The 57,078-nt window shown below is 69.9% G+C and carries 50 protein-coding genes and 1 tRNA gene (2 of these 51 only partly in view); 29 read left to right on the plus strand and 22 right to left on the minus strand.

Annotated elements, in window-relative coordinates:
• From ASF44_RS15345 to ASF44_RS15360, 3 genes are all read left to right on the plus strand, one after another.
• On the plus strand, positions 1-1,032 hold the 3' portion of the coding sequence (locus tag ASF44_RS15345; protein WP_056900094.1) for an RsmB/NOP family class I SAM-dependent RNA methyltransferase. Its footprint begins 249 nt before the window's first position; only the last 1,032 of its 1,281 coding nucleotides appear in the window; its start codon lies off the left edge, out of view; its stop codon occupies positions 1,030-1,032.
• Between the two features lie 122 nt (positions 1,033-1,154).
• Positions 1,155-2,369 (plus strand): fatty acid desaturase, encoded by a 1,215-nt coding sequence (locus ASF44_RS15350; RefSeq protein ID WP_056900095.1) that lies wholly within the window; start codon positions 1,155-1,157, stop codon positions 2,367-2,369.
• A 601-nt stretch (positions 2,370-2,970) separates the two neighbouring features.
• A complete protein-coding gene (locus ASF44_RS15360) occupies positions 2,971-3,933 on the plus strand; it encodes a succinylglutamate desuccinylase/aspartoacylase family protein (protein ID WP_056900097.1) in 963 nt (320 codons plus the stop codon).
• Here ASF44_RS15360 and ASF44_RS15365 read toward each other — a convergent pair.
• From ASF44_RS15365 to ureE, 7 genes are all read right to left on the minus strand, one after another.
• Positions 3,917-4,729 (minus strand): transglutaminase family protein, encoded by an 813-nt coding sequence (locus ASF44_RS15365; protein WP_056900098.1) that lies wholly within the window; start codon positions 4,727-4,729, stop codon positions 3,917-3,919. The two genes, ASF44_RS15360 and ASF44_RS15365, sit on opposite strands and share 17 nt — an antisense overlap.
• Before the next feature lie 117 nt (positions 4,730-4,846).
• The gene (locus tag ASF44_RS15370; RefSeq protein WP_056900099.1) at positions 4,847-6,154 is read right to left on the minus strand and encodes a lytic murein transglycosylase; all 1,308 of its coding nucleotides are present in this window, start codon (positions 6,152-6,154) and stop codon (positions 4,847-4,849) included.
• Positions 6,155-6,170: 16 nt separating this feature from the next.
• A tRNA-Ser gene (locus tag ASF44_RS15375) sits at positions 6,171-6,258 on the minus strand.
• A gap of 17 nt (positions 6,259-6,275) precedes the next feature.
• Complete coding sequence (gene ureG / locus ASF44_RS15380) at positions 6,276-6,938, minus strand: urease accessory protein UreG (RefSeq protein ID WP_056900100.1); 663 nt, start codon at positions 6,936-6,938, stop codon at positions 6,276-6,278.
• Positions 6,939-6,951: 13 nt separating this feature from the next.
• Positions 6,952-7,620: an urease accessory protein UreF gene (locus ASF44_RS31805; protein ID WP_156374526.1), complete on the minus strand. Its 669-nt coding sequence runs from the start codon at positions 7,618-7,620 to the stop codon at positions 6,952-6,954.
• Positions 7,621-7,631: 11 nt separating this feature from the next.
• Positions 7,632-8,627, minus strand: coding sequence for an SHOCT domain-containing protein (locus ASF44_RS31810; RefSeq protein ID WP_235579227.1), 996 nt, complete (start codon positions 8,625-8,627; stop codon positions 7,632-7,634).
• A complete protein-coding gene (gene ureE, locus ASF44_RS15395; protein WP_056900101.1) occupies positions 8,533-9,153 on the minus strand; it encodes an urease accessory protein UreE in 621 nt (206 codons plus the stop codon). The genes ASF44_RS31810 and ureE overlap by 95 nt, the downstream gene beginning before the upstream one ends.
• 59 nt (positions 9,154-9,212) lie before the next feature.
• On the opposite strand from ureE, the gene ASF44_RS15400 reads away from it, so the two are divergent.
• On the plus strand, positions 9,213-9,560 hold the full coding sequence (locus tag ASF44_RS15400; RefSeq protein ID WP_235579228.1) for a type II toxin-antitoxin system death-on-curing family toxin: 348 nt from the start codon (positions 9,213-9,215) through the stop codon (positions 9,558-9,560).
• A 7-nt stretch (positions 9,561-9,567) separates the two neighbouring features.
• Here the strand turns inward: ASF44_RS15400 and ureC are convergent, their stop codons facing one another.
• Genes ureC through ureA form a run of 3 tightly spaced genes read right to left on the minus strand, consistent with a single transcriptional unit; the run spans position 9,568 to position 11,894 of the window.
• A complete protein-coding gene (gene ureC, locus ASF44_RS15405) occupies positions 9,568-11,286 on the minus strand; it encodes an urease subunit alpha (protein ID WP_056900103.1) in 1,719 nt (572 codons plus the stop codon).
• Positions 11,287-11,592, minus strand: coding sequence for an urease subunit beta (locus ASF44_RS15410; protein WP_056900104.1), 306 nt, complete (start codon positions 11,590-11,592; stop codon positions 11,287-11,289).
• Positions 11,592-11,894 (minus strand): urease subunit gamma, encoded by a 303-nt coding sequence (gene ureA, locus ASF44_RS15415; RefSeq protein ID WP_056656417.1) that lies wholly within the window; start codon positions 11,892-11,894, stop codon positions 11,592-11,594. The genes ASF44_RS15410 and ureA overlap by 1 nt, the downstream gene beginning before the upstream one ends.
• 117 nt (positions 11,895-12,011) lie before the next feature.
• On the opposite strand from ureA, the gene ASF44_RS15420 reads away from it, so the two are divergent.
• Together ASF44_RS15420 and ASF44_RS15425 are read left to right on the plus strand one after the other, a co-directional pair.
• Positions 12,012-15,437: an ATP-binding protein gene (locus ASF44_RS15420; RefSeq protein ID WP_369820931.1), complete on the plus strand. Its 3,426-nt coding sequence runs from the start codon at positions 12,012-12,014 to the stop codon at positions 15,435-15,437.
• Positions 15,418-16,413, plus strand: a complete 996-nt coding sequence (locus ASF44_RS15425) for a response regulator transcription factor (RefSeq protein WP_056900106.1) — start codon at positions 15,418-15,420, stop codon at positions 16,411-16,413. The genes ASF44_RS15420 and ASF44_RS15425 overlap by 20 nt, the downstream gene beginning before the upstream one ends.
• A gap of 37 nt (positions 16,414-16,450) precedes the next feature.
• On the opposite strand, the gene ASF44_RS15430 is transcribed toward ASF44_RS15425, so the two are convergent.
• The 6 genes from ASF44_RS15430 to ASF44_RS15455 all read right to left on the minus strand — a co-directional run bounded on the left by ASF44_RS15430 (position 16,451) and on the right by ASF44_RS15455 (position 26,662).
• A complete protein-coding gene (locus ASF44_RS15430) occupies positions 16,451-17,458 on the minus strand; it encodes a two-component system response regulator (protein ID WP_056900107.1) in 1,008 nt (335 codons plus the stop codon).
• Complete coding sequence (locus tag ASF44_RS15435) at positions 17,455-21,171, minus strand: PAS domain S-box protein (protein ID WP_056900108.1); 3,717 nt, start codon at positions 21,169-21,171, stop codon at positions 17,455-17,457. Before ASF44_RS15435 ends, ASF44_RS15430 begins: the two co-directional genes overlap by 4 nt.
• A 211-nt stretch (positions 21,172-21,382) precedes the next feature.
• Entirely contained in the window at positions 21,383-21,871 is a 489-nt protein-coding gene (locus ASF44_RS15440) for a DUF6152 family protein (RefSeq protein WP_056900109.1), read from the minus strand.
• A 22-nt stretch (positions 21,872-21,893) separates the two neighbouring features.
• On the minus strand, positions 21,894-22,319 hold the full coding sequence (locus ASF44_RS15445; RefSeq protein WP_056900110.1) for a hypothetical protein: 426 nt from the start codon (positions 22,317-22,319) through the stop codon (positions 21,894-21,896).
• 57 nt (positions 22,320-22,376) lie between these two features.
• Positions 22,377-23,291, minus strand: coding sequence for a response regulator transcription factor (locus ASF44_RS15450; RefSeq protein ID WP_235579229.1), 915 nt, complete (start codon positions 23,289-23,291; stop codon positions 22,377-22,379).
• Positions 23,273-26,662 carry an ATP-binding protein gene (locus ASF44_RS15455; protein WP_056900112.1) on the minus strand — a complete coding sequence of 1,130 codons (3,390 nt, stop codon included), beginning with the start codon at positions 26,660-26,662 and terminating at the stop codon, positions 23,273-23,275. Before ASF44_RS15455 ends, ASF44_RS15450 begins: the two co-directional genes overlap by 19 nt.
• 225 nt (positions 26,663-26,887) lie before the next feature.
• On the opposite strand from ASF44_RS15455, the gene ASF44_RS15460 reads away from it, so the two are divergent.
• The 9 genes from ASF44_RS15460 (at position 26,888) to ASF44_RS15500 (ending at position 36,073) form a co-directional block, all read left to right on the plus strand.
• Complete coding sequence (locus ASF44_RS15460; protein ID WP_156374514.1) at positions 26,888-27,667, plus strand: hypothetical protein; 780 nt, start codon at positions 26,888-26,890, stop codon at positions 27,665-27,667.
• Entirely contained in the window at positions 27,654-28,775 is a 1,122-nt protein-coding gene (locus tag ASF44_RS32360; RefSeq protein ID WP_162243817.1) for a hypothetical protein, read from the plus strand. The genes ASF44_RS15460 and ASF44_RS32360 overlap by 14 nt, the downstream gene beginning before the upstream one ends.
• A complete protein-coding gene (locus ASF44_RS15470; protein ID WP_056900115.1) occupies positions 28,772-29,917 on the plus strand; it encodes a serine protease in 1,146 nt (381 codons plus the stop codon). The genes ASF44_RS32360 and ASF44_RS15470 overlap by 4 nt, the downstream gene beginning before the upstream one ends.
• A complete protein-coding gene (locus ASF44_RS15475; protein ID WP_056900116.1) occupies positions 29,898-30,359 on the plus strand; it encodes a hypothetical protein in 462 nt (153 codons plus the stop codon). The genes ASF44_RS15470 and ASF44_RS15475 overlap by 20 nt, the downstream gene beginning before the upstream one ends.
• 121 nt (positions 30,360-30,480) lie before the next feature.
• Complete coding sequence (locus tag ASF44_RS15480) at positions 30,481-32,625, plus strand: molybdopterin-dependent oxidoreductase (protein WP_255358200.1); 2,145 nt, start codon at positions 30,481-30,483, stop codon at positions 32,623-32,625.
• Between the two features lie 32 nt (positions 32,626-32,657).
• Positions 32,658-32,963 (plus strand): ferredoxin family protein, encoded by a 306-nt coding sequence (locus ASF44_RS15485; RefSeq protein WP_056900118.1) that lies wholly within the window; start codon positions 32,658-32,660, stop codon positions 32,961-32,963.
• A gap of 16 nt (positions 32,964-32,979) precedes the next feature.
• Positions 32,980-34,329 (plus strand): hypothetical protein, encoded by a 1,350-nt coding sequence (locus tag ASF44_RS31815; RefSeq protein WP_156374516.1) that lies wholly within the window; start codon positions 32,980-32,982, stop codon positions 34,327-34,329.
• A 176-nt stretch (positions 34,330-34,505) separates the two neighbouring features.
• Positions 34,506-35,078, plus strand: coding sequence for a nitroreductase family protein (locus tag ASF44_RS31820; RefSeq protein WP_162243818.1), 573 nt, complete (start codon positions 34,506-34,508; stop codon positions 35,076-35,078).
• A 74-nt stretch (positions 35,079-35,152) separates the two neighbouring features.
• Complete coding sequence (locus ASF44_RS15500) at positions 35,153-36,073, plus strand: transporter (protein WP_200930607.1); 921 nt, start codon at positions 35,153-35,155, stop codon at positions 36,071-36,073.
• On the opposite strand, the gene ASF44_RS15505 is transcribed toward ASF44_RS15500, so the two are convergent.
• From ASF44_RS15505 to ASF44_RS15525, 5 genes are all read right to left on the minus strand, one after another.
• Positions 36,045-37,025, minus strand: a complete 981-nt coding sequence (locus ASF44_RS15505) for a helix-turn-helix domain-containing protein (protein ID WP_162243819.1) — start codon at positions 37,023-37,025, stop codon at positions 36,045-36,047. The two genes, ASF44_RS15500 and ASF44_RS15505, sit on opposite strands and share 29 nt — an antisense overlap.
• A gap of 146 nt (positions 37,026-37,171) precedes the next feature.
• On the minus strand, positions 37,172-38,749 hold the full coding sequence (locus tag ASF44_RS15510) for an EAL domain-containing protein (protein ID WP_056900122.1): 1,578 nt from the start codon (positions 38,747-38,749) through the stop codon (positions 37,172-37,174).
• A 262-nt stretch (positions 38,750-39,011) separates the two neighbouring features.
• Positions 39,012-40,547, minus strand: coding sequence for a VWA domain-containing protein (locus tag ASF44_RS15515; RefSeq protein ID WP_056900123.1), 1,536 nt, complete (start codon positions 40,545-40,547; stop codon positions 39,012-39,014).
• Complete coding sequence (locus tag ASF44_RS15520) at positions 40,544-41,359, minus strand: AAA family ATPase (RefSeq protein WP_235579230.1); 816 nt, start codon at positions 41,357-41,359, stop codon at positions 40,544-40,546. The genes ASF44_RS15515 and ASF44_RS15520 overlap by 4 nt, the downstream gene beginning before the upstream one ends.
• A gap of 157 nt (positions 41,360-41,516) precedes the next feature.
• Complete coding sequence (locus tag ASF44_RS15525) at positions 41,517-42,554, minus strand: aliphatic amidase (protein WP_056900124.1); 1,038 nt, start codon at positions 42,552-42,554, stop codon at positions 41,517-41,519.
• A 166-nt stretch (positions 42,555-42,720) separates the two neighbouring features.
• Between ASF44_RS15525 and urtA (ASF44_RS15530) the strand changes: the two genes are divergently transcribed.
• The 8 genes from urtA (ASF44_RS15530) to ASF44_RS15565 all read left to right on the plus strand — a co-directional run bounded on the left by urtA (ASF44_RS15530) (position 42,721) and on the right by ASF44_RS15565 (position 50,012).
• Positions 42,721-43,974, plus strand: a complete 1,254-nt coding sequence (gene urtA / locus ASF44_RS15530; protein ID WP_056900125.1) for an urea ABC transporter substrate-binding protein — start codon at positions 42,721-42,723, stop codon at positions 43,972-43,974.
• Between the two features lie 68 nt (positions 43,975-44,042).
• Positions 44,043-44,957, plus strand: a complete 915-nt coding sequence (gene urtB, locus ASF44_RS15535; protein WP_056900126.1) for an urea ABC transporter permease subunit UrtB — start codon at positions 44,043-44,045, stop codon at positions 44,955-44,957.
• Between the two features lie 9 nt (positions 44,958-44,966).
• Positions 44,967-46,166: an urea ABC transporter permease subunit UrtC gene (gene urtC / locus ASF44_RS15540; protein WP_056900127.1), complete on the plus strand. Its 1,200-nt coding sequence runs from the start codon at positions 44,967-44,969 to the stop codon at positions 46,164-46,166.
• Between the two features lie 17 nt (positions 46,167-46,183).
• On the plus strand, positions 46,184-46,927 hold the full coding sequence (gene urtD / locus ASF44_RS15545; protein WP_056900128.1) for an urea ABC transporter ATP-binding protein UrtD: 744 nt from the start codon (positions 46,184-46,186) through the stop codon (positions 46,925-46,927).
• A 338-nt stretch (positions 46,928-47,265) separates the two neighbouring features.
• Positions 47,266-47,967 carry an urea ABC transporter ATP-binding subunit UrtE gene (gene urtE, locus ASF44_RS15550; RefSeq protein ID WP_056900129.1) on the plus strand — a complete coding sequence of 234 codons (702 nt, stop codon included), beginning with the start codon at positions 47,266-47,268 and terminating at the stop codon, positions 47,965-47,967.
• A gap of 24 nt (positions 47,968-47,991) precedes the next feature.
• The gene (fmdA, locus tag ASF44_RS15555) at positions 47,992-49,221 is read left to right on the plus strand and encodes a formamidase (RefSeq protein WP_056900130.1); all 1,230 of its coding nucleotides are present in this window, start codon (positions 47,992-47,994) and stop codon (positions 49,219-49,221) included.
• Positions 49,222-49,259: 38 nt separating this feature from the next.
• On the plus strand, positions 49,260-49,583 hold the full coding sequence (locus tag ASF44_RS15560) for a hypothetical protein (protein ID WP_056900131.1): 324 nt from the start codon (positions 49,260-49,262) through the stop codon (positions 49,581-49,583).
• Positions 49,584-49,667: 84 nt separating this feature from the next.
• On the plus strand, positions 49,668-50,012 hold the full coding sequence (locus tag ASF44_RS15565) for a zinc ribbon domain-containing protein (protein ID WP_056900132.1): 345 nt from the start codon (positions 49,668-49,670) through the stop codon (positions 50,010-50,012).
• On the opposite strand, the gene ASF44_RS15570 is transcribed toward ASF44_RS15565, so the two are convergent.
• Positions 50,002-50,868, minus strand: a complete 867-nt coding sequence (locus ASF44_RS15570; protein WP_056900133.1) for a LysR family transcriptional regulator — start codon at positions 50,866-50,868, stop codon at positions 50,002-50,004. The genes ASF44_RS15565 and ASF44_RS15570 overlap by 11 nt on opposite strands.
• A 74-nt stretch (positions 50,869-50,942) precedes the next feature.
• Here ASF44_RS15570 and ASF44_RS15575 point away from each other — a divergent pair, with 74 nt between their 5' ends.
• From ASF44_RS15575 to urtE (ASF44_RS15600), 6 genes are all read left to right on the plus strand, one after another.
• Positions 50,943-51,899 (plus strand): DMT family transporter, encoded by a 957-nt coding sequence (locus ASF44_RS15575; protein WP_056900134.1) that lies wholly within the window; start codon positions 50,943-50,945, stop codon positions 51,897-51,899.
• Positions 51,900-52,029: 130 nt separating this feature from the next.
• Positions 52,030-53,292, plus strand: coding sequence for an urea ABC transporter substrate-binding protein (urtA, locus tag ASF44_RS15580; protein ID WP_056900135.1), 1,263 nt, complete (start codon positions 52,030-52,032; stop codon positions 53,290-53,292).
• A 111-nt stretch (positions 53,293-53,403) separates the two neighbouring features.
• Complete coding sequence (urtB, locus tag ASF44_RS15585; protein WP_056900307.1) at positions 53,404-54,969, plus strand: urea ABC transporter permease subunit UrtB; 1,566 nt, start codon at positions 53,404-53,406, stop codon at positions 54,967-54,969.
• Complete coding sequence (gene urtC, locus ASF44_RS15590) at positions 54,966-56,165, plus strand: urea ABC transporter permease subunit UrtC (protein WP_369820928.1); 1,200 nt, start codon at positions 54,966-54,968, stop codon at positions 56,163-56,165. Before urtB (ASF44_RS15585) ends, urtC (ASF44_RS15590) begins: the two co-directional genes overlap by 4 nt.
• Complete coding sequence (urtD, locus tag ASF44_RS15595) at positions 56,162-57,034, plus strand: urea ABC transporter ATP-binding protein UrtD (protein WP_056900136.1); 873 nt, start codon at positions 56,162-56,164, stop codon at positions 57,032-57,034. Before urtC (ASF44_RS15590) ends, urtD (ASF44_RS15595) begins: the two co-directional genes overlap by 4 nt.
• Before the next feature lie 18 nt (positions 57,035-57,052).
• A protein-coding gene (urtE, locus tag ASF44_RS15600) for an urea ABC transporter ATP-binding subunit UrtE (RefSeq protein WP_056900309.1) crosses the window boundary here: on the plus strand, positions 57,053-57,078 show its 5' end (the start). The gene runs 667 nt beyond the window's last position; 26 of the gene's 693 nt are visible here — the first part of the coding sequence; its start codon is at positions 57,053-57,055; its stop codon lies beyond the right edge, outside the window.

The following is a 57,078-nucleotide window of genomic DNA, read 5'->3' on the forward strand; positions in this document are numbered from 1 at the left end:
CGCGACTTCCTGTTCTCGGCGCTGTCGCCGCAGGAGAAGGAGTGGCTGCAGCAGTGCGAGGCCGTGGCCACCGCCGACCTGCTGGACCGCCACCGCCACAACCTGCCCGAGTGGCTGGCGCAGCCGCTGCGCGCGCAACTGGGAACGGACAAGGGCCAGGATTTCTGGCCGCTGGCCGACAGCCTGCTAGGCCCGGCGCCGCTCGATCTGCGCGTCAACCAGCTCGGCGCCAAGCGTGCCGACGTGCAGCAGGAACTCCAGGCCGCCGGCATCGAAGCCCAGCCCACGCCGCATTCGCCCTGGGGCCTGCGGGTGCAGGGCAAGCCGGCGCTGAACCGCGTGGATGCGTTCACGCGCGGCGCGGTCGAAGTGCAGGACGAGGGCTCGCAACTGCTGGCCCTGCTGCTGGACGCGCGACGCGGCGAGATGGTGACCGACTTCTGCGCCGGCGCGGGCGGCAAGACGCTGGCCATCGGCGCCACGATGCGCAATACCGGCCGGCTGTATGCCTTCGACACGTCGGCGCACCGGCTGGAGGCGCTCAAGCCGCGGCTCGGCCGCAGCGGCCTGTCGAACGTGCACCCAGTGGTCATCGCGCACGAGCGTGACGACCGCATCAAGCGCCTGGCCGGCAAGATGGACCGCGTGCTCGTCGACGCGCCTTGCAGCGGCACCGGAACGTTGCGCCGGCACCCGGACCTCAAGTGGCGCCAGGACCAGAGGGCCGTGGACGCGTTGTCCGCGCTCCAGCTGGCCGTGCTGCAAAGCGCTGCACGCCTGCTCAAGCCCGGTGGGCGGCTGGTCTATGCCACGTGCAGCCTGCTGGCGCAGGAAAACGAAGACGTTGCCGCGGCGTTCACGGCCGCGCAGAAGGCGTTCGTGCCGCTGCCCGTGGCGGCAGAGCTGGCCCGCCTCAAGGTCGATGGTGCGCAGGGCCTGTGCACCGGCCCGGACGGGCAGTTCCTGCGCCTGTGGCCGCACCGGCACGCCACCGATGGTTTCTTCGCCGCGATCTGGCAAAGACAAGCCTGAGCAAAGGTTGTTTCCGCACCATAGGCCAAAACGAGACAGCATCCTACAATGGTCTGTTTTTTCGGCGACGCCATCTGTGCTATGCGCGCGCCTGAAGAAACCGGAGAAGGGCTGATCTAGATATGTTGCTACCCGATTGGGCTGTGTTGAACGCTGCCGTGGACTGGCTTGCCAATGGTCTGTGGAATCTGTCCTGGTGGCAGATCGTGTTGTATGCACTGTTCACAACGCATATCACGATCGCCAGCGTGACGATTTATCTGCACCGCCACCAGGCGCACCGTGCGATGGATCTGCACTGGCTGCCTTCGCATTTCTTCCGCTTCTGGCTCTGGCTGGCCACTGGCCAAGTCACCAGGGAATGGGTGGCCGTGCACCGCAAGCACCACGCCAAGTGCGAAACCGCCGACGACCCGCACAGCCCCCACGCCCACGGCATCGAGACCGTGTTCTGGAAGGGCGCCGAGCTGTACCGCGCGGAAACCAACAACCAGGAAACCATCAACAAGTTCAGCCTGGGCTGCCCCAACGACTGGATCGAGCGCAACCTGTATTCGCGCTTCAGCTGGCAGGGCGTGGGCCTGATGCTGATCCTGAACCTGGCGTTGTTCGGCGCGGCCGGTCTGGTCGTGTGGGCGGTGCAGATGGTCTGGATCCCGTTCTGGGCTGCAGGCGTCGTCAACGGCATCGGCCACTACTGGGGCTACCGCAACTTCGAGGCGCCGGACGCCAGCACCAACATCTCGCCCTGGGGCATCATCATCGGCGGCGAGGAGTTGCACAACAACCACCACACCTACCCGACATCGGCCAAGTTCTCGGTCAAGCCCTATGAGTTCGACGTGGGCTGGATGTACATCAGCATGATGCAGCGCGTGGGCCTGGCCAAGGTCAAGAAGACGCCGCCGCGCCTGCAACTGGGCCAGATCAAGCCGGTTGCCGACGAGAAGACGCTGGAAGCTCTCATCGCGCACCGCTACGAGGTCATGGCCGGCTATGCACGCGAACTCAAGCGCACCTGCCAGGACGAGATCGCCGTGCTCAAGGCCAAGCAGGCCGACGCTTCGGTGCTGGTGGCCGCGCGCCGCTGGCTGCACCGCGACGACGAGCGCGTGCCGGCATCGGCCCAGCCGAAGATCGCCGAAGCGCGTGCCGCCCATCCCGTGCTCGACAAGATGGTCACCATGCGCGAGGAACTGCGCCAGATGTGGCTGTCCACCTCGCTGTCGCGCGAGCAACTGACGGCCAACCTCCAGGCCTGGTGCCACCGCGCCGAAAGCAGCGGCATCCAGGCGCTGCAGGATTTCTCGGTCCGCCTGCGCTCCGCCCACGTCTGAGCCTTCACGACGTTCTCCAAGAGACACCCCGCCGCCCGCGGGGTGTTTTGTTTTGGGCGGGCCGCTTTGTCAGCCGCACGGCAGGGGCGGCTGTCGGCGCCGTTCCATTTGTGCCGGTGCGCGGCCGCGGGTGGAGATGCGGGCTCCATACTGCAGGTCCCCAAAAGAAGCAGGAGCCGACGATGCGCGCACGGAATGTTCAATCACGCAGTGTTCGATGGGCCGGGTGCCTTGCGCTTTGGATCGCGGTCTCGTTGCCGGCCGGTGCCCAGCCGACGGCGGGCCAGGCGGCTGCCGCGGCCGGCGGTGGCAGCACCACCTCGGCCAATGGCGGCACCGGCGGCGTCGGGCTGGGCGGCACAGGCCCTGGTGTGGCCGCACGTCCCGGCACAGCGGGTGGCGCGGGCAGTCCGGATACGGCGCAGCCGCCAGGCAATGGCGCACTGGTCGGGCCGCGCGCACAACGCCAGAGCCGCGAGCTGATGGCAGAGCACCCGGAGCGGGCCGCCAGCACGCCGCGCAACACGGGCCAGCGCGCGTTGATGCTGGACCAATCGCGCCGGCCGGCCGCGGCAGCGTCGGCGGTGCAGCGCTGAGCCGCATGGACGAATCCCTGCGCCTGCACTCCTTTTTGTCGCCGCGGCCTGGTGCGCGGCTGGTCGTGCTTGGCGGCGTGCACGGTGACGAGACATGCGGCACGGTGGCCATCGAGCGCGTGCGCGCCGAACTGGAATCCGGCCAACGGGCGCTTCGGCGTGGCGAGTTGACCCTGGTGCCTGTGGCCAACCCATTGGCCAGGCAGCGCCAGCACCGTGAGGGCGAGCGCAACCTGAACCGCTCCTTCCGGCCCGATCCGCAGCCGGAAGACTACGAGGCGCGCATCACCAACCTGCTGTGCCCCGTGCTCGCGCGCCATGACGTGCTGCTGGACCTGCACTCCTTCCACACCGCCGGTGCGCCGTTCTCGATGATCGGCCCGCGCGACAACGACGGGCCGCTGGAACCGTTCGCCCGCGCGCGGGAGGAGGGCCGGCTGGCGCTGCATCTCGGCACGCCGTGCGTGGTGGAAGCCTGGCTGGACGTCTACGCTGCCCGGCTGGCGCGGCTCGGCCAGTCGACGGACGAACGCGCCATGGCATTCGGCTGGGGCACCAACGAGTACATGCGCAGCCAGGGCGGCTATGCGGTGACGCTGGAGTGCGGGCAGCACCGCGATCCCCAGGCGCCCGAGGTGGCGTACCGCGCCATCCTCGCCTGCCTGGCGCTGTTGGACATGGCCGGCGCGGCGCCGCCGGCACCCAGGCCGCCGCGCTTGCTGCGCCTGGTCGATGTGGTCGACCGCCATGCGGACGGCGACCGCCTGCTGCGCGACTGGGCCAGCTTCGACCCGGTGCAGCGCGGCCAGCACATCGGCGTGCGCGCCGATGGCACGGTGGTCGAGGCGCCTTGCGAAGGCGTCATCGTGTTTCCGAATCCTGAGGCCACCCCTGGCAGCGAGTGGTTCTACCTGGCCGTCGACAGCGAGCGATGTCTCGACGAACCCGGCCTCACGCCAGTTCCGTGACCACCTCGAAGCGCGCCAGCTGGTGCTGGCCGAAGACCATGGTGATGGGTACATCGGCCGCATCGCGGCCGCGCGCCAGCAGCACGCGTCCGATGCGGGGCGTGTTGTGGCGGGCGTCGAAGGTGTGCCACTGGCCGCCCAGGTAGACCTCGAACCACGCGCTGAAATCCATGGGGTAGGGCACCGGCGGGATGCCGATGTCGCCCAGGTAGCCGGTGGCATAGCGCGCCGGAATGTTCATGCAGCGGCACAGGGAGACGGCCAGGTGGGCGAAGTCGCGGCACACGCCCACACGCTCCTGCCAGGCCTGCAGCGCGGTCCGCGTGGGTCGCGCGAAGCCGTAGTCGAAGCGCAGGTGCTGGTGCACGTAGTCGCAGATGGCCTGCACGCGGCCCCAGCCGGGTTGAAGGCCGGAGAAGCGGCCCCAGGCAAAGGATAGGAGTTCGCCATCGAAGTCGCAATAGCGGCTGGGCAGCAGGAACTGCAGGCACTCGACGGGCAGATCACCCACCGCGTGCTCCCAGGCGCCCCAGTTCACGGCGTCGGGCAGGCCGCTGTCGCGCACCACCGCCTGGTTGCGCAGCCGCACTTCACTGGTGCCAGCGTCCACACGCACGCGCGCGCACTGGTTGCCGAACGCATCCTGGTAGAAGTCCGTCGGCAACGGCGGGCTGATCGTGATGTCCTCTGGTGCCACCAGATCACCCGCGCGCGAGGGATGCAGTTGGAGCAGGTAGATCAATGCGGTGGGGGCGCTGACTTGCAGCGCGATGTCGTATCCGATGCGGATCAACATGGCGTTTTGCGGCAAAGCCGCGCAGAGTGGTAGGGCATCCTACGCATCGTATGCCCCGAAGTGGGCACCCGGCGTTTGTATTCTTCCCGTTCGCGCGTAGGCGCAGGGCTCGCTGCTTCAGCCTTGCTGCAACCGGTCGAGCAGTTCCTGCGTGGGGAAGCCGTCTGCTGGAAGGCCGACGCTGCGTTGCCAGCCCCGGAGGGCGCCGCGCGTGGCAGGCCCCAGCACGCCATCGATGGTGCCAGGATCGAAACCCCTGGACTGCAGCGCCTGTTGCAGAGCCTGCATCGCGTTGCGCGACAGCGGCTTCAGGTCGCGCGGCCAGTCTGCCTGGACGGCCGGCCCACCTGCGATGCGCTGGGCCAGCAGGGCCACGCCCAGTGCGTAGCTGGTCGCGTTGTTGTAGCGCAGGATGGCGCGGAAGTTCGGCCCCACGAGGAACACCGGCCCACGCGCACCTGCGGGCAGCAGCAGGTTGGCATCACGCAGGGTCGGCAGGTCGGGCAGTGCCGCTCCGTCCGCCGCGCGCACGCCCTCGGCAGCCCACTGCGCGCTGGACTGGCGCAGCGCGTCGTCGGCCCGGCTGAGGTCGAAACCGGGCGGCAGCCGCACCTCCAGCCCCCAGGGCTGGCCGCGCTGCCAGCCTTCGCGCGCAAGGAAGTGCGCGGTCGAGGCCGTCACGTCGGCCATGCTGCCCCAGATGTCGCGCCGGCCGTCGCCATCCGCGTCCACCGCGTAGGCCAGGAAATTGGAGGGCAGGAACTGGGTCTGCCCCATCGCCCCGGCCCAGGAGCCCAGCATGCGCTCGCGCGCGATGTCGCCGTTCTGCAGGATGCGCAGGGCGGCCATCAGCTGGCCGCGGGCCCAGGCCGCGCGCCGGCCCTCGAACGCCAGCGTGGCCAGCGCATCGATGGTGGGCGTGTCGCCATAGTTGCTGCCGTAGTTGCTCTCCATGCCCCAGATCGCGACCACGATCTCGGCCGGCACACCGTAGCGCGCCGCTGCCGCATCGGCGAACGTCCGCACCTCGAGCAGCTTGTCCTGGCCGCGTGCCACGCGGGTGGGCGAGACGGCGGTGTCCAGGTAGTCCCAGACACTGCGTGTGAACTCGGGTTGCGAACGGTCCAGCGCCACCACCTGGTCCAGGTGCCGCACGCCGTCGAAGGCGGTGTGCAGCGTGGCATCCGTGATGCCGGCGGCGCGCGCCTCGGCACGGAATCGCGCGATCCACTGGGCAAAGTCCTGGGTCTGGGTCGACACCGGCGGTTGAACCGCAACGGACGGGGGCGGCGCTTGCGGTGCCGTGGGCGGCGCGGCGGGCGAAGCAGGCGCCGCGGGCACGGATGACGGCGGTGTCGCGCATCCCGCCATGGCCAGGGCCGCCAACAGCGGTGCGAGGGTGCGGCGGCGGTACGTCAGGAGCATGGGGGCGGTAGGGGTCTGGCGGAAGCTGTGAGATTCGAACTCACGGATGGTTTCCCATCGCCGGTTTTCAAGACCGGTGCAATCGACCACTCTGCCAAGCTTCCGAGGCGGCGGATTCTACTCAGGCGGTCTGCAGCATCCCGCGCTGCTCGATGAACCGCACCACCTCCTGCAGCCCGGCCAGGGTCTTCAGGTTGGTCATGACGAAGGGCTTGAGCTCGCCGCGCGCGTTGGTGCGCATGCGCCGCGTGTCCGCCTCCATCACGGCAAGGTCGGCACCCACGTGCGGCGCCAGGTCGGTCTTGTTGATCACGAAGAGATCGCTCTTGGTGATGCCGGGGCCGCCCTTGCGCGGGATCTTCTCGCCCGCCGCCACGTCGATCACATAGATCGTGAGGTCCGACAGCTCGGGGCTGAAGGTGGCCGCCAGGTTGTCGCCGCCGCTCTCCACGAACACCACGTCCGCGTCGGGAAAGTCCTCCAGCATGCGGTCGATGGCTTCGAGGTTGATGGACGCGTCCTCGCGGATCGCCGTGTGCGGGCAGCCGCCCGTCTCCACGCCCATGATGCGCTCGGCCGGCAGTGCGCCGCTGACGGTCAGCAGGCGCTGGTCTTCCTTGGTGTAGATGTCGTTGGTGATGGCCACCAGGTCGTACTGCGTGCGCATCTGCTTGCAGAGCATCTCCAGCAGCGTGGTCTTGCCCGAGCCGACCGGGCCGCCGATGCCCACGCGCAGTGGCGGCAGTGTCTTGGTGCGGTGGGCGATGTGGTGCAGGGCGGTCATGGTCAGGGGCTCTTCAGGAACGGAACAGTCGGGAATATTGGGTTTCGTGCTGTGCGGACAGGATGGCCAGCATCGGCGAGAAGGCCTGTCGCGCCGGCTCGGGCGTGGCCAGCGCCTGCTCGACGGCTGCGGGAATGGCCTGCGCCAGCCGCTGCAGCATGCGTTGGCCGGCGCTCTGCCCCAGGGGCACGGCCTTGACGGCGGCGGCCACCATGTTCTCGGCCCAGCCGAAGGCGAAGGCCAGGCAGGCCTCGCGCGGCGCGGCACCGGCACGGGCCGCTGCGAAGGCGAAGGCGATGGGATAGCAGGGCGTCAGCCCGTCAAAGGCGTCTGCAGCGTCGCCATGCTGCAGCTTGAGCCACTCCAGCATGGAGCGGCCCATCTGCTCCGTCTGCAGCACGAACTCGGCCGACTCGCGCGTGCAGCGCAGCCACGTGTCGAGCGCCTGCACGCGGGCATGGTCGCGCGCATGCCAGGCGGCGACGGCTTCTCCCACCACGGCCAGGTCGCTGCGCGCCTGGCTCAGCTGCAGTTGTGCCAGCAGCCAGTCGCCGGCCGGCTGCTCGCCGTTGGCCAGTTGGGCCTCCACCGCCGCTTCCAGTGCCTCCGAGTAGCTGAAGCCACCCACCGGCAGGGCCGGCGATGCCAGCCAGATCAGCCCCAGCAGCGTGGGGGAGGAGATGCTCAGCGTGTTCAGAGCCGGCCCAGCAGTTCGGTCTTCTTGGCCTGGAACTCGGCGTCGTCCAGCACCCCCTTGGCGCGCAACTCCGCCAACCGTTCGATGGTGGCGAAGATGTCCTGCGCGTTGCCGCCCACCGGCCCGGCCGCGGCCGGCACCTGGTAAGGCGCCGGTGCCGGCTGGTACGGCGGCGGGGCCATGGGCTCCACGCCGTTGACGGAGATGACCGGCAGGCTGGCCACGTCGATCAGGCCGTACTGGCTGTTGAAGCTCAGTGCGCCGCCATAGGACTGCTGCTGCGAGAAGCCGCCGATCTGGTGGTCCAGCGTGTCGTAGATGGTGACGATGCCGTTGGCCTCGATGGCCAGGCGCCGCGCCTGCGCGAAGTTGGCGTAGCGCACGCCGTTCTGCGACCCCGTGCTGTCGGGCCAACGCAGCGTGGGGCCCCACCAGTCGGGCGGTGGCGGCACGAACAGGCTGGCGCTGTGGCCGTCGCCGCCGGCATGGCCGTAGCCGCTGCCGCTGAACTGCTCCTGGCCGTTCTGGCTCTGCGACTGGAAACTGCCGCTGCGCAGCAGGTCGGGCTGGCTTGCTACCAGGTTGGCAAGTTCGAAGCACAGGGCGTCGACGCGCGACTTCAGGTGGTGGTTGAACATGTCCGACACCATCGTCATGCCGCCACGCATCCATTGCCCTGAGCCGCCGAACTCCGGATGGCTGAACTGGGCCATGCCGCCGTTGCCGCGCACCACGGCGTCCAGCATGCTCAATGCGGCGTCTGTGCTGATGCCGTGCCGCCGTGCGATGTCGTCGATGGCCTGCTGGCCGGCCGGAGAGAGTTGGCGCATGGAAACCTCGCTCTGCAGTGGATGGGGCGGATGCTGGCGGTGGGTGATGTCAGAGTCGTGCAGGTTACTACCGCTGCTGCTGGTCTTGGCCGTCGTGGTGGTGGGGATGCCCGTGCCCGTGCCCATGCTGGTGGGCGTGGCCATGACCGTGTGGGTGGTCATGCTCCTGTTCGTGGTGCGCATGGTGTTCGTGGCCGGCATGGCCATGGTGCGCGTGGCCGTGCGCGTGGCCTTGCGCACTGTAGGCGCCGCCTTCGGGTTCGAAGGCCTCGGCCACGGGCGTCACGATCAGGTGCATGGCACGCAGCATGTTGGCCAGCACATGGTCGGGCTCGATCTTGAGGTGGTCGGGCCTGAGTTCGATGGGCACATGGCGGTTGCCCAGGTGGTAGGCCGCGCGGATCAGATCGAACGGTGTGCCATGTGCCGTGCAATGCGTGATCTTGAGCACGTCCTGCGGTGCCGCCAGCACGCGGACCAGCGAGCCGTCCTCGGCCACGAGCACGTCGCCGCCGCGCACGGCCGTGCCGCGCGGCAGGAACACGCCGAGCTGGCGGCCCTGCGAATCGGTGGCGTCGAAGCGGCTCTTCTGGCGCACGTCCCAGTCGAGCTCGACGGTGGCGGCGCGCTTGAGCAGCACGGGCGCGAGACCGGCGCCCTGGGGCATGAGTTTGCTGGTGGTGAGCATGGCGTTTGTCAAAGGCAGGGAAGGCTCGTTATATAACGATCGTTATAACTTTGGTCGAGGTGGCCCATGACGAGAGCCTCGCGGAGCACGGCGGCGCGGCGGGACTTCGGGACGAGGGCCTGCTGGAGTCTGCACTGGCGCGACCTCTGCATCTCGTGGCCTACGGCGCGCCGGATGTGGCCGAACTCGCGGCGGCCTGCGGCCTGGGGCTTGCCAAGAACCATCCCTTCGTCGACGGCAACGAACGCGCAGCCTTCCTGGCGGTCGGCTTGTTTCTGATGGTCAATGGATACCGTCTGCGTGCCAGCCAGGTGGAAGCCACTCTGGCCATGCTCGAGCTCGCGGCAGGCCATGTGAGCGAAGCCGATTTCGCGCAATGGATCCGCGGTCACATCGAAGCGCGTTAGCTTCCGGTCAAAACAGAAAATACCGCTGCGCCATCGGCAGCACCTTGGCCGGCTCGCAGGTCAGCAGTTGCCCGTCGGCCCGCACCGCATAGGTCTGCGGGTCGATCTCCATCTTCGGCAGGTAGCCGTTGTGGATCAGGTGCTGCTTGCGCACGTTGCGGATGTTCTTCACGGCGCTCAGGTTCTTGGCCAGGCCGAAACGCTCCTTGATCCCCGCCGACAAGCCAGCCTGCGACACGAAGGTCAGCGAGCCCCTGGCGATGGCACCGCCGTACGCGCCGAACATCGGCCGGTAGTGCACGGGCTGCGGCGTGGGAATGGACGCGTTCGGGTCGCCCATGGCCGCCATCGCGATGCTGCCCCCCTTCAGGATCAGCGCGGGCTTGACGCCGAAGAACGCCGGCTTCCAGACCACCAGGTCGGCCCACTTGCCCACCTCGATGCTGCCCACCTCGTGGCTGATGCCGTGCGCAATCGCCGGGTTGATCGTGTACTTGGCGATGTAGCGCTTGGCGCGGAAGTTGTCGTTGCGCGCACTGTCCTCGGGCAACGCGCCGCGCTGCACCTTCATCTTGTGCGCGGTCTGCCAGGTGCGCAGGATGACCTCGCCGACGCGGCCCATGGCCTGGCTGTCCGAGCTCATCATGCTGATCGCGCCCAGGTCGTGCAGCACGTCCTCGGCCGCGATGGTCTCCTTGCGGATGCGCGATTCGGCGAAGGCCAGGTCTTCGGCGATGCCGGCGTCCAGGTGGTGGCACACCATCAACATGTCCACATGCTCATCCAGCGTGTTCACGGTGTACGGCATCGTGGGGTTGGTGGAGGAGGGCAGGAAGTTGTCCTCGCCCACCACGCGCAGGATGTCGGGCGCGTGGCCGCCGCCGGCTCCTTCGGTGTGGAAGGCGCACAGGCCCCGGCCCTTGGTCGCGGCGATCGTGTTCTCGACGAAGCCCGATTCGTTCAGCGTGTCCGAGTGGATCGCCACCTGCGTGTCGGTCGCGTCCGCCACGTCCAGGCAGTTGCTGATCGCGGCCGGCGTCGTGCCCCAGTCCTCGTGCAGCTTGAGGCCGATCACGCCCGCGTCGATCTGCTCGTGCAGGGCAGCCGGCAGGCTGGCATTGCCCTTGCCCAGGAAGCCCAGGTTCATCGGGAATGCATCGGCCGCCTGCAGCATGCGCTCGATGTTCCAGGGGCCGGGCGTGCAGGTGGTGGCGAAGGTGCCCGTGGCCGGGCCCGTGCCGCCGCCCAGCATGGTGGTGACGCCAGAGGCCAGCGCCTCCTCGATCTGCTGCGGGCAGATGAAGTGGATGTGGCTGTCGATGCCGCCGGCGGTGACGATGTTGCCCTCGGCCGCGATGATCTCGGTGCCAGGGCCGATGACGATGTCCACGCCGCCCTGCACATCGGGGTTGCCGGCCTTGCCAATGGCCACGATGCGCCCGCCCTTCAGGCCGATGTCGGCCTTCACGATGCCCCAGTGGTCCAGGATCAGCGCGTTGGTGAGCACGCAGTCGACGGCGCCTTCGGCGCGTGTGCGCTGGCCCTGGGCCATGCCGTCGCGGATGGTCTTGCCGCCGCCGAACTTGACCTCTTCGCCATAGCCGCCGGCGGCCAGGGTGTAGTCGCGTTCGACCTCGATCAGGATGTCGGTGTCGGCCAGGCGCACGCGGTCGCCGGTCGTGGGGCCGAAGATCTCCGCGTAGGCGCGGCGCGAGATGTTCGCCATTTACAGCTTTCCTTGTACTAGGCCGCGAAAGCCGTAGACCGTGCGGTCGCCGGCGAAGTCCACCAGCTCGACGGTGCGTTGCTGGCCGGGCTCGAAGCGCACGGCCGTGCCGGACGCGATGTTGAGCCGCATGCCGCGCGCGGCGTCGCGGTCGAAGTCCAGCGCGCCGTTGGTCTCGGCGAAGTGGTAGTGCGATCCGACCTGGATCGGCCGGTCGGCCGTGTTCTTGACCAGCACGGTCAGCGTGCGGCGCCCGGGGTTGAGTTCGTGGTCGCCCGTGTCGACCAGCAGTTCGCCCGGAATCATCACGGGATCGGCTGGTGCACGGTGACCAGCTTGGTGCCGTCGGGGAACGAGGCCTCGACCTGGATGTCCGGGATCATCTCGGCAATGCCCTCCATGACGTCGGCGCGTGTGAGCACGTTGCGGCCTTCGCTCATGAGTTCGGCCACGGTCTTGCCGTCGCGGGCGCCCTCCATGACGGCCGCCGAGATCAGGGCCACGGCTTCGGGGTAGTTGAGCTTCAGCCCACGGGCCTTGCGGCGCTCGGCCAGCAGGCCGGCGGTGAAGATCAACAGCTTGTCTTTCTCGCGGGGAGTCAATTCCATGTCGCTTCGCTCAAAAGTCAGATCGTGCTGCGTTCATCGAAGGATTATTCAGCAAGCATCGTGCCGTGGTGTGACCACGTGGCATGAAAGCTGCGCTGTCGACGCCCCGTGCAAGAGATTCCCGCCCCCGTCGAACAGAACGCGCCGCAGCGCATCGTCAAGGTCCGGCGCGACTACAACAGCTGGGTCGCGCGCGAGACCATGGAGGACTACGCGCTGCGCTTCACGCCCACGCGCTTTCGCAAGTGGTCGTCCTGGCGCGTGGCCAACACCGCCTTCGGCGCGGCCTCGTTCCTGATCCTGGAGGCCGTGGGCGCCACGCTGCTCGTGCAGTACGGCTTCGTCAACGCGTTCTGGGCGATCCTCGCCACCGGCCTCATCATCTTCCTGGCCGGCCTGCCGATCAGCATCTACGCGGCCCGCTATGGGCTGGACATGGACCTGCTCACGCGCGGCGCGGGTTTCGGCTACATCGGCTCCACGCTGACCTCGCTGATCTACGCCAGCTTCACCTTCATCTTCTTCGCGCTCGAGGCCGCCGTGATGGCCTATGCGCTGGAGCTTGCGCTGGGGATTCCGCCGACCTGGGGCTACCTCGTCTGCGCGCTGGTCGTGATCCCGCTGGTCACGCACGGCGTCTCGGCCATCAGCCGCCTGCAGATGTGGACGCAGCCGCTGTGGCTGGTCATGCTGGTCGTGCCCTTCGTCTATGTGCTGATGCGCGATCCTGGTGCGTTCGCGGGCGTGACGCACTACATCGGTGACAAGTCGTCGAAGGATGGGTTCGAATTGCACCTGTTTGGTGCCGCATTGACCGTGGGCATCGCGCTGATCACCCAGATGGGGGAGCAGGCCGACTACCTGCGGTTCATGCCGGTGCAGTCGCGCGACAACCGCGGGCGCTGGTGGCTGGGCGTGCTGGTCGGCGGCCCGGGCTGGGTGGTGCTGGGCGTGGTCAAGATGCTGGGTGGCGCGCTGCTGGCCTACCTGGCCATCACCCACATGGTGCCCAAGGACCGCGCCGTCGATCCGAACCAGATGTACCTGGCCGCCTACGAGTACGTGTTCCCGCACTACGGCTGGGCGGTGGCGGCCACGGCGCTGTTCGTGGTGGTCTCGCAGCTCAAGATCAACGTGACCAACGCCTACGCAGGCTCGTTGGCCTGGTCCAACTTCTTCTCGCGCGTGACGCACAGCCACCCCGGGCGCGTGGTCTGGGTGGTGTTCAACACGCTGATCGCGTTCATGCTCATGGAGATGAACGTGTTCCAGGCCCTGGGCGAGGTGCTGGGCCTGTACTCCAACCTGGCCATCGCCTGGATCATGGCGGTGGTGGCCGACCTGGTCGTCAACAAGCCGCTGGGCCTGTCGCCCAAGGGCATCGAGTTCAAGCGCGCCCACCTATACGACATCAACCCGGTAGGCGTGGGGGCGATGGCGCTGGCCTCGGTGCTGTCGATCAGCGCCTACATCGGGCTGTTCGGCCCGCTGGCGCAGGCCTTCTCGGCGCTGATCGCGCTGGGCACGGCCTTCGTCGCCTCGCCGCTGCTGGCCTGGCTGACCAAGGGGCGCTACTACATCGCGCGGACTTCCAGTCCCCACGCCCACCGCTGCGTGATCTGCGAGCGCGAATACGAAGGCCCGGACATGGCGCACTGCCCGGCCTACCAGGGGCCGATCTGCTCGCTGTGCTGCACGCTGGACGCGCGCTGCGGCGACCTGTGCAAGCCGCGCGCCTCGCTGTCCTGGCAGTGGTCGGCGGCGCTGCGCTGGCTGCTGCCGCGCCGCATCTGGCCCTACCTGGAGACCGGGCTCGCGCACTACCTGCTGCTCATGCTGATCCTCGTGCCGCTGCTGGCCGCCGTGTTCGGCCTGCTCTACAGCCAGGAGACGGCGGTCACCGAAGGCGTCGCCGGCGCGCGGCTGGCCGAGGAAGCTTTGCGCTCGGGCTTCACCAAGGCCTACATGGCGCTGCTGCTGGCCGCCGGCATCGTGGCCTGGTGGCTGGTGCTGGCGCACAAGAGCCGGCAGGTGGCGCAGGAGGAATCCAACCGCCAGACGCACCTGCTCGTGCGCGAGATCGCGCTGCACCGCCAGACCGACGCCGAGCTGCAGCGCGCGCGCCAGGTCGCCGAGGAAGCGCGCCGCCAGGCCGACCAGGCCAACCAGGCCAAGAGCCGCTACATCAGCGCCATCAGCCACGAGCTGCGCACGCCGCTCAACAGCATCCTGGGCTACGCGCAGCTGATGGGCGAGGACACCGCCGTGCCGCCGCACCGGCGCCATGCGGTGCAGGTGATCAAGCGCGGCGGCGAGCACCTGCTGCAACTGGTCGACGGCACGCTGGACATCGCGCGCATCGAATCGGGCAAGCTCACGCTGAACATCCGGCCCGTGGCCTTCGCCGACACCGTGCACGAGGTCGCGTCCATGTTCGAACTGCAGGCGGCCGGCAAGGGCCTGGCGTTCCACTTCGAGCCCGAGGGCGCGCTGCCCGAGCTCGTGCGTGCCGACGAGCAGCGCCTGCGCCAGATCCTCATCAACCTGCTGGGCAACGCCATCAAGTTCACGGCCGTGGGCCATGTGCGCTTTCGGGTGCGCTACCAGCGCGAGATGGCCACCCTGGAAATTGCCGACAGCGGCCCCGGCATCGCGGCCGACGCGCTGGCCCAGATCTTCGAGCCCTTCGCGCGCGCCGCTGCGCCGGGGCAGCCCGCGCCGGGCGGTGCGGGCCTGGGCCTGACCATCGCCAAGATGCTGACCGACCTCATGGGCGGCGAGCTCACCGCCACGAGCGAGCCCGGCGTGGGTTCGCTGTTCAAGGTGCGGCTGTTCCTGCCGGCGCTGCACGGCAGCGCGCGTCCCGCGGCCGCGCGGCCCACCGTGGCGCGCCATGGCTATGCCGGCCCGCGCCGCAGCATCCTCGTGGTCGACAACGAAGAGGTCGACCGCCAGCTCCTGGTGCACCTGCTGGAGCCGCTGGGCTTTGCGCTGCGCACCGCGGCCAGCGGCCACGACTGCCTGGACTTGCTGGTGACGGGTTACCGGCCCGACGCCATCCTGATGGACCTGGCCATGCCCGGCATCGACGGTTGGGAGACCATCCGCCGCGTGCGCGCGCTGCTGCCGCGGCCGCCGCGCATCGCCATCGTCTCGGCCAACGCCTTCGACAAGGGGCTGGAGAACGATGTCGAGATCCGGCCCGAGGATTTCCTGGTCAAGCCCGTGCGCTTCGCCGAACTGCTGGACTGGCTGGGGCGCCAGCTGGCGCTGCAGTGGCTGGACACGGCGCCGGCCGTTGCCGCGCCGCCCGTCGCGCCGGCCGCGCCGCTGGCCTATCCGGACGCGGCCAGCCGCGAGGCCCTGCAGCAGGCCGTGGACCTGGGTTTCCACCGCGGCATCATGAACGCGCTGGACGCCATCGAGCGCGGCCAGCCGGCCTGCGCCGCCTTCGTGCAGCAGATGCGCGCGCTGGCGCGACAATTCCAGTTCGAAGCCATGAGCCGATTGCTGCAACAAGCCGATGCCGCCCGAACCCCTTGACCAGACGCTGGACCGCGCCAACAGCGACGTGGTGCTGATCGTCGACGACGTGCCCGACAACCTCGCGGTGCTGCACGACGCGCTCGACGAATCGGGCTTCACGGTACTGGTGGCCACAGGCGGCGAGATGGCGCTGCAGCGCGCCGCCCAGGCCCTGCCCGACGTGGTGCTGCTGGACGCCATGATGCCGGGCATGGACGGCTTCGAGGTGGCCCGCCGCCTGAAGGCCTCGCCCGTGACGGCGCACATCCCCATCATCTTCATGACCGGGCTGACCGAGACCGAGCACCTGGTCGCGGCGCTGGAGTGCGGCGGCGTGGACTACGTCACCAAGCCCATCAAGCCCAAGGAGGTGCTGGCGCGCATGCAGGTGCACCTGGCCAGCGCGCGCGAGCGGCGCCAGGCGCGCAACGCGCTGGACGCCTTCGGCTACGCCAGCATCACCGTGCGCGTGAGCGACGGCCGGCTGATGTGGCAGACCGTGCTCGCGCGCGAGCTGCTGCAGCGCTACTGCGGCGGGCCGAACGCCGGCAGCGTGGCGCCCCAGGTCCTGCTGGACTGGCTGCGCCAGCACGCGGCCGATGCCGAGCAGCGCCAGATCGAGCCGCCGCCGCTGCGCGTGGAGCAGGGCGCGCGCGCGCTGAGCTTTCGCCTGCACCAGCAGACCGGCGACGGCGAGGGCGGCGGCGACTGGCTGATCGTCATGCGCGAGGAGTCCGATGCGGCCGTGATCGAGGCGCTGAGCCTGTCGCTGGCACTGACCGCGCGCGAGGCCGAGGTGCTGTACTGGCTCGTCAAGGGCAAGACCAACCGCGACATCGGCGAGATCCTGGGCGCCAGCCCCGCCACCATCAAGAAGCACCTGGAGCGCGTCTACGTCAAGCTGGGCGTGGAGACGCGCACGGCCGCGGCCACGGTGGCGCTGCAGCGCGTGCGGCAACTGCAGCCGCAGTTCCAGCCGCAGTTCCAGGCCTAGTGCCGGCCGCAATGGCAGCCGTCGTGCGAGGTCGCGTTCAGCAGGGCGTGGGCGCGTCCGCGAAGCGCGCCCGGATGGCCAGCACCTGCGGCAGGATGCCGACGAAGGCCGGCACCAGCGCCGGGTCAAAGTGCTTGCCGGCCTCGCGCTCGAGCAGCGCCACCGCTTCCTCCACGCTCCAGGCCGCCTTGTAGGGCCGCACGCTGGTCAGCGCGTCGAACACGTCGGCGATGGCCACGATGCGCGCCTCCAGCGGAATGGCTTCTCCCGCCAGGCCGTTCGGGTAGCCGCTGCCGTCCCATTTCTCGTGGTGGCTCAGCGCGATCTTGGCGGCGATGTGCAGCACGCCGCTGTCGTGCTGGCCGATGATGTCGGCGCCGATGTTGGCGTGCGAGCGCATCACCGACCATTCCTCGGCCGTCAGCTGGCCCGGCTTGCGCAGGATGTGGTCGGGGATGCCGATCTTGCCCACGTCGTGCATGGGCGCGGCATGCAGCAGGTCTTCGGCGTCGTGGGCATGGAAGCCCAGCGCCAGCGCCAGCGCCTGGGCATAGTGGCTCATGCGCAGCACGTGCTGGCCGGTCTCGTTGTCCTTGTACTCGGCGGCCCGGCCCAGGCGCTGCACGATCTCCAGCCGCGAGGCCTTGAGCTCGTCCATGCGCACCAGCGACAGGTGGTTGCGCACGCGCGCGCGCACCACGGGCGGACTCACCGGCTTGATGATGTAGTCGACCCCGCCGGCCTCGAAGCCCTGGGCTTCGTCGCCGGCATCGGACAGCGCGGTCACGAAGACCACCGGGATGCCGAGCGTGGCCGCGTCGGCCTTCAGCATGCGGCAGACCTCGTGCCCGCTCATGCCCGGCATCATCACGTCCAGCAGCAGCAGGTCCGGCCTCTCCTCGCGCGCCAGCTTGATGGCCGTGGCGCCGTCGCGCGCGTACAGCAGCCGGTAGTCGGCTTGCAGGATGCCGCGCAGCACCTGCAGGTTGGTGGGTTCGTCGTCCACCAGCAGCAGGCGTGGTCGGCGGTCGGTCTCGGTCGTCATGGCAGGGTTTCGGTATCGGTCTGTAGGTTGGCGCGCAGGCGGTCCACGCAGCGGACCGCGGCTTCGAAGTCGAAGTTGTCGATCGCGGCCATCAGCTGGCGCAGTTCCACCGGCGGCAGCAGTTCGGCCAGCTGGTTCAGCGCATCTTCGTCGAGCTCGTTGCGCTTCAAGGCGCGCTGCAGGCCGTCCAGGTCGTTCAGCACGCTGTGCTGTTCCAGCGGTGCCAGCACGCTCGGCGGGCGCTCTGGCGGCGCGGCCGCGGGCGGGGGCAGCGTGGCGACCACGGCCTGCAGCTGCGCCAGCAGCGCCGGCACCGCGGCCTGCGCGGGCTCCAGCTGGCCGGCGCGTGCCGCGCGCTCCAGCACCTGCGCGGCCAGACGCAGCGCCGGCAGCGCCATGTTGCCGGCGGCGCCGCCGATGCGGTGGGCCAGCGCCGCCAGCGCCGCCATGTCCTGCCGCGCCAGCGCATCGGCCAGGTCCAGCGGCGCGTCGGCCAGCCCCTGCACGAAGTGGCCGATGGCCGCCTGCAGCCGCTCGCGGCTTTGCCACAGCGCCAGGCCCTGCTTCCAGTCGACCACGGCGTTGCTCTCGTCCGGTTCCAGCGCACGCGTGGCCTGCGGTGCCGGCTGCAGGCCCAGCACGCGCGCGACCTCGGCGAACAGCTGGGCCGTCACCACCGGCTTGGTGGCGAAGCCGTCCATGCCGGCCTGCTGCGCGGCCAGCCGGTCGGCGGCCTGCACGCTGGCCGTGAGCGCGATGACCGGCGTGGGCACCAGGCCCTGCGCGCGTTCGCGCGCGCGCAGCGTGCGGGTGGCGCCGAGCCCGTCGATCTCGGGCATGTGCATGTCCATCAGCACCAGGTCGAACTTGTGCTCGGCCAGCAGCTCCAGTGCCTCGCGCCCGTTGCGTGCGCTGCGCACGCCGTGGCCGTCGGCCTGCAGCAGCAGTTCCAGCAGCTCCACGTTCTGCGGCACGTCGTCCGCCACCAGCACCGACAGCGGCGGCAGCCGGCTCGCGGATGCTGCAGCGCCGGCCCGTGGCGCGTGCCCGGCCTGCAGCGGCAGGTGCACCTCGAAGCAGCTGCCCACGCCCAGTTCGCTGCGCACCACGATGCTGCCGCCCATCAGCTCGGTGAGCTGGCGCGCGATGGTGGTGCCCAGGCCGGTGCCGCCGAACTGCCGCGTGATGGTGGCGTCGGCCTGCGCGAAGGCGTCGAAGATGCGTTCCAGCCGGTCCGGCGCGATGCCGATGCCGGTGTCCACGATGGAGACCACCGTCATGTCGGCGCGCTGGTCGACGCGCACGTCGATGCGGCCCTGGTGCGTGAACTTGATGGCGTTGCCGACCAGGTTGACCAGCACCTGCTGGATGCGCAGCGCATCGCCCTGGCGGAAGTCGGAGAGCAGGGCCGGGTAGTCCAGCCCCAGCGCCAGGCCCTTCTTCTCGGCCGTCAGCCGCATCGAGGCCACCACCTGCTCGCACAGCTGGCGCAGCGAGAAGTCGGTCAGTTCCAGCTCGACCGCGCCCTTCTCCAGCTTGGCCGTGTCCAGGATGTCGTTGAGCAGGCCCAGCAGCGACTGCCCGGCCTGGCGCACGGTCTCCAGGTGGCGGCGCTGCGTGGGCGCCAGCGCGGTGTTGAGCAGCACGTCGGTGAAGCCCAGGATGGCGTTCATGGGCGTGCGGATCTCGTGGCTCATGTTGGCCAGGAAACTGCTGCGTGCCTGGGCGGCCTGCTCGGCGACGGCCTTGGCCTGGCGCAGTTCGCGCTCCATGGTCTTGCGCAGCGTGATGTCGGTCTTGAAGGCCATCATCTTCACCAGGCGGCCGGCGCCGTCGAACACCGGGTTGTAGGTGGCCTGCACCCACAGCTCGCGGCCGTTCTTGCCCACGCGCTCGAATTCGCCGGCCAGCACCTCGCCGCTCCTGATCGCTTCCAGCGTGCGCAGCTGTTCGGGCGATGCGCGCTGGCGCTGCGGCATCATGTCCCGGTAGGGACGGCCGACCAGCTCGTCGGCGCGGTCGTAGCCCAGCATGGCCACGTAGTTGCCGTTGCAGTTCAGGATGCGGCCGTCGGGGTCGATCTCCAGCACCGCCATGGCGCGGTCCAGCACCGAGCCGGTGGTCTCGAAGGCCTTGGCGCGGGCGCGTTCCTCGGTCACGTCCAGCATCACGCCGTCGATCCACTGCAGCACGCCATCGGCATCGCGCACGCCGCCGGCCGATTCGGCGACCCAGCGCTCGGCACCGTCGGCGCGGCGCAGGCGGTACTCGACCGCGTAGGGCTGGTCCTGCTCCAGCGCATGGGCGATGGCGTTGCTGCGTGCCTGCCGGTCGGCCGGCGGGATCAGCGCCTCCAGGCTGCGCAGGTTGCCGGTGAACTCATCGGCGCGCCAGCCCGTCAGCGTCTCGATGCGGTCGGAGACGAACAGCATCTGCGCATGCAGCCTGGCCTCGCTGCGGAATGCCACGCCGGGCATGTTGGCGATCAGCGTGCGGTACTGGGCCTCGCGGTTGCGCAGCGTGCCCTCGATGGCCTTGCGTTCGGAGATGTCGGTCACGATGCCCAGGTACATCGGCTCGCCTGCGTCGTCGGTGCGGCTGATCGCCAGCCGCAGCGGCACGGGCCGGCCGTCGCGGTGCCGGCCGACGACCTCGCGGCTGGCGCCCACCAGCGGACGCAGCCGGTCCTTCAGCTGCGCGGCGTGGTCGGCGGCACCGTCGTCGTCGGGCATGTCGTTCATCAGCAGGCCGATGTTGCGGCCCACGATCTCCGCCGCCGGCCAGCCGAAGATGCGTTCGGCCGAGGCATTGAAGGACAGGATGCGGCCGTTGCGGTCGGCCGAGACGATGCCGTCCACCGCGGTGTCCAGCACCGCACGCAGCCGGCCTTCGCTGTCGCGCAGGCGCTGGTTCAGGTGTTGCGAGCGCAGCAGCGCCTGCACCGTCACGGCCAGCGCGCCGATGGTCACGGCCACGAACGCGATGCCCAGCGCCAGCACGGCATGGGCGTCCTTGGTGGGGTCGAACGCAGGATCGGTGGGGCCGATGAAGCGCGCCGCCGCCATCGCCTGGTAGTGCATGCCGGTGATGGCCAGCCCCATCACGGTGCCGGACAGCAGGTTCAGTGCCTGGCCGCCCAGGCGCACGCGGTGCGCCAGGCCGAAGCGGATCCACAGCGCCACCATGGCCAGCACCACCGCCAGCACGATGGAGGCCGCGAAGCCGAGCGGGTCGAACGCCAGCCGTGCGTCCATGCGCATGGCCAGCATGCCGCCGTAGTGCATGGTGCCGATGCCGGCGCCCACCAGCAGCCCGCCCAGCAGCAGCTGGCCGGCGCTGACGCGCGGGCGCGCCAGCAGGTGCAGGGCGGCCGCGGCGGCCAGCAGGCTGGGCAGCATGGACAGCAGCGTGATGCCCGGGCTGTAGTCCACGTCGGTGCACAGCTGGAACGCGAGCATGCCGATGAAATGCATGGCCCAGACGCCCGCGCCCAGCGCCAGCGAGCCGGCCGCCAGGGCCGACCAGCGCGCCGCCGGCCCCGTGGTGTGGCGGGCGCCCACGGCCAGCTGCATCGCCGCGCACGAGGCAGCCACCGCCACCACCACCGACAGCGCCACCAGCCAGGGGTTGTAGCCACCGGCGATCTGCTGCGCCGGTGGCACGGCCTCCAGCAGGAACCACTGGGTCCAATCGAACAGGGGGGGCGGTTGCATGTGAACCTGTTACAAATAATGACGAAATTGTGCGGGCCTTATGTTCGTCAAAAGCGCAGATCCAGGCGTGCAAACATTCCACGCGCACACAACTTTCGGGCGCCAGTGTGGTAAACGCGCCGCAGTTTTGTGTCAGCCGGCCGCCTTGCCGCGGCGGCCACCCGCGTGGACGGGCTGTGTCTCCAGTCCGGTGGAATCGGCCGGACGGTGTTCAGGCCGGGCTGGAGCGCAGCCCGTAGGTCTTGCCGGCCACGAAAAGGTATTCCACGCGCATCACCGCCTCGCCTTTTTCGCCCTGGAAGGTGAAGCCCACGGCGGCGACCTGCGCGCCATGGCGGATCTCCTCCACCTGCCAGGCGCGCATGCGCGTGAGCGGGGCCAGTTCCAGCTCCCAACGCCGGTCCGTGCGCGTGGGCAGCGCGGCCTTGGCCAGGAGCGCTGCGCCGTCGATGCCGGCACTTTGCGCCGGCAGCGTGCGCTGGCGCAGGTCGGCCGGCAGGGCCGGCGTGGCCGGCGTCTCGACCACGAGTTCGGCATGCGGGTTGCGCCAGCGGCTTTCGACCACCCGGCCTTCCAGGTAGATCGGCCGGTCCTGGTCGAAGCTGCTCCAGCCGTGGTGGGCATGGGCGCGCTGCAGCGCGAGCGGGGCGCCGAGGCTGGCCAGCGCGATCAGCCGGCGGCGCGTGAGGTGCAGGGTCATGGCATCGTTCCTTGGTGGTGGGTCATTCGTACGCGATCCAGCGGCCGCAGGCGATGGCGGCGAGCCACAGCCCGGTGGACGCCAGCATCTGCAGCCGGGCCAGCCGGTCGAGCCGGGCCAGCGCGTCGCGGCCATGGAACCAGGCCGCATTGCAGCCGGCCAGCGCCAGCAGGCCCATCTTGAGCACGAAGCTGCGGTTGGCCAGCAGCTCGCCCGGATGGGAGGCGAACATCAGCAGGCCGCTGCCCGCGGCCAGCGCGAAGCCGGCCAGCGCCAGCGTCAGCGACAGCCGCGCCAGCGCCGGCACGGGCAGCGCGGCGGCGCCGCCGAACACGCGCACCTCCAGCGCCACGAGGTTGCCCAGCAGCAGCGCGATGCCGACGATGTGCACGACCTCCAGGGCCGGGTAGGCCCAGGGATGGGACTGCAGGGCGGCGAGGGCTTGCATGCGGCCATCTTCGCACCGGCCCGCGCCGCGCCGCGAATGCCCCCAATCGGTTCCGCGTCAGTCGCCGGGCACGGCGCCTTCGCGCGTCATGAGCGCGGCGGCCGATGCACGCGTCTCCACGCCGAGCTTGGCGTAGGCATGCTCCAGGTGCTTGTTCACGGTGCGCGGCGACAGGCCCAGGATGTCGCCGATGTCGCGGTTGGTCTTGCCCTTGGCCAGCCAGGACAGCACCTCGACCTCGCGCGGCGTGAGGTCGGCCTCGCGCAGCCGCGAAGCCGCCTGCGGCCGCACCTGCAGCAGCGCCATGGCCTCGCCCATGCCGCTGGCGCCGATCCACTGCAGCCGCAGTTCCTCGCCGCCCTGGGCCGCGAGCAGGGCCACGCCGCCGCCGGCCGCGCGCAACGGCGCGAGGAAGGGCGCCAGCCAGGCCGGCCACTGCTCGGCCGGCCGGTCGGCGAAGCGGCGCAGCCACTCGGCCGCGCGCGGCGAGCGCCAGGCCAGCCGGTCCTGGTGGTCCAGCAGCAGCACGCCCAGGCCGCCCAGGTCGACGGCTTCCCGTGCGAGCCGCGAGACGCGCGCGTTGCGCACGTGCGTGGCCAGCCGCACGAGCACCTCGTCGATCTTGAGCGGCTTGACCACGTAGTCCACGCCGCCCGCCTCGAACCCGGCCACGATGTGCGCGGTCTCCGACAGTGCGGTCATGAAGATCACGGGCACGTGGGCACGCTCAGGCAGGGCCTTGATGCGCCGGCAGGTCTCGAAGCCGTCCAGCCCCGGCATCAGCGCGTCCAGCAGGATGGCGTCGGGGATCACCCATTCCAGGCTCTGCAGCGCGGCCTCGCCACTGCGCGCCACCAGCACGCCGTAGCCGGCCGTCTCGAGTGCGTCCACGAGGAAGCCCAACGCGTCCGGCGCGTCGTCGACCACCTGCACCACGAGCTTTTGCGGCGCCGTCATTCCCGTTGCAACCATCTCAGAAGACTCTCCAGGTCGACCCGGTCGACCAGCTGGCGCAGATAGTCGCATTCGCGCTGCGTGGCGGTGTCGGCCGCGGCCATGCGGGCAATGCCGCGCTTGAGCGATCCCACGTCGCCGATGCGTGCCAGCCAGATCAGCTCGGCCGTGGCTTCGTTGGACAGGGTGTGGGTCAGCGGTGCCTGCGCCTCCTGCGCCACCGGCGCGGGCGGCGCCTCGTGGATCCATTCGAGCTGCAGCAGGCGCTCCAGCTGGCCCAGCAGTTCGGACTCGGCCACCGGCTTGGTCACGAAGCCGTTGCAGCCGCTGCCGTCCAGTTGCTCGGGCGCGTGGAACACGTTGGCCGAGACCATCACCACGGGCAGCGCCGCGTGGCCGGCCTGGCGCAGCGCGCGGCAGGTGGCCCAGCCGTCCATGGCGCCCATGTTCACGTCCAGCAGCACCATGTCGGGCGGATGGCCGGCCACGGCCTCCAGGCACTCCGGGCCGCTGGCGGCCTCCTGCGTGGCAAAGCCCAGCGGGATCAGGATCGCGGCCATCAGCTGGCGCTGCTCGGGCTGGTCGTCCACCAGCAGCAGCCGGCGCCGCTCGCCGCGGTAGCCGATCACGCGGCGGTGGTTCTCCACCTGGTGCTGGTCGATGGCCGTCAGCTCGCGCATGTACAGCCGCAGCTTGAAGCAGCTGCCGCGGCCCACCGCGCTGTCCACCGACAGCTCGCCGCCCATGAGGTCGGCCAGCAGCTGCGTGATGGCCAGGCCCAGGCCGGTGCCGGGCTCGTGCGCGATGCGGCCCGAGCTGCTGCGCTCGAACGGCAGGAAGATGCGCTCGATGTCGTGCGGCGCGATGCCCAGGCCCGTGTCCTCGACGTCGAAGCGCGCCACCTCCATGCGGTGCGACACGCGCAGCACCACGCTGCCCTCGGCCGTGAACTTGATGGCGTTGCTGAGCAGGTTCAGCAGGATCTGCCGCAGCCGCTTGGCGTCGGCCTGCACATAGGCCGGCAGGGCACGGGCCGGCAGCTCCAGCCGGAAGTCCAGCCCCTTGGCATGGGCCTGCGGCTCCACCATGCGCACCAGGTCGTCCAGGAAATCGCGCAGCGAGATCGCGGCGGTCTCGATGCGCATGCGCCCGGCCTCGATGCGGGCCAGGTCCAGCATGCCGTCGATCAGGCTGGACAGGTGCTGCCCGCTGCGCTGGATGGTGGCCACCGGCCCGCGCACGGCCTCGCTGTCGGCACTGCGCAGCAGCACCTGCGAGTAGCCCAGGATGCTGTTGAGCGGCGTGCGGAACTCGTGGCTCATGCCGGTGACGAAGCGCGTCTTGGCCAGGTTGGCGGCCTCGGCCACCTCCTTGGCCTTCTGCAGCGCGGCGTCGGTGCGCTTGTGCGCGTCGATCTCGCGCAGCAGCAGCTGGTTCTGGTGGTTGGATTCGTCCTGCGCCACCTGGCGGCTCTCCACGCCCAGCACGATCCACCAGGCGCCCACGGCCAGCAGCAGCAGCGCCAGCGTGTAGACCTTCTGGAAGCCCGTGCGCATGCTGGCGCGCGCATGGTCGTCGAGCCCGGCGGCCACCACGTCCTGGTAATACACCAGGCCCATCACGGTGGACAGCAGCAGCGCCAGCGACACCAGCACCACCATGTAGTGCGTGAGCCGGAAGTTCACGCGCTGCGCCACCGCGCCGGGCAGCAGCTTGCGCAGCAGGTCGTGCGTCTGCTCGGACGCGCTGGAGCGGCTCTTGCAGCGGTCGTGGCAGCGCGACTCCAGCGTGCAGCACAGCGAGCAGATGGCCGCGCCGTAGGCCGGGCAGAACGACATGTCCTCGGATTCGAAGCAGTTCTCGCAGACCGAGCAGGCCACGCTCTCGCCGGGCTGCCACAGCGGCGTGCGCGGCCGCGCGATGTACCAGCGCCCGCGCGTGCCCCAGGCGATCAGCGGCGCCGCCGCCAGCGCCGTGCCCAGCGCCAGCAGCGGCGAGAACGCACGCGCGGCCGGCCCCAGCACGCCGGCATAGCTGGCCACGCCCACGGCGCCTGCCAGCAGCGTGGCGCCCACGCCCACCGGGTTGATGTCGTACAGGTGGCCGCGCTGGAACTCGATGCCCTTGGGCGACAGGCCCAGCGGCTTGTTGATGACCAGGTCGGCCACCAGCGCGCCGACCCAGGCGATGGCGATGTTGGCGTACAGCCCCAGCACCTCCTCCAGCGCGCGGAACACCCCGAGCGTGAGCAGCAGGATGGCGATCAGCACGTTGAACACCAGCCACACCACGCGCCCGGGGTGGCTGTGCGTGAGCCGCGCGAAGAAGTTCGACCAGGCCAGCGAGCCCGCGTAGGCGTTGGTCACGTTGATCTTGATCTGCGAGATGACCACGAACACCACCGTGACGGCGACGGCCCAGGCCGGGTCGGCGAACAGCAGGCCGAAGGCGGCCAGGTACATCTGCGTGGGGTCGAGCGCCTTGTCCAGCGGCAGCTGGATCTGCAGCACCAGGTAGGCCAGCAGCATGCCGCCCAGCATCTTGAGCATGCCCGGCACGATCCAGCCCGGCCCCGCGGCCAGCACCGCGCCCCACCAGCGCCAGCGGTTGCGCGCCGTCTTCTCGGGCAGGAAGCGCAGGAAGTCCACCTGCTCGCCGACCTGCACCACGAGCGCGAAGGCCATGGTGGCGGCCGCGCCGAACATCAGCCAGGAGAAGCCGCTCTCGCCCGAGGTGTAGCCCGACAGCCCGGGCAGCTGCGCGAAGACGCCCGGGTTCTTGACCAGGATGGCGATGAAGGGCAGCACCAGCAGCGCCAGCCACAGCGGCTGCGTCCACGACTGCAGGCGGCTGATGAAGGTGATGCCGTAGGTCACCAGCGGGATCACCACGAGCGAGGAGAGCAGGTAGCAGGCCGTGATCGACCAGCCGGTGAAGTACAGCTGCAGCGCCGAGGCCATGATGGCCGCCTCCAGCGCGAAGAAGATGAAGGTGAAGCTCGCGTAGATCAGCGAGGTGATGGTCGAGCCCAGGTAGCCGAAGCCCGCACCGCGCGTGAGCAGGTCCATGTCGACCGCGTAGCGCGCCGCGTAGTAGCTGATCGGCAGCGCGGTGAGGAAGGTGATGGCGCCGACCAGCAGGACCGCCCACAGCGCATTGGCGAAGCCGTAGTTGAGCGCCATGGCCGCGCCGATGGCCTCCAGCGCCAGGAAGGACACCGCCCCCAGCGCCGTGTTGGCCACGCGGAACTCCGACCAGTGGCGGCGCGCCCGCGGCGTGAAGCGCAGCGAGAAGTCCTCCATCGTCTCGTTCGCGACCCAGGCGTTGTACTCCCGGCGGATGCGGAAGATCTTCTGGGCGGGGGCGGTGGCCTGGGAGGTGTTGTCCATGGAACCCCGGACCCATGCAATTAGCGTACCCTGCAGCACGCAGGCGACCGGCTCGCGCGCCGCCCTTGCACGGCTGCGCACTCCAGGCGACGCATCCACCGGCGAGGGGATGAACGCAGTGCGGCCTGGCACGCTGAGGTGTAAGTTCACGCAGGCGCCCGGGCCACCTGCTGGTTCCTGCCCGCGCCTGGACCGGTTCTTTCCTGAAACCTGGGAGAAGGCAGCATGGCCAGAGAATGGTTGTTTGCCAGCGCGGCCATCCGGTGGGGCGGCCTTGCCCTCGGGATGTCGGCCTTGCTCGCCGCGGGCGAAGCCATGGCCGCCGACTTCCGTTGCGCGGATCTCCGACCCAGCCAGTCGCAGACGCCGCCGTACCAGCGCATCGCCGGCCAGGCGCGGTGCGAGGGCTTCTTCGACCAGCACGTCTCGCAGCCGTTCATCGAGCTGGTCTCGCTGACCGCATCGGCGCCACCGAAGCAGGAGCAGGGGGTGCTGGAGCTCCGTGCGTCGCGCCGCGCTGCCGTGCAGCTCGTCGTCCAGCCGCTGCGGCCGGCGCCGTTCTACCGCGTCGATGCGCTGGTCGAGGCAGCGCAGGCGATGCGCTGGGACGATGCGCAGATGCTGGGCGCCACCGGCCTGCGGCGCCGCGACATCGGCTTCCTGGCCCTGGCGCCGGGGCCGGACGGCATGCCGACCTACGTGCCGGTCACGTTCGCCGACGCCGGCGAGGCGCCCGAGGTGGCCTCCGGCGTGCTGCGCGCGTCCGTGCCGGTCGCCAGGCTGGCGTGGCGCAGCCTGCGCGGGGACGGCAGCGACGACGGCTCGGGCGGCTGGCACGACCTGCCGGGGCCTGCCCGGTTCGCATGGGAGCGCGTGCCCATCGAGCTGCAGCTGCCGCGCGGAGGGCGCGGCGTCCAGATCAACGTGCAGGCCACCGATGCGGCCGGCAAGATCCTGCCGCTGCTGCGGTTCAACCTCGCAGGGCCTGCCGATGCCATCCCCTGACGATGTGGCGGCGCTCGAACGCGCGCGCGCCGAGGCGGCACGCCGCCTGGCCGAGCGCGCCGGCGATCCGGCCGCGCTGCTGCCGGAGCTGCGGGACCTGCGCGAGCGCCTGCAGCTGATCGACGCGGGGCTGGCCGCGCGTGCCGTGCCATCGCGGGGCCGGCGCTGGCCGCCTGCGCTGTGGCCGGCATTGGCGGTGGCGGTGCTGGTCTCCATCGCCGCCGCGGTGCCCGTGGGGTCCGTGCCCTTCACGCTGGAGGCCAAGGCATCCTCGGTGGGGCTGCAGCTCGACGCGGCGGGCGACCTGGGTCCCCAGGCCGTCGACGGCGAACTGCGGCTGGAAGGCCAGACCCGGCTGGAGTCGCCGGCGGCCTCTCTCGCCGAGGATGCGGCAGCGGCCGGCGGCGACGCGCTGTCGCTGCGCGCGCAGCAACTCGTGCTGCGCCGGGTCGGCCACCCGGCCGGCAGCCTGCTGGTCGTGCAGGCCGGCCCCCAGGTGCACCTGACCCTGGACGCGCCCCGCGCCGTGGTGCGCGTGGATGTCGAGTTCTCCGGCCCGACCCAGTGGCGTCTGGCCGGCGCCGGCGCGGCGAAGTCGGCTGACTTCGCGCACGCCGAATGGCTGCGGGCCAGTGCGGGCGATGCGGCCCAGGCAGAGCGCAGGCCGCCGCCGTTGGAGCTGTGGCTCGGCCTGGCGCCCGGCAAGGCCTATGCGTGGTCCCATCTGCGGCCATCGGCCTTGCAGTTCGTCGAACGCCGCGCGGACGATGCACGGCAGGCGGCCGTCGCATCCAGCCTGGAGCAAGCCCGGATCGCGCTGCCGGCCACCGGCGCCGAGGTCAGGCTCGGCGCTGGAGACCGCCTGGACGTCGCGGGCCTGGAGCTCGAGCGTTTCGAGCTGGCCGCCAGCGACAGCGTCACGGTCAGGCTGTCCGGCACCGCGCGGGTGCTGGCCACGCGGACCGGGGACTTCGAACGTTCGCTCAAGCCGAGCCTGCTCGAGTACATCGCGCGCCACCACACGGTCGGCATGGCGTGGAGCGCGGCGCTGTTCCTGTGGGGGGCCGTCACATGGATCCGCAAGCAGTTCGACGGGGTGGCGCCGTGACGCCCACCAGCAGCGCCGCCGGCCGCCCGCGTCCGCGGCCGGGATGCGTGCTGGCGGCCGCGCTGCTGCTGCTCGGTGCGCCGGCGGTGGCCGGAACGACCTACGACGATGGCCCGGCGCTGGCCCAGCGCCTGCTCGAGGGCGTCGTCCGGGTCAGCGCCGACGAGCACGGCTTCGGCCTCGTCGTCGGTGCCGACGGGGAGTTCGTTTACGTCGCGACCGCGCGCCATGTCGTGGGTGCCGTCGAGCAGGTCGCGGTCCGCAGCTGCAGCGAGGCGCTGCCTGCGGACCTGGCGGCCGAGCGTGTCGCCGGCTTCGATGCCCAGGCGCACGACCTCGCCCTGCTGCGGTTCCGCCGGCCTGCCGGCTACGTCGTGAACGTCCACGTGCTGGCGCCGGCAGGGGAGGTTGCCGTCGGCGATGCGGCGTGGCTGCTGGGCCGGGACGACACGTGCGCCGTGCTGCCGCGCCCGGGCGCCGTGGCGGCGCTCCCCAACGAGCGCGCGCTGTGGCGTGCCGACATGCCGGGTGTGCTCGGCGGCAGCTCCGGCGCGCCCGTGGCCACGGGTCGCGGCATCCTCGGCCTGACCACCGACTCCGACAACGCCAACATCACGGTGATCGACATCGCGCTGGTCGCGCAGCGCGTGCAGGCCGCTGCGCTTGCGTTCCAGCTGGTCGGAGCCGACAACATCCCGCCCGGCGATCCGCAGGCCGCCGAGCGGGACCTGGCCGAGATGCTCGACCGCTTCCTGTTCGCGCTGCGCGACGCGCAGACCGTGCTGCGCGGCCCCACGGTGCGCCGCGACTACTTCACCACGACGGTGACGGAATACAACGTGGCCGCCAAGCGCTTCCGCGATGCGAAGGACAAGTACGACGGCACCCTGCAGCGGCATTGGGAGGCCGGCGTCGCGCAGGAATGGAGCGCGCTGCGCGACCGGCTCTGGGCGGCGCACCAGAACTTCCTGTTCGTCAACGCGCATGCGCAGGCCATCGTCGAAACCGAGCGGGTGCCCGACGCGGTGCGCGAGCGCATGGCCGCGCTCGAGCCCGAACTCGCTGCCGTTCAGCGCGACATCGCGCATTTCCTGCTTTCGGTCAACCAAAGGAGAGTCGTCCATGCCAACACCAGCAACTGACAACGCCACCCGCGCGCGGCGCGCCGGCACGCTCTGGCTCGCCGCCGCGCTGCTCGCCGCCGGCTGCGGCGCCGGCAGCGAGGCCGTTCTACTGGTCCCCTTCTTCACCTTCGGGTTCTCGTCCGACGGGCCCGTGGCAGGGGCCAGCCAACAGGTCTTCCTCAACCTCAGTCCGGGTGCGCCGGCTACCGCGACCGGCGACTTCGACGCGTCCAGCACCTTGAGCTTCGACAATCATTTCTACGACATCACCGGGAGCTACGCAGGCTGCACGCTGCGCGTGAACCTGCCGGCGTCGGCGCCTGCCCCGCTGGCCACCAGCTACGACGGGCGCTTCACCGGTCCGGACACCATCGAGCTGACGCCCCGCACGAGCGGCTTGCCGGTGCTGACGGTGGTGCGGGGGCAAGGCCAGACGGACGGGCGGCCCAAGACCTGCTGACGCCGGCAGCGGCGCTGGCGGGCCCGGCCGGCAGGCACCGCCAAACTTGCCAAATCTGGATAACGCCGCCGCAGGCCGGGTGCTCCAATGGAATTCCCAACGATGACGAACGGAACACCACGTGAGCACTCAACCATCGGCTGGCGGTGAGACCACCGTCCTCGGGGCCTGTCCCCACGATTGCCCGGACACCTGCTCCATGCTGGTCAAGGTCAAGGACGGCAAGGTCACGGGCGTGCAGGGCAACCCGGGCCATCCGTTCACCCAGGGGCGCCTGTGCGCCAAGACCAACCACTACCAGGAGCGCGTCTACCATCCCGAGCGCGTGCTTTACCCGATGCGCCGCACGGGCCCCAAGGGCGCGGGCCGGTTCGAGCGCATCGGCTGGGACGAGGCGCTGCAGACGATCAGCGCGCGCTGGCGCGCCACCATCGCCCGCTCGGGCCCTCAGGCGATCCTGCCGTACAGCTACCTGGGCACCCAGGGCCTGGTCAACGGCCTGACCGTCGGCGACCCGTTCTTCAACAAGCTGGGCGCCACGGTGTCCGAGCGCACCTTCTGCGATTCGGGCGCCTGCACCGGCTACATCATGACGGTGGGGCCCACGCCGGGCATGGACCCCGAGAGCTTCCAGCATTCCAGGCTGATCATCCTGTGGGCCTGCAACATGCTCAGCACCAACGCGCACATGTGGCCGTTCGTGGAGAAGGCACAGCGCAACGGCGCCAAGCTGATCGTGATCGACCCCGTGCGCACGCGCGGCGCGCAGCAGGCCGACCAGCACATCCGCATCAAGCCGGGCACCGACGCGGCGCTGGCCCTGGCGATGATGCACGTCATCGTCAACGAGGGGCTGACCGACGACGACTACATCCAGAAGTACACCACCGGCTTCGACGAGCTGAAGGCGCACGTGCAGCAGTACACCCCGGCGTTCGCCGCCGAGATGACGGGGGTGGACGCCGAGGTCATCCGCGGCCTGGCGCGCGCGTACGCGGCGACGCAGCCGGCCGCCATCCGCATCGGCGTGGGCATCGAGCGCTCGGCCGGTGGCGGCCAGCTGGTGCGCGCGGTGACCAGCCTGCCGGCCCTGGTCGGCGCCTGGCGCAAGCCGGGCGGCGGCATCCTGCAGCTGCCGCTGTGGGCCTTCCCGATCAACTGGGACGGCCTGCACCGCGCCGACTTCATCGCCGAGGGCACGCCGGTCGTCAACCAGTGGCACCTGGGCCGCGCGCTCACGCACGACCTGCCACTGCAGGCGCCGGTCGAGTCGCTGTTCGTCTACAACAGCAATCCCCTGGTGGTGGCGCCCGACCAGGCGCGGCTCATCGAGGGGCTGTCGCGCGAGGACCTGTTCACGGTGGTGAGCGAGCATTTCGTCACCGACACCGCCCGCTATGCCGACATCCTGCTGCCGGCCACCACGCAGGTCGAGCAGGCCGACCTGATGTTCTCGTGGGGCCACTTCTACCTGACGCTGAACCAGCCATCGGTGCAGCCCATCGGCGAGGCCGTGAGCAATTCGGAGCTGTTCCGCCGGCTGGCCCGCGCGATGGGCTTCGACGACCCGTTCTTCTACCGCGACGACGAGCAGCTGATGCGCGACGCGATGCTGTGGGACCACCCGGCCATGCAGGGCATCACCATGGAGGGCCTGCGCGCCACCGGCTATGCGCGGCTGAACCTGCCCGCGCCCGAGCACTACGCGCCGCATGCCGAGGGCGGCTTTCCCACACCCTCGGGCAAGGTCGAGCTGAAGGCCTCGATGGCGGCCGGCGGCAACTTCGTGCTGCCGGTGTTCCGCCAGGGCTACAACGGCTTCCAGGATGGCGGCCCGGTCGATGCGCTGCCCACGTTCCGGCCGCGCCGCGAGACCGGGGCGACGGACGCGGCGCTGGCCGCGCGCTTCCCGCTCTCGATGATGTCGCCCAAGGGCCACGCGTTCCTCAACTCCAACTACGGCAACATGCGCCGCCAGCTGGCCCACCAGGGCGAGCAGTACGTGCTGATCAACCCCGCGGACGCGGCGGCACGCGGCATCGCGCCAGACGCCGTCGTCACCGTGCAGAACGGGCGCGGCGCCTTCAAGGCGGTGGCGCGGGTCTCGGACGAGGCGATGGCGGGCGTGGTCGTCGCGCCGCTCGGCTACTGGATCGACCGCAGCATCGCCGGCGCCACGCCGGCGGCGCTCAACCCCACGGCGTTCGCCGACCTCGGCCGCGCGCCCACCTTCTCCGACAACCTGGTCGAAGTCACGCCCGGCTGAAACTCCCCACCCCACGACCCACAAGCCCCGCCATGACCCACGTCGTCACCGACAACTGCGCGCAATGCCGCTACACCGAGTGCGTGACCGTCTGCCCCGTCGCCTGCTTCCGCGGCGACGGCACGCGCCTTTTCATCGACCCCGACCTGTGCGTGGACTGCGGCGCCTGCGTGCCCATGTGCCCGGTGCACGCCATCGCGCACAGCTTCGACCTCGAGGACGACCAGCAGATCTGGATCGGCGTGAACGCCGAACGTGCCAAGGCCCTGCCCACGGTGCGCGAGCGCGCCGCGCCGCTGCCCGGCGCCGCCGAACGCCGTGCCGCACTCGGGCATTGAGCGCGTGGAGCACGCCGTGAGGCCCGCCCCGGTCATCTCCATCGTCGGGGCCGGCCCGGCGGGTTTCTACGTCGCCGAGGCCCTGCTGCAGGCGCTGCCGGACTGCCAGCTGCACCTGTTCGAGCGCGCCGCCGCGCCGCACGGGCTGGTGCGCTACGGCGTGGCGCCCGACCACCAGAAGCTCAAGCAGGTCGCCGCCGTCTTCGAGGGCATCGCCGGCCACGCGCGGCTGCGCCTGCATGCCGGCGTCGAGGTCGGCCGTGACCTGGGCCTGGACGAACTGCGCGCCGGCAGCCACGCGGTGGTGCTGACCCACGGCGCGGCCCTGGGCCGCAGCCTGGGCATCGCCGGCGAGGCGCTGCCGCAGGTGTTCAGCTCGGCCGCGTTCGTGGGCTGGTACAACGGCCATGCCGACCACGCCCGCCTGGCGCCGGACCTGGCCGTGGACAGCGCGGCCATCGTGGGCAACGGCAACGTGGCGCTGGACGTGTGCCGGCTGCTCGTGCGCGCGTACGACGACCTGGCCGTCTCCGACATCCCGCAGCCCATGCTGCAGGCCTTCCGCCAGCGCCGCATCCGCGCGGTGCACCTGCTGGGCCGCGGCGCGCCGGGCGGCGTGAAGTTCACCTTCAAGGAGTTCCGGCAACTGGCCGACCTGCCCAACGTGCGCGTCCGGCTGCCGCAGGCCGCCGCGTTCACCGATGCCATGTGGGAGCAGGCGGACGGCCCGGACGCACGGCGCACGCTGCAATGGCTGCGCGCCCAGCACGACAAGCCGCAGGCGCCTGGAGACGCTGCGGACACCAGGCTGACCGTGAACCTGTGGTTCCACGCCACGCCGGCCGCCTTCGTCGGAACCGACCGGCTGCAGGCCGTGCGCGTGCGCATGGGGATGGGCACGGGCGTGGGCGCGGAGCGGGAGATCCCGTGCGGGCTCGCGGTCACCTGCGTGGGCTTCGCCAGCCGCGCGATCGCGGGCGCGCCCGGTGGCGATGCGGCCGGCCGCATGCGGCACCGCGCGGGGCAGGTGCTGGACGAGGCGGGCGGCGCCGTGCCGGACCTGTTCGTGGCGGGCTGGGCCAAGCGCGGGCCATCCGGGATCATCGGCACCAACCGGGCCTGCGGCGACGAGACCACCGCGACGCTGGTGGCGGCCCTGCCGGCGCTGCTGGCGCAAGCCGCGCCGCGCACGACCGACTTCGGCGCGCTGCTGCAGTCGCGCGGCATCGCGGTGTTCGGCCATGCCGGCTGGCGCCTGCTCGATGCGCACGAGCAGGGCCGGGGCGCCGCGCTGGGCAAGCCGCGCGAGAAGCTGCTCTCGCTGGACGACGCGCTGCGCACCCTGGCCACGCTGGCCCCGGCATGAGCACCGCCGGGCCGCCCCAAGGTGCTCACCGCAGCGCGCAGCGCGAAGGTTGTCCAATGAGCACCGCCGGGCCGCCCCAAGGTGCTCACCGCAGCGCGCAGCGCGAAGGTTGCTCAGTGAGCACCGCCGGGCCGCCCCAAGGTGCTCACCGCAGCGCGCAGCGCGAAGGCATCGCAGTGGGCACGCGGCCCCGCGCGCCGCCCGGTCCAGACGCCACCCGGGCCATCCTGTCCCCATGGCTCACCCGAACGTCCACCGGCCCGCGCCGGCTGGTCGCGCCCGGCCCGGACGCGGCCGAATGCGCGCTCTTGCTGCAGGCCGCGCAGAACGTGTCCGACCACGGGCGGCTGCGCCCCTGCCGCATCGTGCTGGCCGACACCGACCAGCGCGAACGCTATGCCGCCGCCTTCCTCGCCCATGCCGCCGCGGCGCGCGGCCTGGCCTCGCCCGCGCTGCTCGATGCGCAGGTGCGCGACGACGAGCGCGCCAAGGCGTTCAACGCGCCGTGCCTGTTGAGCGTGGTGGCCCGCATCGCCAGCGACGTGCCGCAGGTGCCGCCGCACGAGCAGTGGATGAGCGTGGGCGCGTCGCTGGGCGCGCTGCTGGGCGCTGCGACCGCGCTGGGCTATGCCGGCAAGGCGCTCAGCGGCGCGCGGGCGGCACACCCCGCGGTGCGCGCGGTGGCGTGCGGCGAGGGCGAGGTGCTGGCCTGCTTCGTCTATCTCGGCAGCCGGCCGCCAACTTGCTGAAACTGGATAACGCCTGCAGGGGCAGGCCCAACAGAATTTCCCCGCGCTCGCTGTCGAGCGTTGGGAGAAACCAATTGACAAGCCAACCACGCCGTTCCGTTTCCACATCCTGCCTCGGTGCCTGCGCGCTCGCCGCGGGCCTCCTGCTCGGCCCTGGCGCGGCCTTCGCCATCGACGTCGAGGCCGGCGACTACACCGCCTTGCCCGACGGGGCCAACGCCTTCGTCGTCTACGGCCAATACGCCCGGCGCGACGCGGCCTACGCCGCCGGCGAGCGCCAGCCGGGTGCACCGCGGCTGGCCAGCACGGTGGGCATCGCGCGCTACCTGCACGTGCTGCGCATCGACGACCGCTGGACGGTCGATCCGCAGTTCCTGCTGCCGTTCGGCCAGCTGCGTCCGTCCGGCGACCTGGCGCCGCTGGGCGACCGATCGGGTGTCGGCGACCTGATCCTGGCCACGGCCTTCAAGTACAAGATCGACGCGAAGGCCGGCGAGGTGTTCGGCTTCACGCCCTACCTGTACGTGCCCACCGGCAGCTACGACGCGGACAAGGCCCTGAACCTGGGCGAGAACCGCTGGAAGCTGGCATTGCAGACCGCCTACAGCCGCCCGCTCGCGCCGCAGTGGCGCGCCGATGCCGTGGGCGACGTGACCTTCTTCGGCCGCAACGACGCCTGCCGCGCGGCCTGCGGATCGGCGGTGGATGCAACGCTGCGGCAAAAGCCGCTGTACGCAGGCCAGCTGTACCTGCGCTACGAGCCCGCCGCCGGCGTCTCCACGGCGCTGGGCGTCACGCACACCGTGGGAGGCGAGAGCCGCGTCGACGGCACGTCGCTGAACGACACCGTGGGCACCACGGCCGTCAAGCTCATGGCCAGCACCTTCGTGGCGCCCAACCTGCAGCTGATGGCCACGCTGGCGCGTGACGTGCACGTGCGCAACGGCCTGCGCGAGCAGGCGCGCCTCAACCTGCGGGCCTTCTACCTGTTCTAGGCGCGTGGGCCGCGAGCGACTCCGAAGGCCGCTCGCCGTACATCTGCGCATAGGCCTGCGCAAAGCGCGGCAGGTGGTTGAAGCCCACCGTACCTGCCACGTCCTGCACCGTCACGTCCGGGTTGCCGCTGGTCAGCAGCCGGCGCGCGGCGGCCAGCCGCAGGGTGCGCAGGTAGGCCACCGGGTTCTGGCCATAGATGCTCTCGAAGGCGTACTGCAGCGAGCGGCGCGAGCAACCCAGCTGCAGGCACAGGTCGGTCACCGACAGCGGCTCGTGCAGGCGCTCGAGCATGGCCGCGCGGGCGCGCTTGGCGATGCGCGGATAGCTGTCGACCCGCAGCTTGTGCGCGCCGTTGTCGCCGCGCTCGATCACGCTGCCCAGGTAGTCGATGGTCAGCTCGCGCAGGCCGAGCAGCTCGTCCGCCCAGTCGGCGGCGGTGCCGGCGTCGGCCTGCAGCAGCTGCGCGATGCGGCGCTGCAGCGCGCCCTTCAGCCGGTCGGCCTGCGACCAGCAGTCGTGGTCGGCGAAGATCTTCTGCCAGTGTTCGGGCGAGCGCTCGGGCGCCAGGGACTGCAGCGCGGAGGGCGCCAGCGAGATGCCCACGCAGACGGCGTGCGTGGGCGTGCGCAACTCGAACTCGCGCCCGGGCGTGAACGCCACGACCGTGTCCTGGTCGATGTGGCGGCCGTTCCAGTAGGCCTGCTCGGACAGCTCGCAGGCCGTGGCGATCGTGAAGTGCCCCGGATCGGACACGCCGGTCTGGAACACGCTCTGGTCCAGCGTCTCCTGGAACACGGTGATGTCGTTGGCGCTCACGGCGAAGAAGCTGCCCGAGAACCTGCCCGGCGAGAGCTGCTCGTAGGACTGCTCCAGCAAGCCGAAGCTGGACGCCTGCTCCTGCGGGTCGCGCGCATGGACCAGGAACCTGGCGGTGTCTTGGAGGGGCGTCATCGGCTGTCGTGGAAGGTTGGTCTGCGCCGCCGCCATGCATGCATGCGGCGGTCGAACTGTGCATGAACCGTGCCAGTTCGACCAGTTCGACCAGTTCGACCAGTTCGACCAGTCGCACCAGCGCCCAGGTCCATGCGCCGCGCGCTTCAGCCCGCGTCGGCGGGCCGGCGCTCCAGTTCCTGCACCCGCAGCGCCAGCGCGTGCTCGGCGGTGATGTCGGTGATCAGCCCATACCAGCGCGTGACTTCGCCATGCGCATCCAGCTGCGGCCGCGCCCGGCTGCGGACCCATTTCCAGGTGCCGTCCGGCCACAGGATGCGAAAGACGGTCTCGAACGGCTGCCGGCTCGGCAGGTGGGCCAGCCACTCGGCCCGCACGCGCAGCTGGTCTGCCTCGTCCATGCGCTCGCGCCAGCGGGCGTGGCGTTCGGCGCTCGTGCTCATGGGCGACCACTCCCAGGTCTGGCCCATGTAGTCGATGCTGCCGTCGGGGCCGGCGGCCCAGGCCACGTTGGGCGCCAGCGCGATCACCTGGCGGTAGTGTTCGATGGTCTCGTGCAGCGTGCGCTCGGCCGCCACCCGCCCGGAGATGTCGATGGCGAACACGGAGACGCCCAGGGGCTGATCGGACACGCTGCGCACCTGCTGCAGGGCGACCAGGCTGGTCGTTCCGGTGTCGGTGCGGCGGTACTCGATCGCCTCCAGCGGCTCGCCCTGCAGCACGCGCTGCAGCAGCTGGGCGAAGTCCGCCAGGTGCCGGTCGTCCAGCAGCTGGTCGACCGCGCGGCCCATCGCCTGCGCCACATCCAGCCCCAGCATCTCGCCGATGCGCGCATTGGCGCTGACCAGGCGCAGCTGCGCGTCGATGAAGCCCAGGCCCACGGGCGCGGCCTGGTACAGCGATTCGAGCTGGTGGAAGCGCTGGAACGGCGAGGTGTCCAGCGGGCGGTCCCGCCTGGAGAAGGCGCCCTGCCGCGCCAGCGCCTGCTGCGCCTGCGGTGCGGCCTGCGGCGCGCCCCACAGGTAGCCCTGGCCGAGCTCGCAGCCCATGCGGGCCAGGATGGCGGCCTGCCGCTCGTTCTCGATGCCCTCGGCCACCACGTGCACGCCCAGGCTGTGGCCCAGGCCCAGCACAGCGGTCACGATCTTCAGGCTGTTGGGGTCGGTCTCCAGCGCGTGCACGAAGCTGGCATCGATCTTCATCTCATCGAAGGGCAGGGCCTGCAGCCGTGTCAGGCTGGAATGGCCGGTGCCGAAGTCGTCCAGCGCCAGGCGCATGCCGGCCTGCTTGAACAGCGCAATGGCGCGCTGCGCCGTGGTGTTGCTGTGGAACAGCGAGCTCTCGGTGATCTCGATGCACAGGCGCTGCAGCGCGAGGCCGCCGGCGTGGGCCGCGGCGCTGACACGGTCGACGATGTCCAGGTCCAGGAACTGCGTCGGCGCCAGGTTGAAGGCCAGGTGGAAATCGCCTGGCCAGGCGCTGACCTGCGCGCAGGCCTGGCGGATCAGGTGCAGGACCAGCTCGTCGAGCAGGCCGGCCTGCTCGGCGACCGGGATGAAGCGCACCGGGGGCACCGGCCCCAGCACGGGCGAAGTCCAGCGCGCCAGCACCTCGAAGCCAGTGATCCGGCGCGTGCGCAGGTCGACTTGCGGCTGCAGGGCAGGCCAGATTTCCCCCGCAGCGACTGCCTTGCGCAGGTGCTCCAGCAGCAGCTGTTCGTCCATGCTTGCCTCCTTGGTCTCGCGTCTCGATCCCGTGTGTTCTGCGGTTGCGCGCCGGATGGCGGCTCGCGCATGCCGTGAAGCGGGTGGGGTCCTGGTCAGTGTGGGGTGGGGGATGGCGGGTGCGCCATTCTCTGCGGTCCCGTGGCCGGCGCAACGCGTGCGGGCGTGCGGCCCGTGTGCTGGCCATGGGCCGGGACATGAGGGGGTGGTCCCCCGCCTGGTCTGCGTGTCTGCGGCGGCGCGCGGCGCGGCCGCACCTACTTCACCGTCCGAGGATGGCCCGGCAGGCTTGCGCCAGGCACCCGGCCGCTGGGGCGCCGGCGCCGAGCAGGTACACGCCGCCGGTTCCGAAGACCGGCTGCAGCTGCGCCTGGGCGACTGCATCGGGGGCGATGCAGCAGGCCCGCACCGCGGCGCCGCGCAGTGCGTCCACGGCCCGCCGCGCGTCGTGCAGCAGGTGCCCCGCGTCGAACACGTCGACGTCCCAGGGCTGCCCATCGCTGAGCAGCACCAGGCTGCGGCGCGGGTTGGCTTCCTCGGCCAGCAGCGCCTGGGCGTGGCGCAGCGCCGCGCCCAGGCGCGTGGAGTGGCGCACCGGCAGCGCGGCGATGGCCGCGGCGTCGCAGGCCATGCCGAAGTCCACCGCGCGCCAGTAAGCCACCTCGGCCCGGCCGTTCGAGGCGAAGCCATGGACGGCGACGCGCGCGCCCTCGGCCATGAGCCGCTGCGCCAGCCACAGCGCGGCCTGCTGCAGTGCGGCCTGCACGTTCGTCGGCCCGCCGCGCCAGGGCGCCAGCGTGGACTGCGACAGGTCGAGCAGCAGCATGGCGCTGGCGCGCGCGGGCAGGGCGCGGCGGCGGAACTGGCGCGTGTCCCAGGCCTGGCCGCTGCGCTGCGCGGCCCGGGCGGCCACGGCGGCGGGCAGGTCCAGCGTGTCGCCTTCGGCCGCCAGCGGCAGGCGGCGCGGGCGGGGCGCGGGGTCCGGGTTGCGGCGCGGCAGCACGCGCTCCTGCACGCGGCACCAGTCGGGGCGCCACAGGCCCAGCTTCTCGTGCCATTCGCCGTAGTGGCGCTCGCGCAGGGCCGGGACGGCCGGCCCGGCCGGGCTGCCGCCCGTCGCCTGCGGCGCGTCGCCGGCGGCCGGAAGGGGTTCGGCCTGCGCCGTGCGGCCGTGGTCCCACAGGTAGCTGTGGTCGTCGCGGTAGGCCGCCTGCGGACGGTATTGCGTGTCGAACGGCACGCGCATCTGGCCCAGCATGTTGGCCAGGACCCAGGCCAGCCGCGCGAAGTCGGCCGGCGGCGCGTCGGCGGGCAGGGCCCAGAAGCCTTGCTGCGCGCGCTGCACCCAGTGGTGCCCATCGTGCGCGTGCGGCTCGGCCAGGGCGCGGTCGAGCCGGGTCATCAGGTCGGTGAAGCCCAGGCCCGGCGGCGCCGTGGCCGGCAGCTGGCCGGTGAACCAGCGGCGCACGCCGGGCAGCTCGGCGACCAGCAGCCGCTCCACACGCGCGTCTTCCACGGCCGACAGCACGGCCAGTGCCAGGGGCTTGCAACCGCTGGCGTCCTGGCCGGCACGCGAGAACAGCAGGTGCGCCCCGGCATGGGCGATGGCGGCCTGGCGCAGCGCCGGCGCCGCGGTGGGCGGCAGCAGCAGCTGCGTGGGCGCCAGCACCGGCAAGGGCAGGCCGTCCTGTTCGGCCACGCGCGCCGGGCGCCGCGACAGGCCCTGCAGCAGCAGCTGCAGCGCTGCCGTGCCGCCGGGACATGGGCCGGCCCGGGCTGCGGCTGGCGCCGCGCTCACGGGTACAGCGCGTCCACCAGCGCGCGCAGCGCCTGCACGCGTTCGGGCGCGTCGGACCAGGCCTGGACCAGCGCCAGTTCGCAGGCGGCACGGGGCGGCATGCCGCCGGCCATCAGATGGCCCGCGCGAACCAGCATGCGCATGGAGATGGATTCGGCCGCGTGCTCGTCCAGCGCGCGTGTGCGTTCGGCCAGGCCCACGAGGCGCATGGCCTGCTCCATCGCCAGGCCCGATTCGTGCACCACGATGGCCACCTGGGCCGCAACGGGCGGAGGATCGAAGGCCATGGCCACGAAGCGCTGCCGCGTGGCCGGCCGCAGATCGCGCCCCGGCTGCGGGTTGTACGAGACCACCAGCTGAAAGCGCGGGTGCGCCTGCAGCAGTTCGCCGTTGCGTTCCAGCGGCAGCACGCGGCGCGTGTCGGCCAGCGGGTGCAGCACGGTGAGCGCATCGGGCCGGGCCTCGATCAGTTCGTCCAGGTAGCACAGCGCGCCGTGGCGTGCGGCCAGCGTGAGCGGGCCGTCCTGCCAGCGCGTGCCATCGGCGTCGATGAGCCAGCGGCCCAGCAGGTCGCCGGCCGCCATGTCCTCGTGGCAGGCGACGGTCACGAGCGGCAGGCCCAGCGTCCAGGCCATGTGCTCGACGAAGCGCGTCTTGCCGCAACCCGGCGGTCCCTTGAGCAGCAGCGGAAGCCGCAGTGCGTAGGCGTCCTGGAACTGCGCGACCTCGTCGCCGAGGGGGCGGTAGTACGGCTCCTGCGCGACCCGCCATGGCGCCAGCGGATCCGCCGGTGCCTGCAGGACGGCACTCACTGAGGCCCCCTTCGGCCTGCGGCCTGTCCCCCCAAGGGCGAGGGAGCTTGCTGGGGGCGGCCCGGCGCGGTGCATGTGGCCCCCACGCTCCCCGCTGCGCGAGGTTCGCGGCCCCCCGAGGGGGAGCGAGCTTGCTTGGGGCGGCCCGGCGCGGCGCTCATCGATGTTCGGGCAGCTGGTTGGGGATGCCGTCGATCGGGCATTCGGGCGTGCCCGGCGTGCTGCGCGTGAAGGCCTCGACCTTCTTGCGCGTGCCCTCCGGGTCCTTGATCCAGTCGGCGTAGAAACCGTACGGACAGGCCGCCACGCCGTGCATGTCCTCGCCCGAGTTGATCTTGCCGGTGTAGCCGCGGTGCAGCAGCTTGTAGAGGTGGTTCTGCGACTGGCCGTTCTTGCGCGCGTCGCGGATCAGGTGCATGGAGAGTTCGGCGTAGTTGATGCCCATCTCCTCCTCGCCGCACTCGCCCAGCGTGCGGCCGTCGAAGCCGATCAACGCCGAGTGGCCGAAGTACGAGTACACGCCGTCGAAGCCGGTGGCGTTGGCCACCGCCACGTAGCAGTTGTTCATGAAGGCCATGGCCTTGGCCACCAGCACCTGCTGCTCCTTGGCCGGGTACATGTAGCCCTGGCAGCGCACGATGAGCTCGGCGCCCTTCATCGCGCAGTCGCGCCAGATCTCGGGGTAGTTGCCGTCGTCGCAGATGATGAGGCTGATCTTCAGGCCCTTGGGGCCGTCGCTCACGTAGGTGCAGTCGCCCGGATACCAGCCTTCCACGGGCACCCACGGCATGATCTTGCGGTACTTCTGCACGATCTCGCCCTCATCGTTCATGAGGATCAGGGTGTTGTAGGGCGCCTTGTTCGGATGGTCCTCGTGGCGCTCGCCGGTCAGCGAGAACACGCCCCAGACCTTGGCCCGGCGGCAGGCGTCCGCGAAGATGGCGGTCTCCTCGCCGGGCACCGTGGCGGCGGTCTCGTACATCTCCTTGGCGTCGTACATGATGCCGTGCGTCGAGTACTCGGGGAACACCACCAGGTCCATGCCCGGCAGGCCGCGTTTCATGCCGACCACCATCTCGGCGATCTTGCGGGCGTTGGCCAGCACCTCCGCCTTGGTGTGCAGCCGCGGCATCTTGTAGTTGACGACGGCCACGCCGACGCCGTCCTTGCTGCTCGAAATGTCGCCGTGGCGCATCGCATTGCTCCTGCTGTGTGGGATCGGGCAGCCAGTGTTGGACCCGGTTGCGCAAAGCGCACTACGTTGAATGACGTATTCGTCCTGCGCAGGGTCGCGGATACCTTCTGTTGCACCGCAGCACACCACCTTCCCGTGCTGCGACCGTCCAACCAAAGGAGTGTCCATGTCCGCTGATTCCCGTCCCGAATCCGTCCTGCGCCGCCGCATGCTGCAGATGGCTGCCATGTCGCCCTTCGCCGGCCTGTCGGCCGCCGCGCTGGCCCAGCAGTTTCCGACCGCCAAGGTCAACACCACCGGGCTGGCTGTGACCGACACCGAGGTGACGGTGGGCCAGCTGCACTCGGCCACCGGCACCATGGCCATCAGCGAGACCGGCTCGATCCAGGCCGAGCAGCTCGCCATCGACCAGATCAACGCCATGGGCGGCATCCTGGGCCGCAAGATCAAGGTCATCAAGGAAGACGGCGCCTCCGACTGGCCCACCTTCGCCGAGAAGAGCCGCAAGCTGCTCGTCAACGACAAGACGGCCTGCGTGTTCGGCTGCTGGACCAGCGCCTCGCGCAAGGCCGTGCTGCCGGTGTTCGAGAAGGAAAACGGCCTGCTGTACTACCCCACCTTCTACGAAGGCCTGGAGCAGAGCAAGAACGTGATCTACACCGGCCAGGAGGCCACGCAGCAGATCATCTGGGGCCTGGACTGGGGCGCCAAGGAGAAGAAGGCCAAGACCTTCTTCCTGGTCGGCTCCGATTACATCTGGCCGCGCACCTCGATGAAGATCGCGCGCAAGCACATCGAGACGGTGGGCAAGCTCGGCACCGTGAAGGGCGAGGAGTACTACCCGCTGGGCCACACCAACTTCAACTCGCTGATCAACAAGATCAAGGTGGCCAAGCCCGACTGCATCTTCGCGGCCGTGGTGGGCGGTTCCAACGTGGCCTTCTACAAGCAGCTCAAGGCGGCCGGCATCACGGGCGACAAGCAGTTCCTGCTGACGCTGTCGGTGACGGAAGACGAGATGACCGGCGTGGGCGGCGACAACTTCGCCGGCTTCTACTCGTCGATGAAGTACTTCCAGTCGCTGGACAACGAGAACAACAAGAAGTTCGTCGACGCCTTCAAGGCCAAGTACGGCAAGGACGCCGTGATCGGCGACGTGACGCAGGCCGGTTACCTGGGCCCCTGGCTCTGGAAGGCCGCCGTCGAGAAGGCCGGCAGCTTCGACGTGACCAAGGTGGCGGCGGCATCGCCCGGCATCGAGCTCAAGACCGCGCCGGAAGGCTACGTCAAGGTCGACGCCAACCACCACCTGTGGAGCAAGGCGCGCATCGGCCAGGGCCAGAAGGACGGCACGTTCAAGGTCGTCGCCGAGTCTTCGGCCCTGATCGCGCCGGACCCGTTCCCCAAGGGTTACCAGTAAGCCAACCCCCGCCCTCTCCCGGCGGTCGGGGGAGGGCAGCGTCGAGAACCTGAGAGAGCGAGCGCGCCATGACCATTTCCGAGATGCTCAACATCGGCCTCATGCAGGGCTTCGCGGGCCTGTCCCTGTTCGCGGTGCTGCTGCTGATGGGCCTGGGCTTGGCCATCATCTTCGGCCAGATGGGTGTCATCAACATGGCGCACGGCGAGTTCATGGCGATCGGCGCCTACACCGTCTACATGGCCAACGTGCTGACCGAGCACCTCGCGCCGGGCGCGATGTCGGTGTACTTTCCCATCGCCATCGCGCTGGCGTTCTGCATGGCCTTCGTCTTCGGCTGGATCATGGAATGGGCGCTGATCCGCCACCTCTACAGCCGGCCGCTGGACACGCTGCTCGCCACCTGGGGCGTGAGCCTGGCGCTGCAGCAGTGCTTTCGCACCTTCATCGGCCCCAAGGAGGTCAGCCCCAACCTGCCCGAATGGCTGATGGGCTCGTGGGCGCCGCTGGAGGGCCTGGACATCCCGATCAACGGCATGTTCGTGCTGGGGCTGACGCTGGTCGTCACGGCCGGCGTGCTGGTCGCACTCAACAAGAGCCGCTGGGGCCTGCGCGTGCGCGCCACGGTGGCCAACCGCACCATGGCCAATGCCACCGGCATCGACACCAGGAAGACCGACCGCCTGACCTTCGCCATCGGCTGCGGCATCGCCGGCGTGGCGGGCGCGGCCTTCACCACCATCGGCTCCACGGGGCCGACCTCGGGGCAGCTGTACATCGTCGATGCGTTCCTGGTCGTCACCTTCGGCGGGGCCGCCAGCCTGCTGGGCACCGTGGTCTCGGCCTTCGGCATCGCGCAGACGCAGTCGATCACCGAGTTCTTCATGAGCGGCTCCATGGCCAAGGTGCTCACGCTCTCCTTGATCGTGCTGATCCTGATGGTGCGGCCGCAGGGCCTGTTCGCTTCCAAAGTCCGTCGCTAGAGGATCGCCATGCAATTCCTGAAAGACATGATCCACCGCTACCAGCTGGCCAGCGTGCTGCTGCTGACCATCCTGCTGGTCGTGGTGCTGCCCCTGTCGCTCGACATCTTTCGCCTGAACCTGGTCGGCAAGTACCTGACCTATGCCTTCGTCGCCGTCGGCCTGGTCATGGTCTGGGGCTACGGCGGCGTGCTGAGCCTGGGGCAGGGCGTGTTCTTCGGCCTGGGCGGCTACGCGATGGCCATGTTCTTGAAGCTCGAAGCCTCGGACCCGGAGACCACCAAGATCCAGTCCACGCCCGGCATCCCCGACTTCATGGACTGGAACCAGCTGACCGAGCTGCCGCTGATGTGGCTGCCGTTCAAGAGCCTGCCGCTCACGCTGGTCCTGGTGGTGGCCGTGCCGATGGCGCTGGCCTGGCTGATCAGCTTCGCGATGTTCAAGCGCCGCGTGGGCGGCGTGTACTTCGCCATCATCACGCAGGCCGTGGCGCTGATCCTCACGGTGCTGATCATCGGCCAGCAGGGCTACACGGGCGGCGTGAACGGCATGACCGACCTCAAGACGCTGATGGGCTGGGACATCCGCACCGACAGCGCCAAGACCATCCTGTATTTCGTGTGCGTGGCGCTGCTGATCGGCAGCATCCTCTTGTGCCGCTGGATCCAGACCAGCAAGCTGGGCACGCTGCTGCTGGCCATGCGCGACAAGGAAGACCGCGTGCGCTTCTCGGGCTACGACGTGTCCAACTTCAAGGTGTTCACGTTCTGCCTGGCGGCCGGGCTGTCGGGCATCGGCGGGGCGCTGTTCACGCTGCAGGTGGGCTTCATGTCGCCCACGCTGGTGGGCATCGTGCCCTCCATCGAGATGGTGATCTACGCAGCGGTGGGCGGGCGCATGAGCCTGGTCGGCGCGGTGTACGGCGCGCTGCTGGTCAACGCCGGCAAGACGCTGTTCTCCGAGAGCTTGCCGGACCTGTGGCTGTTCCTGATGGCCGCCCTGTTCATCGGCGTGACCATGGCCTTCCCGATGGGCCTGGCCGGGCTGTGGGAAGACAAGATCAAGCCCTGGTGGCAGGCCCGTGGCGCCGCCCGCAAGGCCTACGACGACAAGCTGGTGGCCGCCAAGACGGCCCCGCATGCCGCCGCGGTGGCCAGCAGCACCGAACCTGCCACGCCCGACGCGAGCCTGCACGGCCAGCGCGCCTGATCCGCGAGGAACACCCCATGAGCAACACCGACTTCGCCCTGGCCGTGGAAGACCTCACGGTCGCGTTCGACGGCTTCAAGGCCATCGACACGCTGACGCTGTACGTGGACAAGAACGAACTGCGCGTGATCATCGGCCCGAACGGCGCGGGCAAGACCACGCTCTTGGACCTGATTTGCGGCAAGACCAAGGCCAGCGCCGGCTCCATCAAGTTCAAGAACACCGAGCTGACCGGCATGGCCGAGCACAAGCGCGTGCGGCTGGGCATCGGCCGCAAGTTCCAGACGCCGTCGATCTACGAGAACCTCTCCGTCTTCCAGAACCTGGAGGTGTCCTACCCGTCCGGCCGCTCGGTGTTCGGCGCGCTGGCCTTCCAGTGCACCGACAGGATCAAGGCCGCGGTGCAGGCCGTGGCCGAGGACATCTTCCTGGCCGACAAGCTGCACACCGAGGCCGGCCTGCTCTCGCATGGCCAGAAGCAGTGGCTCGAGATCGGCATGCTCTTGATGCAGGAACCCGAACTGCTGATGCTGGACGAGCCCATCGCCGGCATGAGTTCGCGCGAGCGCGAGCTGACGGCCGAACTGCTCAAGCGCATCAGCAACAACCGCGCCGTGATCGTGATCGAGCACGACATGGATTTCGTCGCGCAGATCGCGCACAAGGTCACCGTCATGCACCAGGGAAAGATCCTGGCCGAAGGTCCGATGGACAAGGTGCAGGCCGACCCCAAAGTGATCGACGTCTACCTGGGGCATTGAGATGAGCTGTTGCAGTTTGGTCGTGCAACGGCGGTTGCACGTGATGCGCAAGGTGGCGGGGCGCCCCATCGCTCCGTGTCCCCCGGCCTGGCGGCCTCCTCCTTTTACCTGCGCGATGGGGCACCCCACCACCTTGCTCGGCGGTGGCTCATCGCCGTCACGTGCAACGGCCGGTGCCCTGCTCGGGGTGTGGGTGGGGGTGTCCACGAAGGTAAAGGAGGAGGCCGCCAGGCCGGGGGACACGCAGTGGACGCCCCCACCCACACGCCGAGCTCCCGCCCGTCTTATCCCCTGGATCCCATCCGTGCGAATGGCGTGCAACGCCGTGGAGACCTGACATGAGCAACATCCTCCTGAACGTCGACGACATCCACACCGCCTACGGCCAGAGCGAGGCGCTGCACGGCATTTCGTTCCAGGCCCATGCCAACGAGACCGTGGCCATCATGGGCCGCAACGGCATGGGCAAGACCACGCTGTTCAAGAGCCTCATGGGCATCCTGCCGCTCAAGAGCGGCCACATCCAGGTGGCGGGGCAGGATGTGTCCAAGGACGAGAGCTTTCGGCGCGTGGCCAAGGGCATCGCCTACGTGCCGCAGGGCCGCATGATCTTCCCCACGCTGACGGTGGAAGAGAACATCCAGACCGGCCTGCAGAGCGCCCCCAGCCTGCGCGTGCCGGACGAGATCTACGCGCTGTTCCCGGTGCTGTTCGAGATGAAGAAGCGCAAGGGCGGCAACCTGTCGGGTGGCCAGCAGCAGCAGCTGGCGATTGCGCGCGCGCTGGTCACGAACCCCAAGGTGCTGCTGCTCGACGAGCCGACCGAGGGCATCCAGCCTTCCATCATCAAGGACATCGCCAAGGCGCTCAACGAGATCCGCCGCATGAAGGGCATCGCCATCGTGGTGTCCGAGCAGGTGCTGTCGTTCGCCATGGACGTGGCCGACCGGCTGTTCGTGATCGAAGGCGGCCGCCTCGTGCACGAGACCGCGCGCGACAAGACCGACATCGCGCACATCAAGCGCTACCTCTCCGTCTGATTTTTCACAACCAGGAGCAACCAGATGCCCGAAACCCTGATCAAGGTCGACCTCTCCCAGCCGGCCCCCAGCAACGAGAACGTGCACAACCGCTGGCACCCCGACATCCCCATGGCCTGCTGGGTCAACCCGGGCGACGACTTCGTGCTGGAGACCTACGACTGGACCGGTGGCTTCATCAAGAACAACGACAGTGCCGACGACGTGCGCGACATCGACCTGACGACCGTGCACTACCTGAGCGGTCCCGTCGGCGTGAAGGGCGCCAAGCCCGGCGACCTGCTGGTGGTGGAGCTGCTGGACATCGGCGCCAAGCAGGACAGCCTGTGGGGCTTCAACGGCTTCTTCAGCAAGAAGAACGGGGGAGGATTCCTGACCGAGCACTTTCCGCAGGCGCAGAAGTCGATCTGGGACTTCCACGGCATGTTCACGACCTCGCGCCACGTGCCGGGCGTGAAGTACGCCGGCCTGATCCACCCGGGCCTGATCGGCTGCCTGCCCGACCCCAAGATGCTGGAGACCTGGAACACGCGCGAACAGGCGCTGATCGATTCCGACCCCGCCACCAGCGGCCTGGCCAACCCGCCGTTCGCGGGCACCGCCCACATGGGCAAGCTGACGGGCGAGGCCGCCGCCAAGGCCGCGGCCACCGGCGCGCGCACCGTGCCGCCGCGCGAGCACGGCGGCAACTGCGACATCAAGGACCTGTCGCGCGGCTCCAAGATCTTCTTCCCGGTCTACGTGGACGGCGCGGGCCTGTCGGTCGGCGACCTGCACTTCAGCCAGGGCGATGGCGAGATCACCTTCTGCGGCGCCATCGAGATGGCCGGCTGGGTGCACATGAAGGTCAGCGTGATCAAGGGCGGGATGGCCATGTACGGCATCAAGAACCCGATCTTCAAGCCCAGCCCCATCGTGCCGACCTACAACGACTACGTGATCTTCGAGGGTATCAGCGTCGACGAGAGCGGCAAGCAGTACTACCTCGATGTGAACGTGGCCTACCGCCAGGCCTGCCTGAACGCCATCGAGTACCTGAAGAAGTTCGGCTACTCGGGCGCGCAGGCCTACTCCATCCTGGGCACTGCCCCCGTGCAGGGCCACATCAGCGGCGTGGTCGACGTGCCCAACGCCTGCGCCACGCTGTGGCTGCCGACGCAGATCTTCGACTTCGACATCAACCCGAGCGCGGCCGGGCCGACCAAGTTCCTGGACGGCTCGGTGCAGATGCCGCTGTCGCCCGACCTGACCTGACCTGACTTAACCCTGCGGAGCCGCGGCATGATCGCGCCATGCCGCGGCCGCACCACCATGTCTACGTCGTCCAGCTCGCCGACCAGGTGTGGAACAGCGCGCGCTTTCGCGGTGCCAATCCGGACTACCAGCTCGGCAAGCCCTTCGTCTACGTCGGCATGACGGGCCTGGACCCGGACATCCGCTTCGACAAGCACAAGGCCGGCATCCAGGCCAACCGCTTCGTGATGCTGTATGGCGAACGCCTGCTGCCGGCGCTGTACGACCGCTACAACCCCATGCCCTACCAGGCCGCGCGCGAGATGGAGGTGGAGCTGGGCATCCGCCTGCGCGCGCAGGGCTTCGGTGTCTGGCAGGGCTGAGGTTGCTACGTCATTCGACGTAGTGCGGCGTGCCGCCGCCGTGCGCAGAATGCCTTGGACTTTCCAACCGACCGGACCCTGGCCATGCCCACCTACGACTACGACTGCCCCGGCTGCGGCGGCTTCGACGCCTTCCGCACGCTGGCCCAGCGCAACGAGCCCGCCGCCTGCCCGGACTGCGGCACAGCCTCGCCGCGCGTGTTCGTGAGCGCGCCGCGCCTGGCGCTGATGGACGGTGGCACGCGTGCGGCCATCGGCGTCAACGAACGCGCACGGCACGAGCCCAAGAGTTCGCGCGACTACCAGCGCATGCGGCACCCGGCGGGGTGCGGCTGCTGCAGCACGGGCGGCAAGCGCTCGGCCACCGTGACGGCGCCGAGCGGCGCCAAGGCCTTCCCGTCCAAGCGGCCCTGGATGATCAGCCACTGAGCCGCGCCGAGCGCAGCGTCTGCACCAGCATGCGGTGCAGGCTGTCCACGGCCTGCGAGCCCTGCGATGCCTTGCTGCGGTACACGGCCACCTGCATGGGTTCCATGGGCCCCAGGCCGTGCTCCAGCCCGAGCACCTGCAGGTGCGGCGGCGCGCTGCATTGCGTCAGCGCCGCCACGGCCAGGCCGCTTTCCACGGCGGCGATCTGGCCCGCGAGGCTGGAGCTGTTGTAGACCACCTTGTGCGGCCGGCCCTGCTGCGCCAGTGCGTGCAGCGCGCTGCGCCGGCCCAGGCTGGCGGCCTCGTACACCGCGATGGGCAAGGGCGTGCGCCGCCAGGCCTCGAACTGCGGCGAGCCGACCCAGACCATGGGCTCGTGGAACAGCAGCATGCCGCGCCGCGCGTGGTCGCGCGAGACCAGCGCCAGGTCCAGGTCGCCGCTGGCCACCCGCGGGATCAACACCGTGGACTGTTCGCAGTCGAGCTGGATCTCCACGCCGCCGTGGCGCGGGCCGAAGCGCTTGAGCACGGGCGTGAGGTACTTGCTGGCGTAGTCCTCGGGCACGCCCAGCCGCACCTGGCCGGAGACGGCCTCGTCCTGCAGCGCGGCCTGGGCCTCGGCCTGCAGGTCCAGCATGCGCCGCGCGTAGCCCAGCAGCTGCTGGCCGTCGGGCGTGAGCTGCAGGTGGCGCGGCCCGCGTGCCAGCAGCGGCTTGCCGACGGCGGCCTCGAGTTTCTTGAGCTGCATGCTCACGGCCGACTGGGAGCGGTGCACCTCCAGCGCGGCGCTGGACAGCGAACCCGCGTCGACGCAGGCGACGAAGCTCCTCAACCAGTCGATCTGCAGGTCGCGCATGGATTCGATTTCCGCATGGCAGGGCGGCGAATTATCCGCTTTCCACCGGGCTGGCCGGCCGGCACAGTGCGGCCATGCGTTCTTCCCATGCCGTTTCGCCAGTGCCGCAGCACGGCGCACTCGATGCCCGAGCCACCGGCGTGATGACGCTGCTGTGCCTGCTCTGGAGCCTGCAGCAGATCTCGCTCAAGGCCGTGGCCGATGCGGCCAGCCCCATGCTGATGGTGGCGCTGCGCTCGGGCGTCGCGCTGGCGCTGCTGGCCGCGCTGATGGCCAGGCGCGGCGAGGTGCCGCAGCGCGCACGCTACCCGGCCGGCGTGCTGGTGGGCGCGCTGTTCGGCATCGAGTACCTGCTGGTGACTGCGGCGCTGGGCCTGACGCAGGCCTCGCACGTGATCGTGTTCCTCTACACCTCGCCCATCTTCGCGGCGCTCGGCCTGCAGCGGCGGCTGCCGGCCGAGCGGCTGGGCAGCATCCAGTGGCTGGGCATCGCGCTGGCGTTCTGCGGCATCGCGCTGGCCTTCCTGGGCGGGCAGGGCGGTTCGCCCGACGGCCAGCCGCAGGCCTGGCTCGGCGATCTGCTGGCACTGGCTGCCGGCGCCGCCTGGGGCGCCACCACGGTGGCGATCCGCTGTTCGTCCCTGGCCGGTGCGCCGGCCACCGAGACGCTGCTCTACCAGCTGATGGGCGCCTTCGTGCTGCTGTTGCCGGCCGCGTGGCTGCTGGGCGCGGGGTCGTTCGTGCCTTCGCCGGCGGTGTGGGCGCACCTGGCCTTCCAGGGCGTGGTGGTGTCGTTTGCGAGCTTTCTCACCTGGTGCTGGCTGCTGCGGCGGTACCTGGCCTCGCAGCTGGGCGTGTTCTCCTTCCTCACGCCGCTGTTCGGCGTGCTGCTGGGCGTCTGGCTGCTCGGCGAGACGCTGGCGCCGCGCTTCGTGGCCGGCGGCGGCCTGGTGCTGGCGGGCATCGGACTGGTCGGGGCGCAGGCGCCGCTGCGCCGGCTGGTGGCCGCGCGCCGGCCCGCGACGCGCTGAGTTCCGCCCCGTACGCCACCCGGCGTATATGCCCCCTGGGGGGTTCTCCCTAGGATCGCGTCCAAGGTCAGACAGCGCCGACAGGCCTGCAGGACCGGACAGATCCATCCAACCACCGGGAGCACTCCGAATGCAACGTCGATTCACCCTGAAGGCCGTCACTGCGGCCGTCGCACTGGCCGGCCTGGCCGCCGTTCCCGCCTACGCGCAGGACACCATCAAGGTCGGCGTGCTGCACAGCCTGTCCGGCACCATGGCGATCTCGGAAACCGTGCTCAAGGACACGGTGCTGATGGCCATCGACGAGATCAACGCCAAGGGCGGCGTGCTGGGCAAGAAGCTCGAGCCCGTGATCGTCGACCCGGCCTCCAACTGGCCGCTGTTCGCCGAGAAGACCAAGCAGCTGCTGGGCCAGGACAAGGTGTCGGTGATCTTCGGCTGCTGGACCTCGGTCTCGCGCAAGTCGGTGCTGCCGGTCGTGGAAGAGATGAACGGCCTGTTGTTCTACCCCGTGCAGTACGAGGGCGAAGAGCTGTCCAAGAACGTGTTCTACACGGGCGCCGCACCCAACCAGCAGGCCATCCCCGCGGTGGACTACCTGATGAGCAAGGCCGGCGGCTCGGCCAAGCGTTGGGTGCTGCTGGGCACCGACTACGTGTACCCCCGCACCACCAACAAGATCCTGCGCGCCTACTTGAAGAGCAAGGGCGTGAAAGACACCGACATCGACGAGAAGTACACCCCGTTCGGCCACAGCGATTACCAGACCATCGTGGCCGACATCAAGAAGTTCTCGGCCGGCGGCAAGACGGCGGTGGTCTCCACCATCAACGGCGACTCCAACGTGCCGTTCTACAAGGAACTGGGCAACGCGGGCCTGAAGGCCAAGGACGTGCCGGTCGTCGCCTTCTCGGTGGGCGAGGAAGAACTGCGCGGCGTGGACACCAAGCCGCTGGTGGGCCACCTGGCCGCATGGAACTACTTCATGTCGATCAAGAACCCCGAGAACACCGCCTTCATCAAGAAGTGGAGCGACTACGCCAAGGCCAAGAACATCGCCGGCCACAAGGACAAGCCGCTGACCAACGACCCGATGGAAGCCACCTACATCGGCATCAACATGTGGAAGCAGGCCGTCGAGAAGGCCAAGTCCACCGACGTGGACAAGGTCATCGCCGCCATGGCCGGCCAGACCTTCAAGGCGCCGTCGGGCATCGTCTCCAAGATGGACGAGAAGAACCACCACCTGCACAAGTCGGTGTTCATCGGCGAGATCAAGGCCGACGGCCAGTTCAACGTGGTCTGGAAGACGCCCGGCCCGGTGCAGGCCAAGCCCTGGAGCCCCTACATCGAAGGCAACGACAAGAAGAAGGACGAGCCCGAGAAGAAGTAAGCCCACCCTGCACAGGGAAGGCATGAGAAGGGGCCGAGCGCCCCTTCTTTCACATCAAGACTCAGGGAGTTCCAATTGCGACGCTGGATACGAACGCTGGGCGCTGCGCTGCTGCTGTGGAGCGCGGCCACGCTGCCCGCCCATGCACTGACGGACGCCGACGCCCATGCGATGGCGGCCGGCGACGCCGAAACCCGCATCGAGGCCATCACGCGCGCCGTGACGGCCGCCGTGGAGAAGGCCGACGACAGGACCGCCGCCTTCCTGCAGGCCATGGCGGACGACGCGGTGAAGACGACGGCGGACAGGGCCATCGTCATGAAGGACGACAAGGGCACGGACCCGGTGACGGGCCTGGAGGTGAAGGTGCCCGACGACGCCGAGGACGTCGTCAACAACAACCTGATGCGCAGCGAGCTGGAGGTGGCGCTGGCCGCGCTGCAGCTGGGCAGCGCCGACAACAAGGTGCGCGGCGATGCGGTGAACGCGCTGCTCAAGGCGCCCAGCGAGGCACGGCTGCCGCTGATCGAGAAGGCGCTGGCCGCCGAGAAGGACGCTGCCATCCGCGCCAGGCTGGCGCTGGCCCGCTCGGCCTCGCTGCTGGGCAGCGAGGACGCCGCCAAGCGGCTGGCCGCCGCCAAGGCGCTGGCCGAGAGCAAGACGCCGGACACCAAGCTGCTGCTCAACGAGCGCCTGTCGGAAGAGCAGGACGCGGCGGTCAAGAAGCAGCTGGAGGCATCGATCAAGAGCATCGACGAGGGCCTGGTCTGGGGCGAGCGCCTGGGCCAGGCGTTCACCGGCATCAGCCTGGGCTCCATCCTGCTGCTGGTGGCGCTGGGCCTGGCCATCACCTACGGGCTGATGGGCGTGATCAACATGGCCCATGGCGAGCTCATGATGATCGGCGCCTACGCCACCTATGTGATGCAGACGGTGTTCCAGCGCTACCTGCCGGAGTCGGCCTTCGGCTGGTACCTGGTGGCGGCGATCCCGGTCTCGTTCCTCGCGTCGGCGCTGGTCGGCGCGGCGCTGGAGCGCAGCGTGATCCGCTTCCTCTACGGCCGGCCGCTGGAAACGCTGCTGGCCACCTGGGGCATCAGCCTGGTGCTGATGCAGGCCGTGCGCACGCTGTTCGGCGCGCAGAACGTGGGCGTGGAGAACCCGGCCTGGATGAGCGGCGGCATCGAGCTGCTGCCCAACCTGATGCTGCCCTGGAACCGCGTGCTGATCATCGTGTTCGCCGCGCTGGTGCTGGCCGGCATGGCCTTCCTGATCGGCAAGACGCGGCTGGGCCTGTTCGTGCGCGGCGTGACGCAGAACCGCCCCATCGCCTCGTGCATGGGCGTGAACACCGCGCGCATCGACACCTACGCCTTCGCGCTGGGCTCGGGCATCGCCGGGCTGGCCGGCTGCGCGCTGAGCCAGATCGGCAACGTGGGGCCGGACCTGGGGCAGAGCTACATCGTCGACTCGTTCATGGTGGTGGTGGTCGGCGGCGTCGGCCAGCTGGCCGGCACCGTGTACGCGGCGCTGGGCCTCGGAATCCTGAACAAGCTGTTCGAAGGCTGGGCCGGCGCCGTGCTGGCCAAGATCGCGGTGCTGGTGTTGATCATCGTCTTCATCCAGAAGCGGCCGCAGGGCATCTTCGCGATGAAGGGCCGGAGCGCAGAAGCATGAACACGACGACGACATCCACGATCGAACGCTCGATGGCGGCCGAGGCCGGCACCGAGGTCTCCCCTGCGGCAACGCTGCCCGTGGAGCGGGCCCGGTTGCCGGGCCGCGCACCGCTGCTGAGCGGCAAGGGCTGGGCCGGCTTCCTGGTCGCGCTGATCGCCATCTGCGCGCTGGCGCCGCTCATGAACCTGGTGGCCGCGCCCGGCAGCCTGTTCCACATGAGCGACTACGCGGTGGCGCTGGTCGGCAAGATCATGTGCTATGCGATCGCCGCGCTGGCGATGGACCTGATCTGGGGCTACACCGGCATCCTGTCGCTGGGGCACGGGCTGTTCTTCGCGCTGGGCGGCTACATGATGGGCATGTACCTCATGCGCCAGATCGGCCTGGAGGGCAACTACAAGAGCGAGCTGCCCGACTTCATGGTCTTCCTGGACTGGAAGGAACTGCCCTGGCACTGGACCTTCAGCGGCTCCTTCATCGCACAGATGATCCTGGTGGTGGCGGTGCCGGGGCTGCTGGCCTTCGTGTTCGGCTACTTCGCGTTCCGTTCGCGCATCAAGGGCGTGTACTTCTCGATCATCACGCAGGCCATGACCTTCGCGGCGATGCTGCTGTTCTTCCGCAACGAGACGGGCTTCGGCGGCAACAACGGCTTCACCGACTTCAAGCGCATCCTGGACATCCCGATCGCCACGCAGCAGATGCGCATGACGCTGTTCGTGGTCACGGGGCTCGTGCTGCTGGGCTTCTTCCTGTTCGCGCGCTGGCTGGTGCAGAGCAAGTTCGGCCGCGTGCTGCAGGCGATCCGCGACGCGGAAAGCCGGGTCATGTTCTCGGGCTACAACCCGGTGACCTACAAGCTCACGATCTGGACCATCTCGGCCATGATGTGCGGCGTGGCGGGCGCGCTCTACGTGCCGCAGGTGGGCATCATCAACCCGGGCGAGATGTCGCCGCCGTACTCCATCGAGATCGCCATCTGGGCGGCGGTGGGCGGGCGTGCCACCTTGATCGGCCCCATCGTCGGCGCGTTCCTCGTGAACGGCGCCAAGAGCTGGTTCACGGTGGCCTTTCCCGAGTACTGGCTGTACTTCCTGGGGGCCATCTTCATCTGCGTGACGCTGTGGCTGCCGCAGGGCGTGGTGGGGCTGGTGCGCAAGCTGGCGGGCAAGAACAAGGGGGAGCGGGCATGACGCCGGACCTGATGGAAGAGGGCGCCAGGCGGCTGGCGCGCACCGCAGCGCCCGAGCAGGGCAAGACCGAATCGGGCGGCCGCGAGGCGGGCTTCTCGCGCATCGCCACGCCGGGCGAGGTGGACGTCACGCACGGCCGCATCCTGTACCTGGAGGACGTGCACCGCTCCTTCGACGGCTTCAAGGCCATCAACGGTCTGTCGCTGGACATCGCGCCGGGCGAGCTGCGCTGCATCATCGGCCCCAACGGCGCCGGCAAGACCACGATGATGGACATCATCACGGGCAAGACGCGGCCGGACAAGGGCACGGTGTTCTTCGGCAGCACCATCGACCTGTTGCGCCACACCGAGCCCGAGATCGCGCAGCTGGGCATCGGCCGCAAGTTCCAGAAACCCACGGTGTTCGAGCACCTGACGGTGTTCGAGAACCTGGAGCTGGCACTGGCGACCGACAAGGGCGTGAAGTCGTCCATGCTGTTCAAGCTCGATTCGCGCCAGAGCGACCGGCTGGCCGAGATCCTGCACACCATCCACCTGGCCGACAGCGTGAACCGGCTCTCGGGCAACCTCAGCCACGGCCAGAAGCAGTGGCTGGAGATCGGCATGCTGCTGATGCAGGACCCCAAGCTGCTGCTGCTCGACGAGCCCGTCGCCGGCATGACCGACGAAGAGACGGCGCGCACGGCCGAGCTGTTCCTCACGCTCAAGGGCAAGCATTCGCTGATGGTGGTGGAACACGACATGAGCTTCATCCGCACGATCTCGGAGATCGTCACGGTGCTGTGCGATGGCGCGGTGCTGGCACAGGGCACGCTGGACCAGGTGCAGGCCGACGAGCGTGTGATCGAGGTCTACCTGGGACGCTGAAGGACCAATGACATGAGCATCCTGAACGTCAAGAACGTCAACCA

Origin of the sequence: Pseudorhodoferax sp. Leaf274 (assembly GCF_001422445.1) — a bacterium.
Taxonomy (GTDB): Bacteria; Pseudomonadota; Gammaproteobacteria; order Burkholderiales; family Burkholderiaceae_C; genus Pseudorhodoferax.

What these genes read in the sequence shown, in the direction of transcription:
- ASF44_RS15350 (WP_056900095.1), top strand. Translation starts at nt 1,155, where the DNA reads ATGTTGCTACCCGATTGGGCTGTGTTGAACGCTGCCGTGGACTGGCTT.
- ASF44_RS15360 (WP_056900097.1), top strand. Translation starts at nt 2,971, where the DNA reads ATGGACGAATCCCTGCGCCTGCACTCCTTTTTGTCGCCGCGGCCTGGT.
- ASF44_RS15365 (WP_056900098.1), bottom strand. Translation starts at nt 4,729, where the DNA reads ATGTTGATCCGCATCGGATACGACATCGCGCTGCAAGTCAGCGCCCCC.
- ASF44_RS15370 (WP_056900099.1), bottom strand. Translation starts at nt 6,154, where the DNA reads ATGCTCCTGACGTACCGCCGCCGCACCCTCGCACCGCTGTTGGCGGCC.
- ureG (WP_056900100.1), bottom strand. Translation starts at nt 6,938, where the DNA reads ATGACCGCCCTGCACCACATCGCCCACCGCACCAAGACACTGCCGCCA.
- ASF44_RS31810 (WP_235579227.1), bottom strand. Translation starts at nt 8,627, where the DNA reads ATGACCACCCACACGGTCATGGCCACGCCCACCAGCATGGGCACGGGC.
- ureE (WP_056900101.1), bottom strand. Translation starts at nt 9,153, where the DNA reads ATGCTCACCACCAGCAAACTCATGCCCCAGGGCGCCGGTCTCGCGCCC.
- ureC (WP_056900103.1), bottom strand. Translation starts at nt 11,286, where the DNA reads ATGGCGAACATCTCGCGCCGCGCCTACGCGGAGATCTTCGGCCCCACG.
- ASF44_RS15410 (WP_056900104.1), bottom strand. Translation starts at nt 11,592, where the DNA reads ATGATTCCGGGCGAACTGCTGGTCGACACGGGCGACCACGAACTCAAC.
- ureA (WP_056656417.1), bottom strand. Translation starts at nt 11,894, where the DNA reads ATGGAATTGACTCCCCGCGAGAAAGACAAGCTGTTGATCTTCACCGCC.
- ASF44_RS15425 (WP_056900106.1), top strand. Translation starts at nt 15,418, where the DNA reads ATGCCGCCCGAACCCCTTGACCAGACGCTGGACCGCGCCAACAGCGAC.
- ASF44_RS15430 (WP_056900107.1), bottom strand. Translation starts at nt 17,458, where the DNA reads ATGACGACCGAGACCGACCGCCGACCACGCCTGCTGCTGGTGGACGAC.
- ASF44_RS15435 (WP_056900108.1), bottom strand. Translation starts at nt 21,171, where the DNA reads ATGCAACCGCCCCCCCTGTTCGATTGGACCCAGTGGTTCCTGCTGGAG.
- ASF44_RS15440 (WP_056900109.1), bottom strand. Translation starts at nt 21,871, where the DNA reads ATGACCCTGCACCTCACGCGCCGCCGGCTGATCGCGCTGGCCAGCCTC.
- ASF44_RS15445 (WP_056900110.1), bottom strand. Translation starts at nt 22,319, where the DNA reads ATGCAAGCCCTCGCCGCCCTGCAGTCCCATCCCTGGGCCTACCCGGCC.
- ASF44_RS15450 (WP_235579229.1), bottom strand. Translation starts at nt 23,291, where the DNA reads ATGGTTGCAACGGGAATGACGGCGCCGCAAAAGCTCGTGGTGCAGGTG.
- ASF44_RS15455 (WP_056900112.1), bottom strand. Translation starts at nt 26,662, where the DNA reads ATGGACAACACCTCCCAGGCCACCGCCCCCGCCCAGAAGATCTTCCGC.
- ASF44_RS15460 (WP_156374514.1), top strand. Translation starts at nt 26,888, where the DNA reads ATGGCCAGAGAATGGTTGTTTGCCAGCGCGGCCATCCGGTGGGGCGGC.
- ASF44_RS32360 (WP_162243817.1), top strand. Translation starts at nt 27,654, where the DNA reads ATGCCATCCCCTGACGATGTGGCGGCGCTCGAACGCGCGCGCGCCGAG.
- ASF44_RS15475 (WP_056900116.1), top strand. Translation starts at nt 29,898, where the DNA reads ATGCCAACACCAGCAACTGACAACGCCACCCGCGCGCGGCGCGCCGGC.
- ASF44_RS15485 (WP_056900118.1), top strand. Translation starts at nt 32,658, where the DNA reads ATGACCCACGTCGTCACCGACAACTGCGCGCAATGCCGCTACACCGAG.
- ASF44_RS15505 (WP_162243819.1), bottom strand. Translation starts at nt 37,025, where the DNA reads ATGACGCCCCTCCAAGACACCGCCAGGTTCCTGGTCCATGCGCGCGAC.
- ASF44_RS15510 (WP_056900122.1), bottom strand. Translation starts at nt 38,749, where the DNA reads ATGGACGAACAGCTGCTGCTGGAGCACCTGCGCAAGGCAGTCGCTGCG.
- ASF44_RS15525 (WP_056900124.1), bottom strand. Translation starts at nt 42,554, where the DNA reads ATGCGCCACGGCGACATTTCGAGCAGCAAGGACGGCGTCGGCGTGGCC.
- urtA (WP_056900125.1), top strand. Translation starts at nt 42,721, where the DNA reads ATGTCCGCTGATTCCCGTCCCGAATCCGTCCTGCGCCGCCGCATGCTG.
- urtB (WP_056900126.1), top strand. Translation starts at nt 44,043, where the DNA reads ATGACCATTTCCGAGATGCTCAACATCGGCCTCATGCAGGGCTTCGCG.
- urtC (WP_056900127.1), top strand. Translation starts at nt 44,967, where the DNA reads ATGCAATTCCTGAAAGACATGATCCACCGCTACCAGCTGGCCAGCGTG.
- urtD (WP_056900128.1), top strand. Translation starts at nt 46,184, where the DNA reads ATGAGCAACACCGACTTCGCCCTGGCCGTGGAAGACCTCACGGTCGCG.
- urtE (WP_056900129.1), top strand. Translation starts at nt 47,266, where the DNA reads ATGAGCAACATCCTCCTGAACGTCGACGACATCCACACCGCCTACGGC.
- fmdA (WP_056900130.1), top strand. Translation starts at nt 47,992, where the DNA reads ATGCCCGAAACCCTGATCAAGGTCGACCTCTCCCAGCCGGCCCCCAGC.
- ASF44_RS15560 (WP_056900131.1), top strand. Translation starts at nt 49,260, where the DNA reads ATGCCGCGGCCGCACCACCATGTCTACGTCGTCCAGCTCGCCGACCAG.
- ASF44_RS15565 (WP_056900132.1), top strand. Translation starts at nt 49,668, where the DNA reads ATGCCCACCTACGACTACGACTGCCCCGGCTGCGGCGGCTTCGACGCC.
- ASF44_RS15570 (WP_056900133.1), bottom strand. Translation starts at nt 50,868, where the DNA reads ATGCGCGACCTGCAGATCGACTGGTTGAGGAGCTTCGTCGCCTGCGTC.
- ASF44_RS15575 (WP_056900134.1), top strand. Translation starts at nt 50,943, where the DNA reads ATGCGTTCTTCCCATGCCGTTTCGCCAGTGCCGCAGCACGGCGCACTC.
- urtA (WP_056900135.1), top strand. Translation starts at nt 52,030, where the DNA reads ATGCAACGTCGATTCACCCTGAAGGCCGTCACTGCGGCCGTCGCACTG.
- urtC (WP_369820928.1), top strand. Translation starts at nt 54,966, where the DNA reads ATGAACACGACGACGACATCCACGATCGAACGCTCGATGGCGGCCGAG.
- urtD (WP_056900136.1), top strand. Translation starts at nt 56,162, where the DNA reads ATGACGCCGGACCTGATGGAAGAGGGCGCCAGGCGGCTGGCGCGCACC.